The 55,591-nt window shown below is 60.0% G+C and carries 51 protein-coding genes, 1 pseudogene and 1 riboswitch (1 of these 53 only partly in view); of the genes and pseudogenes, 18 read left to right on the top strand and 34 right to left on the bottom strand.

Features of this window, described 5'->3' with window-relative positions:
- The first annotated feature begins 534 nt into the window (after positions 1-534).
- On the top strand, positions 535-1,008 hold the full coding sequence (locus O9H32_RS22105) for a hypothetical protein (protein WP_269868295.1): 474 nt from the start codon (positions 535-537) through the stop codon (positions 1,006-1,008).
- Positions 1,009-1,089: 81 nt separating this feature from the next.
- Here O9H32_RS22105 and O9H32_RS32935 read toward each other — a convergent pair whose 3' ends face one another.
- The 3 genes from O9H32_RS32935 to O9H32_RS22095 form a co-directional block, all read right to left on the bottom strand.
- Positions 1,090-1,587 (bottom strand): 3D domain-containing protein, encoded by a 498-nt coding sequence (locus O9H32_RS32935; protein ID WP_406627365.1) that lies wholly within the window; start codon positions 1,585-1,587, stop codon positions 1,090-1,092.
- Positions 1,588-1,849: 262 nt separating this feature from the next.
- Complete coding sequence (locus O9H32_RS22100) at positions 1,850-2,176, bottom strand: AzlD domain-containing protein (protein WP_269868294.1); 327 nt, start codon at positions 2,174-2,176, stop codon at positions 1,850-1,852.
- Positions 2,161-2,904 carry an AzlC family ABC transporter permease gene (locus O9H32_RS22095; protein ID WP_269868293.1) on the bottom strand — a complete coding sequence of 248 codons (744 nt, stop codon included), beginning with the start codon at positions 2,902-2,904 and terminating at the stop codon, positions 2,161-2,163. Before O9H32_RS22095 ends, O9H32_RS22100 begins: the two co-directional genes overlap by 16 nt.
- Positions 2,905-3,031: 127 nt before the next feature.
- Between O9H32_RS22095 and O9H32_RS22090 the strand changes: the two genes are divergently transcribed.
- Complete coding sequence (locus O9H32_RS22090) at positions 3,032-3,586, top strand: helix-turn-helix domain-containing protein (protein WP_269868292.1); 555 nt, start codon at positions 3,032-3,034, stop codon at positions 3,584-3,586.
- A 137-nt stretch (positions 3,587-3,723) separates the two neighbouring features.
- Here the strand turns inward: O9H32_RS22090 and O9H32_RS22085 are convergent, their stop codons facing one another.
- The gene (locus O9H32_RS22085) at positions 3,724-4,341 is read right to left on the bottom strand and encodes a class I SAM-dependent methyltransferase (RefSeq protein WP_269868291.1); all 618 of its coding nucleotides are present in this window, start codon (positions 4,339-4,341) and stop codon (positions 3,724-3,726) included.
- Between the two features lie 167 nt (positions 4,342-4,508).
- Between O9H32_RS22085 and O9H32_RS22080 the strand changes: the two genes are divergently transcribed.
- Positions 4,509-5,255: a ZIP family metal transporter gene (locus O9H32_RS22080; RefSeq protein ID WP_269868290.1), complete on the top strand. Its 747-nt coding sequence runs from the start codon at positions 4,509-4,511 to the stop codon at positions 5,253-5,255.
- Positions 5,256-5,371: 116 nt separating this feature from the next.
- Here O9H32_RS22080 and O9H32_RS22075 read toward each other — a convergent pair whose 3' ends face one another.
- The 5 genes from O9H32_RS22075 to O9H32_RS22055 form a co-directional block, all read right to left on the bottom strand.
- Positions 5,372-6,421, bottom strand: coding sequence for a flavin-containing monooxygenase (locus tag O9H32_RS22075; protein WP_269868289.1), 1,050 nt, complete (start codon positions 6,419-6,421; stop codon positions 5,372-5,374).
- A gap of 22 nt (positions 6,422-6,443) precedes the next feature.
- Positions 6,444-7,355 carry a cation diffusion facilitator family transporter gene (locus O9H32_RS22070; RefSeq protein WP_269868303.1) on the bottom strand — a complete coding sequence of 304 codons (912 nt, stop codon included), beginning with the start codon at positions 7,353-7,355 and terminating at the stop codon, positions 6,444-6,446.
- Between the two features lie 651 nt (positions 7,356-8,006).
- Positions 8,007-8,366 (bottom strand): group I truncated hemoglobin, encoded by a 360-nt coding sequence (locus O9H32_RS22065; RefSeq protein ID WP_269868288.1) that lies wholly within the window; start codon positions 8,364-8,366, stop codon positions 8,007-8,009.
- Between the two features lie 152 nt (positions 8,367-8,518).
- Positions 8,519-9,370: a DUF72 domain-containing protein gene (locus tag O9H32_RS22060; RefSeq protein ID WP_269868302.1), complete on the bottom strand. Its 852-nt coding sequence runs from the start codon at positions 9,368-9,370 to the stop codon at positions 8,519-8,521.
- Positions 9,371-9,576: 206 nt separating this feature from the next.
- The gene (locus tag O9H32_RS22055) at positions 9,577-11,316 is read right to left on the bottom strand and encodes a proline--tRNA ligase (protein WP_269868287.1); all 1,740 of its coding nucleotides are present in this window, start codon (positions 11,314-11,316) and stop codon (positions 9,577-9,579) included.
- Positions 11,317-11,856: 540 nt separating this feature from the next.
- Here O9H32_RS22055 and O9H32_RS22050 point away from each other — a divergent pair.
- Positions 11,857-12,729, top strand: coding sequence for an EcsC family protein (locus tag O9H32_RS22050; protein ID WP_269868286.1), 873 nt, complete (start codon positions 11,857-11,859; stop codon positions 12,727-12,729).
- 183 nt (positions 12,730-12,912) lie between these two features.
- Here O9H32_RS22050 and O9H32_RS22045 read toward each other — a convergent pair whose 3' ends face one another.
- Positions 12,913-14,274, bottom strand: a complete 1,362-nt coding sequence (locus O9H32_RS22045) for a DUF2252 domain-containing protein (RefSeq protein ID WP_269868285.1) — start codon at positions 14,272-14,274, stop codon at positions 12,913-12,915.
- A gap of 620 nt (positions 14,275-14,894) precedes the next feature.
- Here O9H32_RS22045 and O9H32_RS22040 point away from each other — a divergent pair.
- The gene (locus O9H32_RS22040) at positions 14,895-15,218 is read left to right on the top strand and encodes a hypothetical protein (RefSeq protein ID WP_269868284.1); all 324 of its coding nucleotides are present in this window, start codon (positions 14,895-14,897) and stop codon (positions 15,216-15,218) included.
- A 97-nt stretch (positions 15,219-15,315) separates the two neighbouring features.
- Here O9H32_RS22040 and O9H32_RS22035 read toward each other — a convergent pair whose 3' ends face one another.
- A complete protein-coding gene (locus tag O9H32_RS22035; RefSeq protein WP_269868283.1) occupies positions 15,316-15,891 on the bottom strand; it encodes a hypothetical protein in 576 nt (191 codons plus the stop codon).
- Between the two features lie 227 nt (positions 15,892-16,118).
- Between O9H32_RS22035 and O9H32_RS22030 the strand changes: the two genes are divergently transcribed.
- Positions 16,119-17,795 carry a glutamine--tRNA ligase/YqeY domain fusion protein gene (locus O9H32_RS22030; protein WP_269868282.1) on the top strand — a complete coding sequence of 559 codons (1,677 nt, stop codon included), beginning with the start codon at positions 16,119-16,121 and terminating at the stop codon, positions 17,793-17,795.
- A gap of 154 nt (positions 17,796-17,949) precedes the next feature.
- Here the strand turns inward: O9H32_RS22030 and O9H32_RS22025 are convergent, their stop codons facing one another.
- Positions 17,950-19,131, bottom strand: coding sequence for a hypothetical protein (locus O9H32_RS22025; RefSeq protein WP_269868281.1), 1,182 nt, complete (start codon positions 19,129-19,131; stop codon positions 17,950-17,952).
- A gap of 187 nt (positions 19,132-19,318) precedes the next feature.
- Between O9H32_RS22025 and O9H32_RS22020 the strand changes: the two genes are divergently transcribed.
- Positions 19,319-19,516 (top strand): hypothetical protein, encoded by a 198-nt coding sequence (locus tag O9H32_RS22020; RefSeq protein ID WP_269868280.1) that lies wholly within the window; start codon positions 19,319-19,321, stop codon positions 19,514-19,516.
- Between the two features lie 254 nt (positions 19,517-19,770).
- Here the strand turns inward: O9H32_RS22020 and rsgA are convergent, their stop codons facing one another.
- From rsgA to O9H32_RS22005, 3 genes are all read right to left on the bottom strand, one after another.
- The gene (rsgA, locus tag O9H32_RS22015; protein WP_269868279.1) at positions 19,771-20,841 is read right to left on the bottom strand and encodes a ribosome small subunit-dependent GTPase A; all 1,071 of its coding nucleotides are present in this window, start codon (positions 20,839-20,841) and stop codon (positions 19,771-19,773) included.
- A 437-nt stretch (positions 20,842-21,278) separates the two neighbouring features.
- Positions 21,279-21,830: an NAD(P)H-dependent oxidoreductase gene (locus tag O9H32_RS22010; RefSeq protein ID WP_269868278.1), complete on the bottom strand. Its 552-nt coding sequence runs from the start codon at positions 21,828-21,830 to the stop codon at positions 21,279-21,281.
- A gap of 104 nt (positions 21,831-21,934) precedes the next feature.
- Complete coding sequence (locus O9H32_RS22005; protein WP_269868277.1) at positions 21,935-22,417, bottom strand: MarR family winged helix-turn-helix transcriptional regulator; 483 nt, start codon at positions 22,415-22,417, stop codon at positions 21,935-21,937.
- Between the two features lie 236 nt (positions 22,418-22,653).
- On the opposite strand from O9H32_RS22005, the gene O9H32_RS22000 reads away from it, so the two are divergent.
- Entirely contained in the window at positions 22,654-23,430 is a 777-nt protein-coding gene (locus O9H32_RS22000; protein WP_269868276.1) for an MBL fold metallo-hydrolase, read from the top strand.
- A 79-nt stretch (positions 23,431-23,509) separates the two neighbouring features.
- Here the strand turns inward: O9H32_RS22000 and pruA are convergent, their stop codons facing one another.
- Positions 23,510-25,078, bottom strand: a complete 1,569-nt coding sequence (gene pruA / locus O9H32_RS21995) for an L-glutamate gamma-semialdehyde dehydrogenase (RefSeq protein ID WP_269868275.1) — start codon at positions 25,076-25,078, stop codon at positions 23,510-23,512.
- 67 nt (positions 25,079-25,145) lie between these two features.
- Positions 25,146-26,060 (bottom strand): proline dehydrogenase, encoded by a 915-nt coding sequence (locus tag O9H32_RS21990; RefSeq protein WP_269868274.1) that lies wholly within the window; start codon positions 26,058-26,060, stop codon positions 25,146-25,148.
- A 551-nt stretch (positions 26,061-26,611) separates the two neighbouring features.
- On the opposite strand from O9H32_RS21990, the gene O9H32_RS21985 reads away from it, so the two are divergent.
- Positions 26,612-28,354, top strand: coding sequence for a sigma-54 interaction domain-containing protein (locus O9H32_RS21985; protein ID WP_269868273.1), 1,743 nt, complete (start codon positions 26,612-26,614; stop codon positions 28,352-28,354).
- Between the two features lie 200 nt (positions 28,355-28,554).
- On the opposite strand, the gene O9H32_RS21980 is transcribed toward O9H32_RS21985, so the two are convergent.
- The 3 genes from O9H32_RS21980 to O9H32_RS21970 form a co-directional block, all read right to left on the bottom strand.
- A complete protein-coding gene (locus tag O9H32_RS21980) occupies positions 28,555-28,818 on the bottom strand; it encodes a hypothetical protein (RefSeq protein WP_269868272.1) in 264 nt (87 codons plus the stop codon).
- A gap of 208 nt (positions 28,819-29,026) precedes the next feature.
- Positions 29,027-29,404, bottom strand: a complete 378-nt coding sequence (locus O9H32_RS21975) for a PH domain-containing protein (RefSeq protein ID WP_269868271.1) — start codon at positions 29,402-29,404, stop codon at positions 29,027-29,029.
- A gap of 110 nt (positions 29,405-29,514) precedes the next feature.
- Positions 29,515-30,105, bottom strand: a complete 591-nt coding sequence (locus O9H32_RS21970) for a TVP38/TMEM64 family protein (RefSeq protein ID WP_269868270.1) — start codon at positions 30,103-30,105, stop codon at positions 29,515-29,517.
- Positions 30,106-30,272: 167 nt separating this feature from the next.
- Here O9H32_RS21970 and O9H32_RS21965 point away from each other — a divergent pair, with 167 nt between their 5' ends.
- Positions 30,273-30,779: a GNAT family N-acetyltransferase gene (locus O9H32_RS21965; RefSeq protein WP_269868269.1), complete on the top strand. Its 507-nt coding sequence runs from the start codon at positions 30,273-30,275 to the stop codon at positions 30,777-30,779.
- A 111-nt stretch (positions 30,780-30,890) separates the two neighbouring features.
- On the opposite strand, the gene O9H32_RS21960 is transcribed toward O9H32_RS21965, so the two are convergent.
- Positions 30,891-31,433: a general stress protein gene (locus O9H32_RS21960; RefSeq protein ID WP_269868268.1), complete on the bottom strand. Its 543-nt coding sequence runs from the start codon at positions 31,431-31,433 to the stop codon at positions 30,891-30,893.
- Positions 31,434-31,687: 254 nt separating this feature from the next.
- Here O9H32_RS21960 and O9H32_RS21955 point away from each other — a divergent pair, with 254 nt between their 5' ends.
- Positions 31,688-32,158: a hypothetical protein gene (locus tag O9H32_RS21955; RefSeq protein ID WP_269868267.1), complete on the top strand. Its 471-nt coding sequence runs from the start codon at positions 31,688-31,690 to the stop codon at positions 32,156-32,158.
- Between the two features lie 129 nt (positions 32,159-32,287).
- Here the strand turns inward: O9H32_RS21955 and O9H32_RS21950 are convergent, their stop codons facing one another.
- The gene (locus O9H32_RS21950; protein WP_269868266.1) at positions 32,288-32,692 is read right to left on the bottom strand and encodes a VOC family protein; all 405 of its coding nucleotides are present in this window, start codon (positions 32,690-32,692) and stop codon (positions 32,288-32,290) included.
- Positions 32,693-33,010: 318 nt separating this feature from the next.
- On the opposite strand from O9H32_RS21950, the gene O9H32_RS21945 reads away from it, so the two are divergent.
- On the top strand, positions 33,011-34,801 hold the full coding sequence (locus O9H32_RS21945) for an ABC transporter ATP-binding protein (RefSeq protein WP_269868265.1): 1,791 nt from the start codon (positions 33,011-33,013) through the stop codon (positions 34,799-34,801).
- A gap of 128 nt (positions 34,802-34,929) precedes the next feature.
- Here the strand turns inward: O9H32_RS21945 and O9H32_RS21940 are convergent, their stop codons facing one another.
- The 9 genes from O9H32_RS21940 to O9H32_RS21900 all read right to left on the bottom strand — a co-directional run bounded on the left by O9H32_RS21940 (position 34,930) and on the right by O9H32_RS21900 (position 47,435).
- Positions 34,930-35,364 (bottom strand): S24/S26 family peptidase, encoded by a 435-nt coding sequence (locus O9H32_RS21940; RefSeq protein WP_269868264.1) that lies wholly within the window; start codon positions 35,362-35,364, stop codon positions 34,930-34,932.
- A gap of 16 nt (positions 35,365-35,380) precedes the next feature.
- Positions 35,381-35,665 carry a PqqD family protein gene (locus tag O9H32_RS21935; RefSeq protein WP_269868263.1) on the bottom strand — a complete coding sequence of 95 codons (285 nt, stop codon included), beginning with the start codon at positions 35,663-35,665 and terminating at the stop codon, positions 35,381-35,383.
- Positions 35,637-36,473: a hypothetical protein gene (locus O9H32_RS21930; RefSeq protein WP_269868262.1), complete on the bottom strand. Its 837-nt coding sequence runs from the start codon at positions 36,471-36,473 to the stop codon at positions 35,637-35,639. The genes O9H32_RS21935 and O9H32_RS21930 overlap by 29 nt, the downstream gene beginning before the upstream one ends.
- A 15-nt stretch (positions 36,474-36,488) precedes the next feature.
- Positions 36,489-37,580, bottom strand: a complete 1,092-nt coding sequence (locus O9H32_RS21925) for a nucleotidyltransferase domain-containing protein (protein ID WP_269868261.1) — start codon at positions 37,578-37,580, stop codon at positions 36,489-36,491.
- Between the two features lie 473 nt (positions 37,581-38,053).
- On the bottom strand, positions 38,054-38,626 hold the full coding sequence (locus O9H32_RS21920) for a uracil-DNA glycosylase (protein WP_269868260.1): 573 nt from the start codon (positions 38,624-38,626) through the stop codon (positions 38,054-38,056).
- 37 nt (positions 38,627-38,663) lie between these two features.
- Entirely contained in the window at positions 38,664-41,357 is a 2,694-nt protein-coding gene (locus O9H32_RS21915) for a PAS domain S-box protein (RefSeq protein WP_269868259.1), read from the bottom strand.
- Between the two features lie 388 nt (positions 41,358-41,745).
- Positions 41,746-41,850, bottom strand: a riboswitch (cyclic di-GMP riboswitch).
- 208 nt (positions 41,851-42,058) lie between these two features.
- Positions 42,059-43,636: a M4 family metallopeptidase gene (locus O9H32_RS21910; protein WP_269868258.1), complete on the bottom strand. Its 1,578-nt coding sequence runs from the start codon at positions 43,634-43,636 to the stop codon at positions 42,059-42,061.
- A 1,162-nt stretch (positions 43,637-44,798) separates the two neighbouring features.
- Positions 44,799-47,123, bottom strand: coding sequence for an ATP-dependent DNA helicase (locus tag O9H32_RS21905; RefSeq protein WP_269868257.1), 2,325 nt, complete (start codon positions 47,121-47,123; stop codon positions 44,799-44,801).
- A gap of 180 nt (positions 47,124-47,303) precedes the next feature.
- The gene (locus O9H32_RS21900) at positions 47,304-47,435 is read right to left on the bottom strand and encodes a hypothetical protein (protein ID WP_269868256.1); all 132 of its coding nucleotides are present in this window, start codon (positions 47,433-47,435) and stop codon (positions 47,304-47,306) included.
- Between the two features lie 165 nt (positions 47,436-47,600).
- On the opposite strand from O9H32_RS21900, the gene O9H32_RS21895 reads away from it, so the two are divergent.
- The 6 genes from O9H32_RS21895 to O9H32_RS21870 all read left to right on the top strand — a co-directional run bounded on the left by O9H32_RS21895 (position 47,601) and on the right by O9H32_RS21870 (position 53,583).
- The gene (locus tag O9H32_RS21895) at positions 47,601-48,041 is read left to right on the top strand and encodes a MarR family winged helix-turn-helix transcriptional regulator (protein WP_269868255.1); all 441 of its coding nucleotides are present in this window, start codon (positions 47,601-47,603) and stop codon (positions 48,039-48,041) included.
- A gap of 85 nt (positions 48,042-48,126) precedes the next feature.
- Complete coding sequence (locus tag O9H32_RS21890; RefSeq protein WP_269868301.1) at positions 48,127-49,869, top strand: ABC transporter ATP-binding protein; 1,743 nt, start codon at positions 48,127-48,129, stop codon at positions 49,867-49,869.
- A 31-nt stretch (positions 49,870-49,900) separates the two neighbouring features.
- A complete protein-coding gene (locus O9H32_RS21885; protein WP_269868254.1) occupies positions 49,901-51,721 on the top strand; it encodes an ABC transporter ATP-binding protein in 1,821 nt (606 codons plus the stop codon).
- A 212-nt stretch (positions 51,722-51,933) separates the two neighbouring features.
- The gene (locus tag O9H32_RS21880; protein ID WP_269868253.1) at positions 51,934-52,287 is read left to right on the top strand and encodes a DUF2500 domain-containing protein; all 354 of its coding nucleotides are present in this window, start codon (positions 51,934-51,936) and stop codon (positions 52,285-52,287) included.
- A 756-nt stretch (positions 52,288-53,043) separates the two neighbouring features.
- Complete coding sequence (locus O9H32_RS21875) at positions 53,044-53,268, top strand: hypothetical protein (RefSeq protein ID WP_269868252.1); 225 nt, start codon at positions 53,044-53,046, stop codon at positions 53,266-53,268.
- 72 nt (positions 53,269-53,340) lie between these two features.
- Entirely contained in the window at positions 53,341-53,583 is a 243-nt protein-coding gene (locus O9H32_RS21870) for a zinc ribbon domain-containing protein (RefSeq protein ID WP_269868251.1), read from the top strand.
- A 93-nt stretch (positions 53,584-53,676) separates the two neighbouring features.
- Here the strand turns inward: O9H32_RS21870 and O9H32_RS21865 are convergent.
- The 3 genes and pseudogenes from O9H32_RS21865 to O9H32_RS21855 form a co-directional block, all read right to left on the bottom strand.
- A pseudogene (locus O9H32_RS21865) lies at positions 53,677-54,144 on the bottom strand (Dps family protein).
- A 47-nt stretch (positions 54,145-54,191) separates the two neighbouring features.
- Entirely contained in the window at positions 54,192-54,653 is a 462-nt protein-coding gene (locus O9H32_RS21860) for a Fur family transcriptional regulator (RefSeq protein ID WP_269868250.1), read from the bottom strand.
- Positions 54,654-54,969: 316 nt separating this feature from the next.
- On the bottom strand, positions 54,970-55,591 hold the 3' portion of the coding sequence (locus O9H32_RS21855) for a winged helix-turn-helix transcriptional regulator (protein WP_269868249.1). The gene runs 176 nt beyond the window's last position; only the last 622 of its 798 coding nucleotides appear in the window; the start codon falls outside the window, past its right edge; its stop codon occupies positions 54,970-54,972.

Here is a 55,591-nt window from a genome sequence, read left to right as displayed (position 1 = left end):
CGGATGGGTTCGCAACACCATAGCTTAACGACCTTCCTCACCAGCCGTAAGAATAGTATAGAACGTCTCAGTAAAATTTTCATTATTCTGTGGTGCCCCGGCAGGGGCATGGATGGCTAACGAAGACGATCGAGGAGTTGGCGGAGGGGTCCGCTGATCATTACCGGGATCCGTGGATTCGTGTCGCCGGTTATCGGCAGTTTAGTATCACGTATATCGAGAGTGTTACTTCCGCCATTTCATACCGGGAATCAACCGATAAGGAGCGTCTGACCGCCGTAAGGGCGATAACCAAGGAAGTCCGTAAATTGGAGAGGATCGAGCGTGCCCGAAATTAACGAGAGCGGCCCCGTCAAGCCGCGCAAGGACCGAAAATGCGCGACCTCCTCCTTTACTTACATAGATTCCAATCTATATATTTGTATATATCTGTAAAAAAATTAATATTGTTATTTTTATGTCCACATTACATATTATGGGAATAAATACTATAATAAAAAGTAGTTAAATTACAGTATATAGGGAATGTATCGAATGAGAAACCTTAAGAAAAGCGCAGCAACTCTTGTTGTATCTGCCATCCTCGCTTCTGTTGCCGTTGTTGGCTCTGCCAGTGCTGAGACGCCAACGGTACCTACGGCACCTAGAGTAAAAGTAAATCCAGGCACAGTCGGATCGGGAGGTATTAACCCTCTTGAAACTAGGAAGCCGATTGATAACCAGAACATCGCCTATAGAACTCAAGATAATATTAATTTTGATATTCCTGCTGGATTCGGAATGGTTAAAGTGTTTGTACATAACACAGGAGTAGCTGATATCAAGGTCACAGTTTTAAACCCCAATGGCACTGTGAAAATGAGTGGAACAGTAGTCCCGGGTGGAACTTTTAATGAGACAGGCAGCTCTGCTTGGGGAACTGGTAAGCATTCGGTTTCGCTTACATCACCTGAAGACATGTCTGGTACAGTCTCGGTAAAACTCGCCGAAACTAGCCAAGAACTATAAGGCCAATAGAAAATCCCCGAGGGATCCCTTCCCTCGGGGGATTTTTGAGGTAGAAGCTTGGTCATATAAATACCTCGACAGCTACGTTGGTACTACCCCGACTTGCAGATCAGGTAGTAGTAGCCGAATAAATATTAGAATCGTCACGTCCAGCGTCTGACGGCCAAACTGGCGCACCTGCCTTGCGCTTGTTACGTAGAGGTCGAGCCTGTGGCCATGGATTGCGCCGCCCCGGTCGGTGCAGACGCGTTCCCCAACACCCTCGATCAGCAGCCGCGTTCCAAACGGCAGCTCCTTCGGACAGGCAACGGTTACCCCAGCGCGAACGGGATTCCCAGAAGCCGTTGTCCCTCGGAGTGCATACGCCGTCACGACGTACGGTTCGGCGACGGGAGCCGCAGGCGAGGCTTCGTATTCAAACGTCTTAGATTGAGCAGCGGCATCAGTTTCCCGCGCGAAGCTGAGTCCGGTAAGGTGTACACTACGCAAGACATTCCAGGCGGACAACAATATACTTGGGTAAGTACCAAAGATGATCCGAATGGCGTGCGATCTGGCAGATATACCATTCAATATCATTCTAGCGAGGGCCAAGTACATGTGGAATATAACGGATTCGCATCTGATAACAAAGATGAAGTGAACTAATTGAATACGGCCCAGCGGCAGGGAATCCCCCTGTAGGAATACCAAAAAAGCACGGCAGGCCTCTCAGCCCCTCCCCTCCCGTGCTTCTCCTCATTCCCACCGCTTCCGCGGTCTATTCGCATAAACGGTTCAGGTAGTCCTCATCCGCACGATCAGGATAATAACTCTCCCTCTTGTCCTATCCCCATGCCCCCTACAGCCACAGCTGCAGAAGAGCCATCGTCGCCACACCCGCCACTACCGTGCCGAGCAGACTTCTCGTCAGGACCGCCACCAGGAAGGTCGGCAATGCAGCCAGCAGCTCCACATTCTCCGCGATGGGCACCATCCGGCCGTTCTCTAGGAAAATCTCCTGCGCCAGCAGGGCGGACATCACCGCCACAGGCACCTGATTCAGGAAGCGCAGCATCTTGGGCGGCAGTTCAAAGCGGCTCAGCACCATCAGAGGGAGCACCCGTGGAAGCACTGTGACCAGCGAGGTGCCGAGAATGATCCACAGCATTTCTACTCGGATGTCCACGATGACACCCCCATTCCGATCAGCGCCGCAATTAGGATGGCCGCGAGTACAGCGAAGTGTCCCGGCAGGAACGAACCGGCCGCCACGCAGACGAGGCCCGCGCTGACCGCTACGACGAGATCGACCCTCTTCTTCTGGCGGGTGCCGAACCCTAGCACGAGCAGACCGACGAACATCGCCGGCAGGGCATAGGGCAGCCCGTATCGGCCGGGATCGGGAATCCATGCGCCGGCATAAGCGCCGATCATGTTGGCCAGGATCCAATTGAGGTGGGCGGTTACGTTCAGCCCGAACATCCAGCGGGCCTTGCCCTTCATCTCCGGCGTGAGCCGGGCGGCGGCGACTCCGAAGGTCTCGTCGGTCAGCCCGGTCCCGAGAATGGCGTTCTTCCAGGGGGCATACCGGCGAAAATACGGGGCCAGCGCCGCGCTGAGCAGCAGATGCCGCAGATTCACGAAGAGCACGGTGACGATCACCGCCGTGACGGAACCGCCCGCCGCCACCATGCCCGACACGATGAACTGGGCGGAGCCCGCGTAGAGGAACGTCGAGAGGAGCAGAATCTCCGAAGGATAGAGCCCCGATGTCGTCCCGACCACGCCGCAAGCGAGCCCGATGCTCAAATACCCGAGCAGCGTCGGTACGCAGTCCTTCACCCCCTGCAGGAACATAGGCCGCGGAGCCTGTTCCGCCGTGTTCCCTTCTTGCACTACACTACCGCATTCCATTCGGCTTCCTCCCCATGCTACAATGAACCCATTAGCTGTATCGATATGTGCGCTATCCTACACGTTTGTATGTTATATTATACGACTGTGCATTATATTGCACAACCCTTAACAAGGAGGAATATTCGTGGAGCCGATTCATCTTCGGGTAGGACGCAACCTGCAGGCCATCCGCAAGCGCAAAGAACTCAGCCTCGACAAAGCCGCCGCCCTGACCGGGGTCAGCAAAGCGATGCTCGGGCAGATCGAGCGGGGAGATACGAATCCGACCGTAGGCATCCTGTGGAAAATCGCCCAAGGGCTGCAGGTGTCGTTCACCGCTTTCATGGAAGAAGAGGCCCAGGACGTGGTCGTGGTCCGGCGCAGCGATACGCAGCCCGTCACCGAGGAAGACGGCCGCTACCGCGTCTATCCCCTCTTCCCTTACCGTCCCGGCACCCCGCTGGAGGTGTTCCGCGTCGAGCTCGAATCCGGGGGCAGCCATGAGGCTGAAGCGCATCCGAAGGGACTGAAGGAGTATATCGTCGTGACCTCCGGCACGCTCCGCTTCACCGCTGCGGGCGAATCCTACGACCTCGCGGCCGGCGAAGCGCTGTGCTTCAAGGCGGACCGGCCCCATACTTACCATAATCCGGGAGAGGAAAAGGTCTGCTTCCAGAACGTGCTTTACTATGAGGTGTGATCGAGCAGGATCGGGCAGGGCCCGGTCTAATCAGGTCTAATCAGGTATAATGCCTACTCGGGACTCGGGTCTGATCGAATCTGATCCGAGGGGAGACGCTCCTGTCACGCAGGGAAACCATCCCCGGATCTCGGCAGTCATCGGGGCTTGCGGAGCACCATCGATTGATAGTGAAGCTCCCCCTTCTGCGGTACCGTACCGAACCCTTCGACATGGAACACCGGGCTTACCCGCCGGAGGATCTCCCGGTCCCCATGGAAGCTGAAGAAGCGGGGCGGTTCACACCAGTCATCTTCCCACAGTCCTTCCGATTCCCGGCCGCCATACAAGCCCAGGTAGGTCAGTCCGCCGGGCTTCAATACGCGGGACATTTCCTTCAGCACCCCTTCGAAGTCCGCCTTCGGCACATGAAGCAGGCAGTTCATCGCATATACGCCATCGAATGATCCATCCGGCAGTCCCAGCGCATAGAAATCCATGACCTCTGCCTGCAGCCCCCTCTCCCTGCAGCTGTCCACCATGGCAGCGGAGAGGTCGGTACACATCACATCCAGCCCCTGCTCCGAGAAGAAGGCAGCGTCGATCCCAGGCCCGGACCCGATCTCGAGCAATGTCCGGCAGGATGCCTCCTGTAGGCTGTGCAGAAACTCTTCCCGCTCACGCAGCTTCCAACCGGGCAGCGTCTTGGCAGTACGCCGGGCCGCATCCTTGTCATAAGACTGCGCCAGCTCTCTTTTGATTACCGCTTCTTCCATCGCAGGTCTACCCCCTCCACATCATCCATCCATTCCCAGCATATCGTACATACGTTTCTATCGGTATCCGGGGCCGCTGTCCGGCGGAACTTCGGATTGTTTGTGTATTCCAGCTTCCTGGGTAAAATAGGAGATATGCATTCATTGGACAAAAGGGGGACTCTATCATGTGGCAAGCCGCGATGTGGGGGGCGGTATCCGGCTCCGCCGTTCTGCTCGGCGCCCTGGCCGCGATTCTCTTCGACATCCCGAAGAAGATCATCGGCTATATCATGGCGTTCGGCACGGGCGTGCTGATCGGGGCGGCCGCGTACGAGCTCCTCGGGGAATCGGTAAGGGACGGCGGCTTGATGCCGACCACGGCCGGTTTCCTGATCGGCGCTGCCGTGTTCACCGGCTTCGACGTCTATATCTCCCGCAAGGGGGGCGCCAAGCGCAAGCGGTCCGGCCATGACCAAGAGGGCGGGGAAGCGGAGGCCGGCGGCAGCGGACTGGCCATCTTCGCGGGCACCGTCATGGATGCCGTGCCCGAGTCGATCATGATCGGAGCCTCCCTGCTCGAGGGCGGTTCGGTGAGCTGGCTGCTCGTGATCGCCATCTTCCTCAGCAACATACCCGAAGGGCTCTCTTCTACGGCGGGCCTGCGCAAGGGCGGCTATTCCAAACCGAAGATTCTCGTGCTCTGGGCAGCGGTCATGATCATCTCCTCCCTATGCTCGCTGGGCGGCTACGCGTTCATGGAGAACGCCTCCGAAGCGGTGCTGGCCTTCATCGCAGCCTTTGCGGGCGGCGGCATCATCGCCATGGTCGCCTCGACCATGATGCCCGAGGCTTACGAGGAAGGAGGCCCGGTCATCGGCTTCATCGCTTCGCTCGGCCTGCTCGTCTCCCTCGTGCTCGACCATCTATCGTGAGGGCCCCAGAAGAGCCGAATTCAATACAAAAAAGCGCCAACCAAGGCTGTAAGCCAGGGCGGCGCTTTGGGTCGTGCTCAGGGGAGCGGCCTCGGGACCGAAGGGGAGCAGGCCCGCTACAGGCCGGCCGCGATCCGTTCGGCGAGATACGCGGCGTCCCGGCCCGCACCGCAGAGCAGCGCGGAGCCGCGCGTGTGCTGCCATGGCAGGCCGGCATAATAGAGCCCGGCAGCCGGGGATACGCCGCGGTCATGCAGCGGCCTTCCCTGCGGGTCCAGCGCTCCGTCCACAGCGAGCCAGCTGTAATCCGGACGGAAGCCGGTCGCCCAGACGACGGACGACGGACGTTCTTCCGAGCCGTCTGCGAAGACCACCCGCTCCCCGGCCCCATCGACCGCGCCGGGCTTCCAGCGGACGCGTCCTTCCCGGACGAGCTCCCGCAGCTCCAGCCCGAAGATGGGGTCGGGGCGGCGGCGCATCGCCCGGCCGAGGATCGACTCCCGCGGGGCGGAGAGCAGCCCGAGCCGGATCATCCAACCGAACGTGCTGCGGCCAAGGAATGTCAGCGGCAGGAAGCGGACCGGGTGGCGGGAAGCCAGCAGCACAGGGCGGTCACCCGCCAGCTCTGCCGCAATCTGCGCGCCGGAGTTCCCGCTGCCGACGACCAGCGCCGGGCCCGGCGGGAGCTGGGCGGGGCTGCGATAGGAGGCCGAGTGCAGCTGCACGACAGAAGGAGACAGCTTCATGGCAAAGTCCGGGACGGAAGGCTCCCCGAAGGCGCCTGCGGCCGCGATCACACGGCGTGCCGTATATACGCCGCCGGCCGTAACCGCCTCGAAGCCGTCGCCCTGCCGCCGCAGGGTCTGTACCCTCCGGCCGCTCTCCAAGGAGAGGCCGAAGTGCTGCGCATAGTCCGCGAGATAGCCGGCCAGCTCGTCCTTCGACGGGAAGCCTTCCGGAGCCCCGGAGAGCTCCAAGCCCGGCAGGGCGCTCAAGCCGCGGGGCGTGAACAGCTTCAGCGAATCATAGCGGCTGCGCCACGATTCGCCCGGCTCTTTGCCGGCATCCAGGATCAGCGATGCTATGCCCCGCCCCGCGAGTGCCTGGGCGCAGGCGAGCCCCGCCTGCCCTCCGCCGATAATGAGAACCTCCGTATCTGTCCGCATACGCTGATCCTCCTCCCCCAGGTCATACCCTCAGCTCGCCGTGCTTGTTCACCGAGGTTTCCACCTGGATCGTCGCATGGGCGATGCCGAACCGGTCCTCGATCAGCCGGATCGCACGCTGCAGAAGCTCCTGGCCATCGCGTCCGTCTTCCATGAGCAGGTGGCAGCTCAAGGAATCGAGCCCGGAGGTAATGGTCCAAATATGCAGGTCATGCACATTAATGACCCCATCCAGCTCTTCGAGAGCGGCCTTCACCTGCCCAGGCTGACAGTTCGCGGGAGCGCCCTCCATCAGGATGTGCAGGGTGCGGCGGATCACATCCCAGGCTCCCCGGAGAATGAGCAGCGCCACGAGCACGGAGATGATGCCGTCGGCCGCATACCAGCCCGTCAGCAGCATGATCGCTCCGGCGAGGATCGCGCCGAGCGAACCGAGCGCATCGCCAAGGACGTGCAGGTAGGCGCTGCGCAGGTTCACGTTGCTTTTGACATCCCCTTGCCGCATGAGCGCCCAGGCGCTGACCAGGTTCACGCCGAGACCGATCGCAGCAATCCCCATCATGGCGCCGCTGGCTACCTCCGGCGGGTGCAGCAGCCGGCCGTAAGCTTCGTAGACGATCCAGCCCGCAATGAGAAACAGCGTCACGCCGTTGAACAGGGCGGCCAGAATCTCGAAGCGGTGGTAGCCGTAAGTCCTGCGCTCCGATGCGGGACGGGCCGCCAGCGTCACGGCGATCAGGCTGAGCAGCAGGGAAGCCGTGTCGCTGAGCATATGCCCGGAGTCCGAGAGCAGCGCAAGGCTGTTCGTCCAGAGACCGCCGGCGAACTCCAGCAGGAGGATGCCCCCTGTCAGCAGCAGGGCGAACAGCAGTCCCCGCTTGTTCCCCTCCCGGGTCGCATCGTGGCCATGATGGTGGTGATGATGCCCGAATATACCATGATGATGTCCATGATGATCGTGACCGTGGTGATCGTGTCCGTGATGATCGTGAGCATGATGATCGCGACCGTGATGACCGCCGCCGTGGTCAGGGCCATGAGGGTCATGAGAAGCCCCATGTCTGTGGCCGCAGGCGTGTTCCTTCGGCGGAACGCCTTCCTTGCCGCCCCCTTGGTCTTCCCCGCGACTTTCCTGTGCAGACTCGGCCACGGCGCCCGCGGGACTGCCCGCAACCCCTGCGTGAAGTCCGCCCTTGTCGTGAGGTCCGGGGCGGGAAGCCCCGTCCCCGTGCCGGTGACCGCCTGTCACCGCCTCTACGCATTCATGCCCGCCATCCGGAGCACCGCCGGCTCTCCCGCGTGCCACCGATTCCTCTTTACCGCTGCTGCTGCCCATCCCTTCTTCCTCCTCCCGGACGGAATACGCCATCCGTATCCAAGCCCCAAACATATGAGCATGTATTCATATGTTTAGTATGCTCCGCACTCCCTATTTTGTCAACCGCCCGCTGCGCCCAAATTCGGCAGCTGCCCACGGCATGCGCCCTGCTGCACGACTTTTGGTGTGGGCGGCTCCTGATGCCAAAAGGCCGGAGACTGCCCTCGCATCATATGCGCTGCAGCCTCCGGCAGTCCACTCCCGCCATTACTTATACAAAATATCGTCCTTGAGTGTCGCCACATGACCTACGATCGTGTCGATATCGCGGTCTCCGACCCCTGCTTCCTTAAGGGAAGCCGTAAGGTGGTTCACAATCGCATTCCAATGGACCGGCTGCAGATTCATGCCCTCGTGAGCCTTAGCCATACTCGCTCCCGTATATTGTGCCGGGCCTCCGAGCGCGAAGCTCAGAAATTTCGTCTGGTGCGTGCGCTGCTTCTCCATATCCGTGTCCTTGAAGAATCCGTTCACCGTGTCGTCGGCGAGCACCTTCTTATAGAAAATATCGACGACCGCGCCGATCGCCGCCTCCCCGCCCAATTGCTCATAGATGGATGTTGACATCTTGTATTCCTCCTCTGTTCTAATCCCGTAGTAAGCGGCATCGTCCCCTTGTTGAATCCGGTGACTTGTAGTCCTTAGTGAATACCGCGGCCCCATGGCCGGACTTCATCCCTGTATAGAATATCCAGCTGCAGGTAGTATCATCCTTCTCCTCAGAACAAATCGAGCTGCTCCAGCTGCGGAGCGAAAGGCTTCACCGGCATCCCCAGCATCGTCATCAGCCGGGCCGCATTGCCAGCCGCATGGCCGCCGGAGTTGTTGTTGAAGATGACGCATACTTCCTCTGTCGTATTCTCCAGCTCGGCCAGATTATCCTTCCACCCCTGCAGTTCCTCTTCATTGTAGTCGTAGAGGTACCGCACTTCCCGCCAGTTCGGTCCTCCGCCGCCGTTCCAGTTCGCCGCATTGCGCCCATGCATCCGCACGATGGTCAAGCGCTTGTCGGTAGGCTGAAGCACCGTCGGAACCGACCCGGCGCCCGCCTGAGGCTCGTCGCAGATGCTGTGAATCCAGCCTTCCCGCTCCATGAACGCGAGCGTCTTCTCCCGCATCTCCCCCTCGAACCAGCTCTGGTGGCGGAACTCGAGCGCGAGCGGCAATCCCTCCATCCGCTCACGGGTCATCCGCAGCTCGTCCACGTGTGCCTTCTTGCAGTCGAACCAAGGCGGATACTGGAAGAGCACCGCCTTCAGCTTCCCTGCCTCCCCCACCGGCTCGATCGACTCCCGGAAGGCACGGAACATCGTCTCCTCATCGGGAAACGGGCTTCGCCCTCTCTGGTGCCCCGTCATCCCCTGATACGCCTTCACGACGAATCCGAAGTCCCGAGGCGTATCCGCCGCCCAGCGCTCATAATTCGCCTTGGACTGTATCGCATAGAACGAGCTGTCGACTTCCACGACGCCAAAATAAGTTCCATACCCCTTCAGCTTATTCCTGGCCGCCGTGCCTTTCTCATACAGCCGGTCGTGGTCGCCCCAACCGGCAAGACCGATTCGGATCATGCTCGTCACCTCCACCGTGTGGTCCATCTCCCCGGCAGCAGCCCGGACGAATCCGTGGACTGCCGCCGGAATAAGCCGCTGCACCTATTTACCCCGCTCCATCCCCGGTTGACTACTCGGTCTGCCCGAAAACTTGGGCTCCGGAAGCCCGCGTACATCGGTCAAGGGTACGGAGGGGCCGGAGATGAGGACCCCGAGCCGGGGCTTCAGGCCCCCTCCGGACCGCCTCCTCTGCCGCTGCCGGTTCGGTGCGCCAGCCGGGCCAGCACGCGCTCCACCGCCTCCTCCGCCATCAGCTTGACCGCTTCCCCGCCGCGCCGCTCCTTGTACTCGACGATGCCTCCGGCGGCATCCCGCCCGGCCACGATGCGCACCGGCACGCCGATCAGGTCGGCATCCTTGAACTTCACGCCGGGGCGCTCGGTCCGGTCGTCGAGCAGCACGTCGAGCCCCAGGCTCCGCAGCCGGCCGTACAGCCCCTGCGCCAGCCCGGCGGCTTCTCCCTCCGCCGCCAGCGGGATCAGATGCACGTCGAACGGAGCCAGCGTGTCAGGCCACAAGATCCCCTGTTCGTCGTGGCTCTGCTCGACAACGGCGGCGAGCACGCGCGACACCCCAATGCCGTAGCAGCCCATGATCATCGGGCGCTCCGTCCCGCCCTCGTCCGTGAAGACAGCGCCGAGCTTCGCGCTGTATTTGGTGCCGAGCTTGAACACATGGCCCACCTCGATCCCCCGGTGGTGCTCCAGCTCTGCGCCGCAGCGCGGACAGGCATCCTCCGCACACACATTGCGGTAATCGCCCACACGCTCCAGCGGAAAATCCCTGCCCGGCTGCACGTGCCGCAGATGCCAGCCGTCCTCGTTCGCGCCTGCGATGCCTTCCGCCAGGGCCGCCGCTTCCCGGTCGACGAGCACCGGCACGCGCAGACCCGCCGGCCCCGCGAAGCCCACCGGAGCGCCGGTGATACGCTGCGTCGTCTCGGCATCCGCCAGCTCCAGCACCTCCGCGCCGAGCGCCGCACGGACCTTCGCCTCGTTCACTTCGTGCCTGCCGCGCACCACCACGGCGACAGGCTGGCCGTCCGCCAAGCAGATCAGCGTCTTCAGCAGGAGGTCCGCTTCCGGCCCGAGCCGCTCTGTCAGCTCGGCGATGGTCCGCAGCCCCGGCGTATGCCACCGCTCTGCCGCCGGCACAGCCTTCTCCGTAGCTGCTGGCGCTTGCCAAGCCGCTTCCGCCTTCTCCAGGTTGGCGGCGTAGTCACAGGCCGTGCAGCTCACGACGGTATCTTCGCCGATCCCCGCCAGCGCCATGAATTCATGGGTGCCCCCTTCGCCCCCGATCGACCCCGAATCGGCTTCGACCGCCCGGTAGCGCAGGCCGCATCCGGCCAGAATCCGGTGATATGCCGCCTCCATCCTCCGGTAGCTCTGCGCCAGCCCCTCTTCGTCCCTATCGAAGGAATAAGCATCCTTCATCAGGAACTCCCGGCCCCGCAGCAGACCGAAGCGGGGCCGCCGCTCGTCGCGGAACTTCGTCTGGATCTGGAAGAGGGTGACCGGCAGCTTGCGGTACGTGCCGATCTCATCTCGCACCAGCGACGTAATGACTTCCTCGTGGGTCGGCCCGAGGGCGAATTCCCGCCCGTGCCGGTCTGTCAGCCGGATCAGCTCCGGCCCATAGACTTCGTACCGCCCCGAGGCCTGCCACAGCTCTGCCGGCTGCATGGCAGGCAGCAATACTTCCTGGGCTCCCGCCTCCTCCATCTCCCGGCGGATCAGCTCCTCCACTTTGCGCAGCACCTTCCGGCCGAGCGGCAGGTACGTGTAGACTCCCGAGGCCAACGGCCGGATCATGCCCGCGCGCAGGAGCAGCCGGTGGCTCGCCGCCTCCGCTTCGGCCGGCACCTCCCGCAGGGTAGGCAGGAACAGTGAGCTTTGCTTCATGACAACTCCTCCTTAGAACCTTCTCGGTGTATAACAAAAAGCACGCCTCGTCAAGGGACGAATGCGTGCCGTGGTACCACCCTTATTGTGACGCGCCTGCCCGATTGCGGATTCCCGGGGGCGGTGCGCCTTCTCTTCCCTGATAACGGGAGGTCCCGGCTGCAGATAGTCGAGAGGAGTCCCCCTTCTTTCCCCGCAGCAGCTTCCAAGGCGGGAGACGATGCGGGATCCGGAGGCGCTTCGCAGCAGGGCGCCCTCTCTGAACCGGCAGCAGCCGCAGGTCTATGACCTTGGTCGAATGCTTTTTGGCCTATTCGCGCAAAATGATTAAAATCGAGTCTACACCACTTTTTTCCATTTGGCAAGCGTCCTGCAGGCGGGGTTCCGCGGGGCCCTTCCACGATTTTCCGGTCCCTGCCGTTAAGCCGCTCTCCGCCCGCTCCCCGGGAGCCTGCCCCCCTCCGCAGCCGTATCTTTGCATCCTCCTCCGCCCCTGCCGCGTAGTATGGAGGACTAGAACCAATGAAGGAGTGAAGCGTCATGACCACACCCGAGAAAGAAACGGCGGCCCGCGGGGCCGAGACGGTACAGGATCTGCAGAACGCGCTGCGGGAGATCGAGGCCTGGGAGAAGGACCAGGGAGACCTGTGGTTCTGGGAGAAGATCGGCCGCCTCCCCTTCCAACTCCTCGACCGGCTCACGCCGAAGTTCATCCAGGACAAGATCGGACTGGCCATGGATGAGGTCGGCAGCTTCGTGCAGACCGGCGGCCGCTATCTCCTCTCCGAGCGCGGGATTCTGCAGCGGCTTGAGGAGGAGCAGCGCCGGGCAGGAGGGCCGTCCTCCGGGGCCCCGCTGACGATGGAAGGGGCTGCCTCCTTGCCGCTGGCCGTGATGGACCGGGCGGCGGCCGAGCTGGCGAAGAGCCGGGTGACCTTGGCCACGGCCCAGGGAGCGACGACCGGATTCGGCGGCATCTTCACGCTCGCCATCGATATCCCCGCCCTGCTCGGCTTATCGCTGAAGGTGCTGCAGGAGCTCGCCATCGTGTACGGATTCGACCCCAAGGACAAAGGGGAGCGCATCTTCGTCATCAAGTGCCTGCAGTTCGTGAACTCCGATATCGTCGGCAAGAAGGCGGTGCTGGGCGAGATCGCCGACTTCGGCAGCGAGAACCGGCAGCGCGAGGCCCTCTCCCAGCTGCAAGGCTGGCGCGAGGTGATCGCCGCCTACCGGGACAACTTCGGCTGGAAGAAGCTGTTCCAGATGGTGCCGGTGGCCGGTATGGTCTTCGGCGCCTTCCTCAACCGCAGCACCCTGCAGGACGTAGTGGAAGCAGGAACGATGCTGTACCGCAAACGCCGGGTGCTGGAGCGGATGCGCGAGCTCGAGGAGGCGGCCGGGACCCGGTAACGGCAGGCGGGCATCCCCGGCTGCCGCCGGTTACGGACGGACGGCTTGACGGTGGGGACGGGCTTGCCCGTCAAACCGTCGGGACGCGGAAGGCGCAGCGCGGGCAGGAAAGCCGATGCACTACATGAAGAGAGGGGAGAGCAGCCCATGGCCGCCCGCCCCTCTTCTTCGCGCTCCAACTTCCTAGGATTCCGTCCCTTGCGCCCCGGCTCCCCCGCGCTCCTGCAGCCACTCCAGGAAGAGGACGTAATCCTCTTCCACCTGGTAGGCATACGCGATCGCCCACTGGGCGATGTAGTCGCAGAACGCGGCTTTATCGCCGCCGATCGCCCGGTCGATCTCGTCTTCGCTGTGATAGCCCATCAGGCCGTGGTCCATGTCCGCATCCGCCCTGGCGTGCAGCTTGGCCGTGATCCGGCCCATCGTCTGCAGCACTTCGTGCAGCTCGTCCGCCCCTTCCAGGCGGTCGGTCTTCAGCCGCTTTTTGTACGGGGACCTCTCCCGCACATAGAAGTCGCGGCCGTCCAGCGTCAAGTATCCGAGATACGGGTCGGCCTCATGGTGCATGGCCTGCTGGGTCAGGATCACCCGCTTGCCCTGGTGGCCCATGTTCTTCCAGAACGCTTCGTTATGCTTCACGAAATACGCGGGCACCGGCGTGCGCACTTCCTTGACCTCCAGCACGATATCGTCGAGCGCCCCCTCGCCGCCTTCCCCTTCGATCAGCACATAGAACCGGTCCAGGCCGATCGAGGCCGTTCCCGAGCCGTGCTTCACCGCGAGGTCCTTGATCCGGTAATAGCCCTCGGGCTGGATGCCCTTCGCCTGCAGCGTCTGCAGGTAGTGGGGCCAAGCAGCTTCCAGCGCTTCCCTCTCCTCGGGAGTCGGCGGCAGAATCTCCTCCGACTTCGTGAACTTGCGGGTATCCCTCGTCAGCGTCGTGACCCCTTCGAGGAAGTGGGAAGCGAGCCGCTTCTCCGTCTTCTTGAGCAGGCGCCGGATCGCCCCCTTCGTCCCTTCCTTGTCGAACACGAGCGTCCGCGGATCGTCCTTGCGGTTCACGAACCGGCGGATCTGTTTGCAGTAAGCGGTCAGATAGCTTGCGACCGCCTCCTTCTGTCCCTCCGGGTCTGTCTGCAGCGTACGGCAGACCAGCGCCACGCTCACCGACATCCGGAGCAGGTCGTAGAGATAAGAGCCGAGGCATCCTTCGTCAAAATCGTTCACATCATACACCATCCGCCCGTTCTCGCTGCGGAAAGCGCCGAAGTTCTCAAAATGCAAATCACCCTGGATCCACGTCGGACGCTCGGGGTCGCTGTGATACGGGAACCATTCCCGCGATACGTCAAAATAAAATAAATAGGCGCTTCCGCGGTAAAAGGAAAACGGGCTGCCTGCCATCTTGGCATATTTCTGGCGCCGCTTGCTCTCCTCCAGCCCCATCAGACTCCCGTCGAATTCATTCAAGACGCTGCTCAGCATCTCTTTGCGCAGTCTCCGCTGTGTCTGCTGGACGCGTTCGGTCAATCGCTCGCTGTTCATACGCTCTCAGTCTCCTCCCATCCGGAGGGTCTCCCGGCTTCCTTCGGCCCTGCATGACGCCGGGCCGTCCCTGATGTTTTCCCCCATCGTAGCCTACCCCCGAGAGCCCTGTCAACGATGAGCGGGAGGCTGCCGTTTTTTATGCGCAAAATCCGGGGGAGCGTTTCAACCGGGGCGGCAGCGGGTAATAATGCGTTACCGTCCAGCCGGCCGCCGGCCTGTTCTGCCACAGCAGAACTTCATGTCCATGCCACTGCCGCATCGATGGCTAGTACGCTGAAGCTTATGCAGCCCGCCGGTGCTGCGGGGAGTCTGCATGCCGCCGCCCTATTGCGCAGCGAGCTCCGTATCTTGTCCCGTTCTCTCCGGGTTGAGCGGGATGGCCGTTATCCTCCCACTTCTCCGCAGGTGAATTCACCGCCGCGCCGGTATCACCCGCAAGCGTATTCCCGCGCGATACATCTCCTGCATTCCCTTCTCCCCCTCTTCTTACTATGTTCCGAGGAACAATCATTTGACTTGGCTGCAGGGCATATGGTAACTTACTAACAAATATTGGTTTGAAAACGCTTTTATTATGAGTTTTTATTCTTTTATTTCTGACCAAGGTGGTGCACGCGATGGAAACTCTACTGTTATTCTTGGCCTTCCTAACGGTTCTTGGCTTCCTGTACCGCCGCAATGCCGGGTGGAAGACGGTATCCAGCGGCATCGGGCCCGAAGCCCGCAAGCTCGAAGCCCACTACCGGTATCTGAGGTCCAAGGATATCCGGTGCCGGCTCAAGGCCAATGCCGATTCTCATCTCGGCACGATCCAGACCGCAGCGGCCGCCATTGATCCGCATAACAACGAACACATCCAGCTCGATGTCCATGCCCAGGATGTCGGCAAGGCCTCCCAGCTGCTCGGCAGGCTGGAGAAGGATGAGCCGGAAGCCCGGTAAGGCTGCGGATATCCATATCCATGGAACCCCAAGCGCCCCCAGATCTGGACGATGTCCGGGCCTGGGGGCGCTTGTTTTGTATAGCAAGGCACGTTTGTTACGGCGTCAGTTCGCGGAAAAACTGGTTGTAGAAAGTATACGGGCTCGCAGCATACCGGAAGCCGAGCGAGAAGCCCGAAGCCTCGATCGTAATGGACTTCAGCGCCCGGGTCGTGACCTTGCTGCGGATCAGCCGGTTCAGCAGAGCCGCATTCCCCGAACGGACCGCCGCCACGATCAGACGGGCGAACGGTTTATTGCGCACGATCTCCCGGTACAGGGGCACCAAGACGCGCGCGATGGACCGGTGCACCCCCGTATGGAAATAAAACTGGGTCGTTCCCGGCCGCAGCGATGTTCCGTTCGTATACTGGATGACGGGGCGGGGCGCCCGAAAATCGATGAAATAGCCGATCCCGTTGGTCGAGATCGACAGGACGCGGGGCAGGGACAGCCTCACCTCGCGCAGCAGCCGCTCGATGACCCCCAGGTCCGCATTGCGCACAGCCTTCGTCCAGGCGGCCGCATAAGCCCGGTTCACGGCAATGCGGTGATAGAACGGGAGCATCGCCCCCGCGACCTTCTGCAGCACGGCTGTCGTAATGTACCGTCCCGTTGTGTTGTTTGCCTTCATGGCAGCGATCCCTCTCCTTTTCTCCATCCTATGTGGAAGGACGGGCAAAGGTGTGGGGGCCGTCCAAGACGGGCGGGGCGCCTGACTATGCAAGCAGCCTTGCCATTTTCATAGATTCGTGCGGAAAGCCATTATATTTGCGGCTTTTTTTGTGTATTATAGAGAGATATCGCAAGCCAGTTGGCAGTTATTTCTACACGTTATTCCTTGAGGAGAGGTTGATCGACATGGAAACAGCAAAACCGGCCGCGCCGGCATCATCCACCAATTTTATCAAAACCATCGTCACCGAAGACCTCAAATCGGGCAAAGTCCAAGAGGTCGTCACCCGGTTCCCTCCGGAGCCGAACGGGTATTTGCATATTGGCCACGCCAAGTCGATCTGTCTCAACTTCGAGATCGCCGATGAATTCGGCGGCCGGACGCACCTGCGCTTCGACGACACGAATCCGGTCAAGGAAGACACGGAATTCGTCGAATCGATCAAGCAGGATGTCGCCTGGCTCGGCTTCGACTGGGAACGGCTCACTTTCGCCTCCGACTTCTTCGGAGAGATGTACGACCGTGCCGTCCTGCTCATCCGCAAGGGACTCGCCTTCGTCGACGACCAGACCGCCGAGCAGATCCGCGAGAGCCGCGGCACGCTGACGGAACCGGGCCAAGAGAGCCCGTACCGCACCCGCAGCATCGAAGAGAACCTCGACTTGTTCGCTCGCATGCGCGCCGGCGAGTTCGGGAACGGCGAGAAGGTGCTCCGGGCCAAGATCGACATGGCCTCGCCGAACATCAACTTGCGCGACCCGGTCATCTACCGCATATCCCATGCGCATCATCATAATACGGGAGACGCCTGGTGCATCTACCCGATGTACGCGTTCGCCCATCCGCTCGAGGATGCCATCGAGGGCGTGACGCATTCGATCTGTACGCTCGAGTTCGCCGACCAGCGCCCGTTGTACGACTGGGTCGTGCGCGAGTGCGAGATGGAATGCATCCCGCATCAATACGAATTCGGGCGGCTGAACCTGACCAATACCGTCATGAGCAAAAGAAAGCTGAAGCTCCTCGTGGACGAGAACGTCGTCGACGGCTGGGACGACCCGCGCATGCCGACCATCTCCGGCCTGCGGCGCAAAGGCTATACGCCGGAAGCGATCCGCGAGTTCTGCCGCGAGATCGGCGTGGTCAAGAGCAACAACAGCGTCGTAGACGACAAGCTGCTGGAGCATTTTATCAGGGAAGACCTCAAGCTGAAGTCCCCGCGCACGATGGCTGTCCTGCAGCCGCTCAAGGTCGTGATTACGAACTATCCGGAAGGACAGATCGAGCATCTCGAAGCGGAGAACAACACCGAGAACGAAGCGATGGGCTCGCGCCAAATTCCGTTCTCGCGGGAGATCTACATCGAGCAGGACGACTTCATGGAAGAGCCGGTCAAGGGCTACCACCGTCTGTTCCCCGGCAATGAAGTGCGCCTGAAGCACGCCTACTTCATCAAGTGCGAGAATTTCGTGAAAGATGCGGACGGCAACGTCACGGAGCTGCACTGCACCTACGATCCCGAGACGAAGAGCGGCACCGGCTTCACCGGCCGCAAGGTCAAGGGAACGATCCACTGGATCGAAGCGACACAGGCCCGCCCGGCGGAGTTCCGCCTCTACGAGCCGCTCATCCTCGAAGATGAAACCGAAGAAGGCGAGACCTTCCTCGACCATATTAACCCGAAGTCGCTGGAGAAGCTGCAGGGCTTTGTGGAGAACAACATGAAGGAAGCGAAGGCGCAGGACAAATTCCAGTTCTTCCGCCACGGCTACTTTAATGTGGATTCCAAGGATACGACCGAAGCGAAGCTCGTCTTCAACCGGATCGTGTCGCTGAAGAGCTCGTTCGACGCCAAGAAGTAAAACAAGAAAACAGCCCCATTTCGTATTCCTTACGAAATGGGGCTGTTGGGGCTGATCTGCGGCGGCTGGGCTGCCGCAGGGCAAGCGGGAGCGCTTCGGCCTCCGTACCGCGGCTGCGGAGCCGGCCGGACGCCCACGGACCTGCGGCTGCGCCCTATCGGCCCGCCGGCAGGAACGGCGCGTCCAGCGCACCGGACGGACCCGGCTGCCCGCCTGCCGGGTCCGGGAACGCCGCGGCTGAAGCCCCTGCCGCCGCCTGCAAGACAGCTGCTGACGGCAGCTCCGCCTGCTGTTCAACATGGATCCGCCGCTCCCGCTCTTCCTGCAGCAGCCGGATCTCCTGCGCCAGCTTCTCCCCGGACGCCGCCCAAGGAGCTGCCGCTGTCCCGCTCCCCGAGCCGGCTTCCTCCTCCAGAGCGGCCGCCGCCTCTAGAAGCGACTGCCGCAGCCCGGCGGCGCCTTCGCCCAGGCCGCCCAGACCGATCGTGCAGCTCAGGCCCAGCTGTCCCTTCAGGAAGCCCGCCAGGCCTTCGGCCCACGGCCTGCAGCTCTCGCCGAAGTCCGGCGCCTCCGCCTGCGGATGCGCGCCGAGCCGCAGTACGGCCAGCCAGCGGCCGACGAGCGGGCCCACCACCGCGAACTCGCCGTCCGCCTTAGCCCGGCTGCGTACCGCCTCGTACAGCTGCCCCGCGCCCATACCCGGTGGCAGCTCCGGAGCGCCTCCCGCTTCGGGGAGGAGGATCACCGCGGCGCGGCCGTAGATGGGGCCGAGCCCGAGGCCGGTGAATAGCGTCCCTAGGCCTGCTAGCACCGCCCCCTCTTCCCCAGCGGCTTCCTGCTGCATCAGGGTCAGCACGATTTGCTGTTCGGCCAGCGGCATGAACTCCATCGTCTTCTCCGCCAGCCGCAGCTCCGCCGCCCTTGCCCGGCGCTCGGTCTCAAGCTCCGCCGCAAGCGCTCCGAGCAGAGCCGCGGCCTCCTCCGGGAGCAGCGGCCCCGGCACTGCTCCGCTCCAGGCGGCTTCCGTCATCCCCTCAGATCCGGCATCGGCGCCTCCCGTCTGTACCGCCACGATCTTCGCCTGCGGCTGCCGGGACTTCCACAGCCCCACTTCCTCCGCCGCCCCTTCGCCGGCGGCAGCGACCTCCAGCACGAGGAGATCCGGCCGCACCTCGGCCGCCTTCTTCCAGTCCGCTTCGCCTTCGTCTGTGAATACGGCTTCCAACGGATGCGGACGCATCCGGCCGAGGAGCTGTACGAAGCGCTCCGGGTCCGCGACCGCTCCGCCTACCACGAGTATCCGGTACATGGTTCCTGCCCCCTTTGATCGATCCATCGGATCCTGCAGTGTGTGCTTCGATTCCTCCTTCTTATTACCCTTGCGCATGCCGGACTGAAGCTTCCGTGCAATTTCCACTAAACTGAAAGGCTTATTACGCCGATGAATCTTATATAACAAAATACATACCACAACGAAATCCGGGACCAAGGGCCCAGGATTCAGTGACCTAAGGGGGTACATGATGAAAACAGATATTATCGAACCATGGTTCAGCGGATTGCTCGCGATTGTCAACGACTGGCTGATGCAGGAAGTTACGGAAGGGCGGATGAGCGACGAGGATATGACAGGATCATTCTCCTTCACCTACGAAACCGGTGCCAAAATGGGCTTCAAGCTGCTGCCCGTCCAAGAATCCTCGGAAGAAACGGCGGAGTAAATCTCCGTCCTGGCCTTCATCCGTAGTACGGATACGACAGCAGGATTCCTTCACGCTCCGGCCATCTCAGGGAATAGCATAAGACGGATTCACCGCACTCGCGGGAGATCCGTCTTATGGCCCGTTATCTGCCGTTCCAGCCGGTCAGGCGTCGTAGAGTCCCGCCGCCGGGTTCGGGAGAAGGCCGTTCTCTGCCACCTGCCGCGTCAGCAGCACCCCAGGCCGGGAGCCTCTCCGCCGCTTCCCTTCCCTTACTAGCGGAGCGGCCCCTTGCGCACCTGCTTCTGTAGCTTCTTCCACCGGTCGCGCTCTTCCCGCTGCAGCGCCGGATCTTCCTTGCGCGCCTCGTACGCCAGCTCCTTCTGCAGCTTGAGATAGCTGCGGTAGCGGGCCTCTGCCAGCGTACCGGCGGCCAGCGCCGCCTGCACGGCACAGCCGGGCTCGCCCCCATGCCCGCAGTCGCCGAAGCGGCAGTCCGCCGCCAGCGCCTCGATGTCGCGGAATGCGAGATCCAGACCGCCCTCCGCATCCCAGAGCTGAAGCTCCCGCATGCCCGGCGTGTCGATCAGCAGACCGCCCTCCGGCAGCCTCACGAGTTCGCGGTGCGTCGTGGTATGCCTTCCGCGGTCGTCGCCTTCGCGGATGCCGCCGGTGAGCAGCACCTCCTCGCCGTACAACCGGTTGGCCAGCGTCGACTTGCCGGCCCCCGAGGAACCGAGCAGCGCCGCTGTCCGCCCCTGTCCCAGGTAGGTGCGCAGCGCCTCGACGCCCTCATCCTGCAGCGGGGATACGGCGTGGATGAAGACGCCGGGCGCCACGGCTTCCACTTCGGCGATCCGTCCTGCCACATCGCCGGACAGATCCGCCTTGCTCAGCACCACGACAGGCATGGCGCCGCTCTCATAGGCAAGCGTCAAGTACCGCTCCAGCCGCCGCAGATTGAAATCCTGGTTCAGCGCATGCACCAGGAAGACCGTATCCACATTCGCGGCGACGATTTGTTCCGCCACACCGGAACCCGCCGCTTTGCGGGAGAACTTGCTCTGCCTTGGCAGGATGCCATGAATCATGGCGCGCCCGTCCTCTCGCCTGGGCTGCAGAGCGACCCAGTCGCCTACCGCCGGATAATCGGCCCTTCCGAACGCCTGGTGCCTCATTTTGCCCGCGACTTCACCGAGCAGCTCGCCTTCTTGCGTCATCACCCTGTAGATGTGCTTATGCTCCAGCGTCACCCTGCCCGGTACATATCCGGCTTCCTGGTAAGCTTCGAAGGCGGTCTCCCAGCTTGTATTCCAGCCCCAATCGGCCAACTCATTCTTTGTCAAAGTGTCTCCGTGCCTCCACAATCGGTCTTGAGCGCAGGATGATCCCACACTTCTACTTCCCATTGTATGGGAACCGCGGCATCAAGTGTTATGGAGAGTATCCTTATACTTAAACTGCCCTGAAGCTTGCTCTCTATGCCATGGGTCTATGCCACGGGTCTATGCCATGGGTCTATGCCACAGGTCTATGCCATGGTTCTATGCCATGGGGCCAGCCCCGCAGGAGCAGCCCTGCGAATTACATGCTCTGTCCAGTCCAAGATAAACGCGCATCGTCCTTTAAAGGACGATGCGCGTTTATAAGGAATACAAGATTACAGGATCGAGCTCTGGCGAGATATACATTCTAGTATTCAAAAAGACAGCCCGGCATCGAATGACCGATGCCGTGGCTGTCTCCCCGGGATGATAAGGTATGCGGAGCGCTTCGCGGCGCTTTAGACCTGGACCAGCCGCTGCGCAGCATAGTCTGGGTTCAGTGCGTGCTTGACATAGAGCTGCGCACTCTGCTCAATCTCCTCTTCGCTGCGCTGGTGAAGGCCGCCGAAGAAGAAGATCGGCAGGTATGTCGTGCCAATCATGTTGCTGGTAGCCTGGAACGGCCGAAGCAGCTCCCCTACCGAATACTGGTTCCTCCCCCCCGGCTCGTAATCGTCCCGGGCTCCTCCGGCGGAGATCGCGATGAGCAGCTCCTTGCCCCGCAGCTTCGTCCCTGTACTGCCGAAAGCCCACCCGTAGGTCAACACGTCATCCAGATACTTCTTCAGCAGAGCCGGAGAGCTGTACCAGTAGAAAGGGAACTGCAGCACGATCCGGTCATGGGCTTCCAGAAGCGCCTGCTCCTTCGCTACGTCGATCTGCCAATCGGGGTACGCCTCGTACAGCTTGTGAACGGTGACGCCCTCCTGAGCTCCGATCGCCTCCGCCCAGCGGCGGTTCACCTGGGACTCCGCAAGGTTCGGGTGGACAACAAGCACTAACGTTTTCATGATTTCATCTCTCCCTATCATTTGGTTGTACATACAAATATATAATGAAGAGCATGCCGGGTACAGCAAGCGGCTTCTCTTAATCCCTCGCCCATCAGCACCCATTATCTGATCTTCGCCGCCGCCTCGTTCGTCAACCGGGCCAACTCCCGGCATGTGTCCTCACCGAGCGACTCCGAATATCGCGGGAGAAGGCCCGCCCATGCGGCATCGAGCGACTCCTGCAGTCCAAGACTCTTCTCCGTAGGCTGAACGCAGATCCGCTTCCCCTCGCCCCTTCGGGAGAGCAGCCCCTTCGACTCCAGCTTGTCGAGGAAGCGGGTGATCGTGGAAGGCGTCACGAACAGCTTCTCGCTCAGTTCGGTCGGTGTAATCCCCGGCCTGCTGTTCACTAGCATAAGCAGGAACGCGTAGGTCGGAGAGAGACCGAGACTCGCGAATTCCTCTTCCGCGATCCGGGTGATGGTCCGGTTCAGCTTACTGACGGCAAAGTAGAGACACTTGTCAAAATTGGGTTCGGTCATGGTCGTCATTCCCTCGTTGTTGTTTGTACATACAACAATAATGGCAATGGCTTTTATTGTCAAGGGATATTTTTACAATCTATCGTTTCTCTGCATCCTTCCCTTCCCCGCTCCTTACCTGCCTCTTTTTCGCGGCGTCAATATGCCCTTCGTCCCTCTCTACCCCCTCCTCTTCCCCATTGACAAAAAAATATTTATATGGTATAATATAGAATTTTGGTGTTGAACCGAAACCTTCTGCATGGTACATATAAGGGGTAAACCCAAATCATGGAATCGTGGAAGGGGAATGGAAACCTATGATAGCAGCCGATGGAGTAGCCATGCTGGAGATTGAAGACGATGGACCCTTGGGACGAACCTCTCTTTGTCCCACGCTTCTCTGGGATGCGGAGACTGCCGTGTTGATCGATACGGGCATGCCCGGGCATATGCCGAAGCTCCGCGCCGCGATGCTGGAGGCCGGGGTGCCGCCGGAGCGGCTGACCGCCTTGATTCTGACCCATCAGGATCTCGATCATATCGGCAGCGCGCCGGAGGTGGTCCAGGCAGCCCCCGATACGCTTCGGGTATATGCCCATCCGCTCGATAAGCCTTATATCGAGGGAGAGCTCCCTCTCATCAAAACCACCCCCGCCGCCATGGCCCCGCTTCTGTCGAAGCTCAATATGCCGGAAGAGGCACGCCAGAAGCTTCTGGCATTATGCGAGAATCCGCCCGCAACCCGCGTCAACAACGCGCTGGAAGATGGACAGCTTCTCCCTTACTGCGGCGGAATCCGCGTGATCCATACACCTGGCCATACGGAAGGCCATGTCTCCCTGTATCACGAGAAGAGCCGCACCCTGATCGCTGCGGATGCCCTTGCATGTGCCGGCGGGATCCTGCGGGGCCCATTTGCGCATAACACGCTCAATATGGAAGCGGCCCTGCAGTCGCTGCACAAACTGCTGCCCTACGAGATCGAACGGGTAATCTGCTATCATGGCGGCCTGTGCACAGACGGTGCCCAGACGCAGCTTCTGGAGCTGACCGTCACTTCCGCAACCGCCGGTTCAGAGGGGATCCAAGCCTAGCCGCCTGTTAGGCCATAAGCGCAAAAGGCCTTCCTGGAGAATTCTCTCCGGGAAGGCCCTGCCTTATATACCTTGAACTTTACAGCTTGCGGCTCGTCAGCTTCGCCTGGGTGAGGAGCAGCAGGTAGTCGTAGCCGCCCGCTTTGGAGTCGGTACCGGACATGTTGAATCCGCCGAACGGGTGCACGCCGACCAAGGCTCCGGTGCACTTGCGGTTCACGTACAGGTTGCCGCAGTGCATCGTGTCGAGCGCTTCGGCAATACGCTCTTCGTCCGTGGAATAGAACGAACCCGTAAGGCCGAATTCGGTGTCGTTGTACATGGCGATCGCTTCCTGATAGTCCTTCGCTTTGCCGATGGCAAGCACAGGGCCGAAGATCTCTTCCTGCATGATTCTCGCTTTGCCCGGCACGTCCACGAACACCGTCGGCTGAATGTAGTAGCCGTTGCCTTCCGCCTTGCCGCCACCGGTAAGCAGCTTGCCCTCGCCTTTGCCGATCTCGATATATTCAAGGATCTTCTCGTAGGACGTCTTGTCGATGACCGGACCTGCAGCAAAGTTCTGCTCCGGCAGGCCAACCGCCAAGCCTCGCACGATCTTCTCCACTTTCGCCACGACTTCATCGTACACGGATTCGACGATAAAAGCCCGCGAGCCCGCCGAACACTTTTGGCCCTGGAACCCAAAAGCGGAAGCCGCGATACCTTGTGCCGCGGCGTCCAGATCCGCCGTTTCGTCGACCACGATGCCGTCCTTGCCGCCCATCTCCGCCACCACGCGCTTGATCCAGATCTGGCCCGGAGCCGTCTCGGCCGCCAGACGGTTGATGCGCAGGCCCACTTCCTTGGAGCCTGTGAAGGAGATGAAGCGCGTCTTCGGATGCGTCGTCAAGTAATCTCCCACTTCGGCGCCGCTGCCCGGAATGAAGTTGATAACGCCGGCAGGCAGGCCCACTTCTTCCATCAGGGAGACGAACTTGTGCGCGATGACCGGCGTTGTGGAAGCCGGCTTGAGCAGCACCGTGTTCCCCGATACGACAGCAGCCGTCGTCATGCCCACACAGATCGCGAGCGGGAAATTCCAGGGAGGAATGATTACGCCCACGCCAAGCGGAATGTAGGAGATGTTGTTGTCTTCGCCGGCAATCTTCGTCAGCGGCTGGGTCTCGTTCACCTGGCTCAGGCGGATAATCTCCCGCGCGTAGAACTCCATGAAGTCGATCGCTTCGGCCGTATCCACGTCCGCTTCGACGTAGTTTTTGCCCGACTCGAGGATCATCGTCGCAGAGAACTCATGCTTGCGCTCGCGCATCAGCTTCGCTGCCTTGAAGAGGTACTCCGCACGCTCTCTGGCCGGCACCTTCTTCCAGGCTTCGAACGTGCCCAGGGCAGCGTTCATCGCTTTCTCGGCGAGGGCTTGATCGGCTTTGCTCACATAACCGATGACTTCGTCCACGTTCCCCGGGTTAATCGAAGTGATCTTCGCTTCCGTGACCACTTTGTCCGCGCCGATGTGCAGCGGGTGAATCTGCCCCAGCTCGCTCTTCACCTTGGCGATGGCCGCCTCCATGGCCTTACGGTTCTCCTCCAAGGAAAAATCAGTAAACGGTTCATTGGCATAAGGAACAATCTTCGTCAGCGTGCTCATGAAATGACCCCTCTCAAGGAATGGATTTGATGTTCTGCGAATCGGATTCGCCATAGGATGGAACCCTTTATTTGAACATATTTTTAAGAACGAACCAGACATTGGCCGGCCGCTCCGCAAGCCGTCTCATGAAATAACCGAACCAGTCGATGCCGTAGGGTACATAGACCCGCACCTTATAGCCCTCGCGGACCAGCTGCTGCTGCAGCTCCTCACAGATCCCGTAGAGCATCTGGAACTCGAACTGGCTGAGTGCAATGCCCTGCTCTTTCACCAGATCCTTCGTATACTCGATGATCTTCGGATCGTGGCTGGCTACGGCCGTGTAGTTGCCGTTCATTAGATGCGCCCGGATGATCTTCTTGTAGTTCTCGTCGACATCGCTTTTCTCGGGGAACGCCACCTTCGGTGATTCCTTGTAGGCCCCTTTGACCAGCCGCAGGTTCGCCTTCAGCTCGTTCAGGTCCCGGATATCCTCTTCGGTCCGGTACAGATAGGCTTGAATCACGATGCCTACGTTGTCATACTCCCGGCGGAGCTCTCGGTATATATCGAGGGACACTTGGCAGTGGCTGTAATCTTCCATATCAATCCGCACGAAGTTGCCGTACTGCCGCGCGCGGTCCAGAATCTGTCTCATATGGGAGAAGCAGAGCTCCTTGGAGATATCGAGCCCGAGCGACGTCATCTTCAGCGACAGGTTCGACTGTACACCGGCTTCGGCGATGGCATCGAGCGTCATGAGGCACATATCCATGGAATCTTCCGCTTCCGACTCGGTGCTTATGAACTCGCCGAGGTGATCGAGCGTCACGACCCGGCCCTCCCGGTTCAGCTTACGCACGGCTTCGATCGATTGCTGTATCGTTTCACCGGCTACGAACCGGCTGGCCCCAAATCGCAGACCGTATTTTTTCGCCAATTTATTGGCGGAGCGGCTTTTACCAAGGGACTGAAACATGTTCCTCATCAACACTTCCATAAGCCAAGGCCCCCTCCGTTGAACATTGTTCAATGTTGTATAAGATCATTGTACATCAACACTCAAAAATGTACAATATACAACCAACAAAAAGCGAATTGTACATATATACCCTACACACACACTGGTTGTTCATCCATTCTATTCAACGCGAGAGCAATGGGCACATATTCCGCACAAAAAAGAAGCGCTGCGGGAAGAGAAACCCTTCCGAAAACACTCCTTTGGTACAGCGCATGAATAGAAGTGGAACCGAGGCCAGGACGCCGAGCGCGTGAACATCCGGCAGCCTGTGAGGACCGTAAATCCCCCATCACGTGCACTGTCAGCACGAGTGTCTTCTTGTCTCCGAGTGACTGAAGATGACCCCCGCCGAGAAGACGGAGGAAGAAAGGAAACGCAACGAATAAACGATTGTGTTTCATATTGAACAATATTGCGATTGCGCACATCCCCATAGTGACACTTCCCCCACCGCTGCGGCCGGCTCATTGTTTCGTTGAAGCATTCATGATAAATTTAAGAGTATCCTAAATGCGTGAGGTCACCTTATGTTCAATTCTGAACAATTACCCATACATACATCGTTCACTGCTTTCCCTTCCGCTTCTACCACCGCCGAGCTGCTGGAGCACCTGCAGCAGACAGGAGCGGCCTGTATCCAGCTCGGCGGTCAGTATTTTCTGTTCACGCCCGGTGATATTCCTCTGTTCGAAGGACGCCGTCCGCTTCCATTGGAAGATTACTTGAAGTCGGCTCCGTCCCTTGCTTCCACAGTCTGGACCCTGGGCGAGAACAAGGAAGGGCTCGATGCCCTTCTGGATGCCCCGCCCCCGGCCGAGCGGCCGATTGTGTTCCGGGATCCGCTGGGCACGCCGATCGGTTACGGCATGCTCTCCGACCTCCTCGGGTATGCCTTGAAGGGCCGCCGGCAGTTCTCCTCCTACTTCTACTCCTTGGCCGAGACGGTGGCGGATGCTGTGACCGTCGTGGACCGCAGCGGCAGGGTCATCTGCTGGAACACCCCCGCCGAAGAGGTATATGGCATTCCCAAAGCCGACATCATCGGGCGCCGCATCGGAGAACACTTCGACGCGGATTCTCTCATGATTATGAAAATCCTGGACGAAGGGCGCCGGATCCGCAGCACCTACCACCGCCCCCGCCCCGGTACCCATGTCCTTATCAACGCTTCCCCTATTGTGGATGAGGACGGACAGATTATCGGCGGGATTGCCACCGAGCAGGATATCACCAATCTCGTCCGGTTGAACGAGGAGCTGACGACGGCCAGTACCGGCCGGCTGGAGGCCTCCCCGTCCGGCCCCGATCCGTTCGCGGCCATTGCAGGCAAAGGGGAACGCGTAGGTGAGGCCATCGGGCTGGCACGTAAGGTGGCTGCAGCGGATAACCCGCTGCTGATCACAGGGGAGACGGGCGTAGGCAAAGAGCAGCTGGCCCTAACCATCCACGGCGCCGGGCGCCGGGCTGCCGCTCCCTGCCTCGCTGTCAACTGCGGGGCCGTGCCGGCCGGCCTGCTCGACACCGAGCTGTTCGGCTATCAGGGCGGCGCGTTCACAGGCAATGTGACCGGCAGCGCCGGCAAGATCGAACTCGCAGATGGGGGCACTCTGTTCATTGATGAGATCGACAAGCTCCCGCTGGATACACAGGCGAAGCTCTACCATTATATGCAGAACCATGTTCTCGTCCGTTCCGGCGGCCAGACGCCCATCCCGGTGCACACGCGCATCATCGCCGCTTCCGACCAAGACCTGCTCCCTCTGGTCGGGAAGGGCCAGTTCCGGGCCGACTTGTATTACGCATTGAACGTCATTACCATTGAGCTGCCTCCCCTCCGGGAACGGAAGGAAGACATCCCGGGGATCATCCAGCTCTACCTGCGCGAGTATGCCCTCCAGTACCAGAAGCCCCTCCCGCAGATCGCACCGGAGGCGATGCTGGCGTTCATGAACTACGATTGGCCCGGCAATATCCGCGAGCTGAAGAACATCATCGAACGGTGCGTGATCTTGAGCGAGGATGATCTCATTACCCACGAGCATCTGCCGAAGCCGATTCAAGACGAGCAGCCCCTTGACGCCGCCTTCTTCGAAGGCACGACGGTCCGCCGCGAGAAGACACTGCGCAGCAGCATCTCCGAGAACGAGGAGCTGCATCTCATACGCGAAGCTTTGGCGAAGACGCTCGGCAACAAGAGCGCCGCCGCCAAACTGCTCGGCGTCTCCCGCGGCACCCTGTACAACAAATTGAAGGAATACCAGCTGGATTAGTACCGGGAGATGGCTAAGCGGAGTTCCACGCGCGGACGGCCCCCGGCTGATTCCACAACAAAAAACCGGCATTGGAGGCGTTCTCCGATGCCGGTTTTTGTTGTGTATCCACGCTATAGGAGTTGCTGAGCTTTCGTGAGAGTAGACGAGTATGAGGATCCTATCCCCATCCCCGAGAGGCTGCGAGCAGGGAGCCTCACCTAATGGACAGCTCCTGCGGGGCATTCGCGGGCTTCCCGCTTCTTGAGCTCCAGGCAGTGGCGGATCACCGCTTCGCTGACCTTCTTGCGCTGCAGCTCTCCTGGGATCCAGAAGAACCGCTGGTCCTGCGCCAATTCCAGGAGGGACTTCATGGCAGCTTCCGCGGCAGACTCCTGTGTCCGCAGAAGATGATAAGCAATTCGATAGGCCAATGGTTCATGCGACTTGAGCAGCGCGGCTTTGAATTGAAGGCTGAGCGCCATTCGCGTTTCCCCTTCTCTCTATCCTGCTGAACGGCAGGTTTCTTGGTGACCCCATGCCAAGAAGGCGAATTGGGGCAGGTTCCTGTGCCGATTAGTGTAGATTACCACGAACCTTACGGGGAAACTATCGAATTTTGTAAGCGCATTGTCGAAATACCTAAAATCTCCTTTAGATTACAGGAGATTCCTCGGTATGACAGCCCTACGCCTACTTCAGCACATATTCCGCCAGGACCGCCTGCAGCGCATAGATGTTCAAGCTTTTGTTGAACTGCTTGCGTACCGGCTCCGCCGTACCCGATACCCAGATCTTCAGCTCCGCGTCGAGATCGAACGTGCCGGCCGTCTCGATACTGAAGCGCGTAATGCTGCGGTAGGGCACCGACAAATACTCCATCTTCCGTCCGGTTACCCCCTGCTTATCGATAAGAATCAGCCGCTTGTTCGCGAAGAGGAACAGGTCCCGGATGAGCTTATACGCTTTCTCTACCCGCTCCTCCCGGGTCAGCAGCGACCCGAACTCCTTCTGCGCTTCCCCGGCCGTGATCTCGGACGCATTGCCCATCAACCCGTCGAACAATCCCATACCGCCCCCGCCTTTCGCTTGGCTTGCTTAGGATGATTATACTGCGAATTAATGTACAGGAATGAAGCGACTTTAACGAAAGACCCTTACGGTTCTCTGGCATGCGCCGCTTATTTGAAATACTTGCCCTCCAGCTTGCGGCCCATCAGCCACATGAGCGCGAACACGCCGAGCACCAGGGCGATTTTCCACGGCTGCCGGAGCAGTCCCCCGATATCATGGCCCGCAAAGGATACGAGGAAGATCATGACCCCTTTGCCCAGGGCTGTCGCTACAGCGAACGTATGAAAGGGGATTCGGGAGATGCCTGCTACAATATTGACGAGCGACGAAGGCGTGAAAGGGAAGCAGGCCAGCACGAACACCGGCGTAAAGCCATGGGTCTCCAGCCAGTGAATAAGCCGCTGGGAGCGCGGGTGTTTGCGTTCGATCCAGCCTCGGATTCGCCCGCCGAACCTTCTTACAATAGCGAATACGCTGACTGAGCCCAGCACCACGCCAATCCAGGAGAGCAGGAAGCCCTCGGCCAGCCCGTAAGCATTCACGTTAGCGACCAGGATCGCCACCAGCGGGAGCACCGGGATATACGATTCCACCATCGGCGCCACAATGCCGGGTACCGGGCCAAGCGCTTCATACTGCTTCAGCCAATTCTCTATCTGATGCCAGTTCATGCGGGATAACGTTTCGTTCCAACTCATACGTCCGGATCACCCTCGGGGTTATAGTACTTCAACTATACCCGACCGGTACGGGAAACCGCAAATTCTCCGCTCTCCCGCTGTAGCTCGTACGCGAAAATTTGATTCACAACCGTTCCTTCCCTGAGCTTCTGCCTCGTCCCCCTGTACAATAAGGAAACCAGCCCATGAAGCCAAAGGAGAAACATCCGATGACCCTGCAGATCACCCCCGTTCGAGAGGACGACATGCCCTTTCTATGGGATATGCTCTACGCTATGATTCACATCCCGGAAAATAAACCGCCCCAAGAGGTGCTGCTGGCCGAACCCGGCATCCGCAGCTGCCTGGAAGGCTGGGGCCGCCCGGGAGACAGCGGATGGATCGTCCGCACCGCCGAAGGCCGCCCGGTCGGCACCGCCTGGTACCGGCTCCATACCGCAGCGCAGCCCGGCTACGGCTTCGTCGACGAGCAGACGCCGGAGCTCAGCGTCGGGGTTCTGCCGGGCCTGGAGGGGCAGGGCATCGGCAGCCTGCTGCTCCGCCACCTGATCGCGGAGGCGGCCAAGGCCGGCTATCCCGCGCTCTCGCTCAGCGTAGCCCCAGGCAATGCCGCACTGCGGCTCTACGAGCGCCTCGGCTTCGAGCGGTGCGGCGAGTCCGGCACGTCCTGGACGATGCGGCTGAAGCTGTAGCCCGATCGGCACGGCGTGAAGGAGCTGCAGCTCCTTCCTTGCTCCCCTTTTCCATTGCCCAAAAGCCAAAAGGCACCCTCGAAGGGTGCCTTTTGGTCTCCTGCTCCTGGCTTAGCGCAGGTTCTGGGTAGTGGTTGTCGTGTTATACGCCGCATCGTACGTATCCGCGTTCAGCGAATTGTTCGAGCGGAACGTTGTGTACACATCATCGTTCAGGTCGGGACGGGAATCCACAAGCACGAGGATATTCCCTTCTTTCACATAGTTGTTGTAGGTGTTCGCCTCATCTTCCGGAATCCCCATACCGATCAGGCCGCCTACGACTCCGCCTGCACCCGCGCCTACTGCAGCACCTGTCAGCGCAGCGGCGATCGGACCAGCCGCGATAATCGGGCCTACGCCCGGAATCGCCAGCGCACCGATGCCCGCGAGCAGACCGGCAATCCCGCCGAGAGCTCCGCCTGTCGCAGCCCCCGTCGCCGCACCTTCCGGCGCCTTGGTTCCCGTCGACTCGGAGACCGCAGTCACATCTTCTTTATCTCTTGCAATAACCGAAATGTCGTTCGAGCTGTACCCTTGACGCTTTAACCCCTCGATCGCTGCAATCGCTTCTTGTTCGGAACGAAATACGCCTACCAGTTTTTTTGCACTCATGGTGATTCCCTCCTTGGAATAGCTGAACCCGGTGTCCGGGCCGCTTTTACATGTGGAGCTTGTCTGCCAGAAGTCCAGGCGATATTCGCCAGGCTCCGGTGCAAGCACTGCTGCTTCGTGCCGTTGCATAACAGTATTAACCCGTCTGCGGACAGGCGAAACGGACAGGCACCACCGGCTTTGCGGCAAGCGGCAGCGGATATGATATAATGGGAGTCTGCACCAACTAACCTAACGAACCGGCGGAGGAATCCATGCTGACTTTTGAACAAAAGCTCGCGGTGATCGAGAGCTTCCCAGAACTGAAACGCAAAGACGTGTCCCTCGGGCGCATCAACTTCCACTACGACGAGAGCGCCCACGAGAAGAAGGTCGTCGTCTACCACCTGCATCCGAACGGCAACGGATTCGTCTACGCGGGCGCGATGGACGGCCACGAGACCGACGATCGCGGACTGGTCAATATCCGGGATTACGAGGAAGAGGCGCTGCGCGGGCTGATCAAGGCCTCCATCCAATCCCTTGCACCCAAATCCGCTGCCGAACAAGCCGTGGGAGCCAGCTCCCGGGACGAACGCTGGATGAATGCCGAAGGCCAGACTCTCTCGCTCGTGTATGAAGACGAGCTGTGGTACGTCTATGCCGGACTAAACCTTGAATCCGCCTACGAGACCTACGAAGAAGCAGCGGAGTATCTCAAGGAAGAAGGCTTCTCGAGACGCTGACCGTCCAGGACGGAAGGCTGGGCGCTCCGCGGAGAGCGGCGGGATCAGCACCGTCTACCCACACCAAAAAGCACGGAGCTGAGGGCTCCGTGCTTTTTGGTGCCATGCCGTGCATGCACTGTGCGCAGACTACTGCCCTTGCCGGGGCGTGGAAATCTGCCACTGGACCCCGTAAGGATCCTTGAGCCGGCCGAAGAGCGCGCCCCAGAACATCGGCGCGAGGGGCATCAGCACCTCCCCGCCGGCCGACAAGCCTTCGAAAGCGCTGCGCGCCTCCTCCTCTGACACGAATTCGAGATTGAGGTCCAGCCCGCTGCCCCTCTCCACCGTGCCCGTTACGCTATCGGCCAGGTAGAACAACAGCCCGGCCGCCTGAAGTTCCAGATGCATGACCTTGTCTCTGGTCTCTTCGGTACCGAATCCTCCTTCTCCGTAGGTTCTCACGCTCTTCACTTCCCCCTGAAGGGCACCGGCATAGAATGCCGCTTGTTCCCGGACATCCCCTCCGTACAAATAAGGCCGCAGTACCGCCATCTTCTCTACTCCTCCCTACTTGTCCTTGTTCCGTTCATCCTTGCTCATCGTTCCCGGGATTCGCCTTCGCTATCCCCATCCTTTCTCATTGAAGGAAAATCCTGACGTAACGGAAGGCCCGGCCGCCTCAAGAACCTGCCTCCTTACGAATGGTTTGGGACCGTAAGCCCCTTAGATCATGCCCGTTGTTCATCGCGGGAGTCGAACCCGCTTCCCCTATAGGATACAATAGGAGCTGGCACTCCGCCTCGCTGCGGAGCTCCATGGCCCGGGGCACGGGCCGACACTCAGTTCAATACCATTTACGGAGGCTCTGCCATGCTGCGAACCAAGTGGGCGCTTGCCCGAAGATATCTTCCGTTTCTCCGCCCGCACCTGCCCTTCATCGGAGCCATCGTCGGGATCGGCATCCTGCAGCTCGGCGTGTCGCTCGTCACTCCGTGGATGAGCAAAGTCATCATCGACCATATCCTGATCCGCCGCGACGGCACCTGGACGCTCGGGCAGGCCATGGCCCTCCTCGGCGCGTCCTTCGCCCTCGGCATCGGCTTGCAGTTCCTGCGCGGGCTCGCCACAGCCGGCCTCTGGGTCCGGATGGTCCGCGATCTGAGAGGCCGGCTGTACCGGCATCTGCAGACGCTCTCTCCGGGGTACTACGACAACCGCCAGGCCGGAGCCGTCGCCTCCCGCCTCACCTCCGACGTCGAAGGCGCCCAGCAGCTCATCAGCGGAGGAGCGCTGCAGCTCATCGTCGATGCCCTGATCGTGCTCATGGCCGGCATCATGGTGCTCTACCTGCATTGGAAGCTGGCGCTGCTCTGCCTCGCCATTCTGCCGCTGTACTACCTGACGTTCCGCCGGTTCAACGGCACCATCCGCACCGCTTGGCGGCAGGTCCACGCCAAGATGGAGAAGCTGTCCGGCGACGCCGTCGAGCGCTTATCCGGCGTGCGGATCGTGCAGGCCTTCGGCCGCGAAGAGACCGAGCGGCAGCGCTTCGAGGAGCAGTCGGCCGCCCACGTGGAGCAGGCGCGCCGCGCCTTCCTGCTCTCGAACCTCTTCGGCCGGATGAACCAGGCCTACAGCGATGCCGGCAAGTGGCTCATCTGGTTCGCCGGGGCCCTGTTCGTCCTGCGCGGCGAGCTGACGCTCGGCAGCCTGATCGCCTTCCAGGCCTACCTTGGCCAGCTGTACGGGCCGATCTACCGGTTCTCGGAGCTCAACGTCACGATCCAGAATGCGCTCGCTCACGTGGAGCGCATCTTCGAAGTGCTCGACACGGAGCCCGACATCCGCAGCAAGCCCGGGGCCCGGCCGATGACCGCCTGCCAAGGGGACATCCGCTTCGAGGAGGTCTCCTTCGGCTACCCTGCGGCGGAGAGCGGTGAACCCGGCCGTGAGGTGCTCCGCAGCATCTCCTTCCATGCCCGGCCGGGTGAAGTGGTCGCGCTCGTCGGTCCCAGCGGGGCGGGCAAATCTACGCTCGTCCAGCTGCTGCCCCGCTTCTATGATCCCCGGGACGGCCGCGTTCTGATCGATGGGGGCGACCTGAGGGACTACCGGCTGGAGGAGGCCCGGGGGCATATGGCCGTCGTCCTGCAGGACAATATCCTGTTCTCGGGAACGGTGTACGAGAACATCGCCTACGGCCGTCCGGAGGCGTCCCCCGAGGAAGTGCAAGCCGCCGCGGCCGCCGCGAATGCCCACGGGTTCATCTCCGCCTGGGAGGAAGGCTACGGGACCCTCGTCGGCGAGCGGGGCCTGCGGCTCTCCGGCGGCCAGAAGCAGCGGATCGCGATCGCCCGCGCCCTGCTCAAGAATCCGAGGATTCTCATCCTCGACGAAGCCACCTCGGCCCTCGACGCCGAGTCGGAAGCGCTGGTCACCGGCGCGCTCGATACGCTGATGAAGGGGCGGACCACCCTGATTATCGCCCACCGGCTGGCGACGGTGGTCCGGGCGGACCAGATCCTCGTCATGGACGAGGGCAGGATCGTAGACCGCGGAACCCATGGCGAGCTGCTGCAGCGTTCCGGCTTATACCGGGAGCTGTACGAGAAGCAGCTTCAGGCCATGAAAGCGGAGGCCTTCGGCGCACTGTCCGGCTGAGTCTCCTCCGCTTTCGCCGCTTGCTTGCGAACGAATAGCCGTACCCCTAAGCCGGGTACGGCGGTTTGGCGTTCCTTCAGGCGCCAGGTGCGCCGGCGCGAAACCCGTAACGCCAAGAAAGCCCTTCCTCAGCCGGGGGTAACCCTGCGGCGAAGAGCCTCTTGGATGCGCAGTATGCGCCGTACCAGCGCTGGAATCCAGCGCATGTTCATAACCATGGCGCCCCAGCAGCGCCAGACGCCCCGGTCCGGGCGCCGCAGCGAAGAACCGCGCCGGATGGCTGTCAGGCGGCCGAGCAGCGCGCTCCCGGGCACCGGCGCATCGAAGCGCACATTCGCATCGCCCCGGCAAAGCAGAGAGCCGTCGGCCGTCCGGCCGTAGTAGCGGTGGCCGATGAGCTCGCCGCCGGCCCCGCGGAACAGCACGATCTCCCCCGGACGCAGGTCCTCCGGCCGGAGGGGGCTGAATGTGCAGCGGCTGCCCCCGCGGATCAGCGGGAACATGCTGTCCCCCCGGGAAGGCAGTTCGATGTCACGGCCGGCCTCGGCCAGACGTCCGAGCATCGACAGGACCGACGGGTCAGCCTGCCGCATATTCGATCAGGCCGGCAGTGAGCAGGCTATCCACGAAGCGCTCGACATCGCGGCGCACATCCGCCCCCCCGGAATCGTACTCCGCTTCGATCCGTTCCACGACCGTCGCCAGCGGCGCTCCCTGTCCGATCAGGGTCCAGATGCGCCCCCCCATCGGGTTCAGCTTCGTGACGCGGAGCGAGGCGCTGTCCATGATAAGGAATTCGCCGTCCATCTCCATTCCCTCGAGGTGGGGAGCGCTTTTATACGTACTCTGCAGCAGGCTGCTCATCGGATATCTCCTCCCAGAACTTATCGTTTTTCTGAAAATACAGCTCGTAGAACGGCACCTTCTCCGCGAAAGTCCGGCACATGGAGATCACCTTGGCCGTCTCCTGCGGATCGAAATGCCAGTAGAAAATGGTCCGCATCAGATACAGCATCGCCTCGGAGGAGCGGATCGGCTCCCGCTTGATCTCGAGCGACTGGCGGAGCAGGTGGTAGCCCTTCAGCTCACAGCTCATGCCGCGCTCGTCGGCATCCCAGACCGAATCGCTGCGGAACGGGGAGTTGTACACCCGGATTCCATCCGGAGCGACGCGGATCAAGGCCGCTTCGTCCGATAACACGGGGCGGGGGCGGGACAGCAGGGCGGCTGTGGATTTGCCGGCGCCGGACTGTCCTGCGAAGAGATACGCGGAGGATCCCTGCGCGATGCACGAGGCATGGGTCATGAGCCCCCATCCGCGGTAGGCGATGAATCCGCTGTAGAGCAGCATCAGCGCGTGATTCAAGGCAAAGTCGTCGTAGACCGCCACCTCCGCGCGGCGGAAGTCACGGCTTACCGTGAGCAGATAATCGCCGCGGTCGTAGCGGATCGAGGTCTCATCCCGGGCGATCTCCACGTCATACCCCCGGAACGGCTGCCCATAAGGGGCGCTTACCGTAACATGCAGGTCGGGCTGCTCCGTCTTGGAGGATAACGGGGGGATGACGGAGGCGGAGAATTTGGGAACCGCCCAATCCAGCAGCGGGCCGGAAGGCAGCTCCATCACGAGCTGATGCTCGGCAATCGTAATATAGAGGGTCTGCATAGGCATACGGGTTCTCCCTTCTTATGGGCTTCGCCGTTTGAGCAGGGAGCTCACACGGTATTTGTACAGATGCAGCACGTCTTGGAACCGCCCGGTTCCCCGGCGGCCTGCATGCTGTACCGGGGCGGCGGTACGGGGAGGCAGGAATACATGGCGCAGGTGGGCGGCACGCTGCTTGGCCGTGTCCATATAGAGCAAAGGGAACAGGAGCAGATAAGCGTAATAACCTGCATTCTGGCGCTTCCGCATGTAATCCCGGACGAGCCGCTCGCTCCAGAACACGGCCGGGGCCTTATCCGGCAGCGGATACCGCTCGCCCATCTGCGGATAGAGGCGGTAGACGAGGGCCAGCGCGGTGAGCAGGCGCCGCCTCGTTCCCTCGCGGGAAGCGGTCCGCCACAGCTCCTCCCAGCGCAGCTCTTCTCCATAATGCTCCAGCAGGTGTGCGATATCGATCAGATGCTTGTAGGTCATCCGGTCTTTGAGACCATGAAGACATAAGGTATAGAAGGTCTCCTGCAGCGGCAGCTCCCTTACATAAGCGAAGCCATCCGCTGGCTCCGATCGCTCCCATAGACGGGGGATATCGATGTCCGCCGTAGTCTCGAAGCCGATGCTGTGATGCAGCTCCACCCCAAGCTTACGGCCTCCAAGATTTTTATAATAGGAAATATGGTGAATCTCCAGCTCATCCTTCTCCAGGAACCCGGCGGCGTGCGCGCAGGCGACCGCACGCTCCATCTCATCGGGCGGGACGAGCAGATCGATATCGCTTGTCTGCCTTGCGGCAGCATGGCCGAAGAACCGCTCGGCGAGCCGGACGCCTTTCAGCGGAATGACCCGGACGCCCGCCTCCTCAAAGCGGGCCAGCAGCCCGCTAAGCTCCCGCCGGATCAGCAGGCTGTGGTACAAGACACGGTCGGCCTTGTTCTTCAGGGCGCCTTGAGAATAAGCCGGCAGCCGGGACCACTGTCCGCTTCGCTTCAGCTCATGATAGAGATAGGATGACAAGGAGAAGAAGGCGGCATCGGCAAGCAGCGCTTGCTGCCTGTCTTCCTCTGCCGGCCAGTGGAGATGCTCCGTATATAGGGAACGAAGTAACGCAGTTATCATGGACAGCCCTCCCCCGGAACGGCAGCCCGGCACTTCAGCCGGACTGTAGTTCTGGCATGCATAAGCAGGTCCGTGCGGCGGAGAGCCTCCGCCTTGCGGATGTCTAATCGCAGTGAGGATTCTTATCGCCGGCAGGGCCGCTGCAAACGTGCGAAGGAATCGTCTCGAACGTGATGTCTTGCTGCTCCACGATCAGCGGGGCGGTGTACGGCTGCTTGTTCATAGAATCACCTCTTCGTATTAGATAGGGGAGACTTGCTCCCACGAGAAACTATAGGATACAAATCGTATCAGGTAAAGTCTCAAAAAATTGGCCCGAGTGACACGGACACATAAATGGTACGCATTGTATCAAATTTCTTGTCGAATTTCCCGCCCAGGGGGCTGCAGCGCCAAAAAGCCCTCATGCCCTTTCGCATGAAAGCTCTGATCCTACGCCCCTTACCCCGGGGCCTCTGTCCTTCACTGACTCCTCACAACTCCTTGAGCTTTGCGGCCACCCTCTCCAAATCCTCGGCCAGCAGCCGCTTCAATACGGGCCTGCGTCTGACGGCGAGCGGATGGTAGCCCGCAGCGGTCCATATGCCCCTCACCTGATGCCAGCGCCCCCGCAGCGACTTCACATCCGCCTCCGGATCCCCGAACCATCCCTGCACGGCGACATTGCCGAGCGCCAGCAGAATCCGGGGCTGCTTCTCATCGAGCTGCAGTTCCAGATGCGGACGGCAGGCATGGCGCGCAGCCTCTTTGTCATAGGCCCGCAGGGGGCGGCACTTCAGCAGATAGCTGACGAAGAAGGCCTCCCGGGGGATACCCGCAGCCGCCAGCCCTTCCTGCAGCGTCTCCCGCGTACCGCAGAGGAAAGCCTCCCCCTCCCGGTCCTCCCTCGCTCCCGGATTGTCGAGCAGGATGAAGAGCGGCGCATCCGGATTGCCCTCGCCCCAGACCACCCGGGTCCGCTGCTGCGCAAGCTCGCACCCCGCGCAGTCTTTGGCCCCGGCCGGGGCCTCCTCTTCCGGCAGAATCGATGGTGTCCAGCTGTTCATCTCTCTCTTCCTTTCCTTCCTTGTAGAGCCGCCCTGCTCATCCGCCTGCGAGTACCACCCGGTTACGTCCGCCGAGCTTAGCCTCATAGAGGGCACGGTCCCCCTGCTCGACCAGCTCCCTGCCGCTTGAGAGGGGGCTTGCGACCGCGGAAGCGGCACCGACGCTGACCGTAACGACGGGCAGCGCCTGGGACTTCACATGCGGAATCCCCAGCTCCCTTACCGCCTCGCACACTTCTACGGCAAACTGGCGCGCCTCCTGCGGACCTCTTCCGGGCAGCAGGCACACGAACTCTTCGCCTCCGTAGCGAGCCGCCAGGTACCCCCGCGGCTCGGCCAGCGCCTCCAGCGTCACGGCGACCCGGCGCAGGCAAGCATCGCCGCTTTGGTGGCCGTATGTATCGTTATAAGCCTTGAAAGAGTCTATGTCGAGCAGGATCACCGACAGCTGATCCGACAAGGCGGCCGCCCTGTCCCACTCCCGCTCGAAGCCTTCGTCGAACGAACGCCGGTTGGCAATGCCCGTCAGCCCGTCCAGCGCCGACAGCTTCTTCAGGCGCTCATTGGCTTCCAGAAGCTGGGCCTGGACGCGCTTGCGCTCCGTATTGTCGCGGAATACCGTCATCACGGCACCCCTGCCCTTATAGGAGATCCACGCCGAGGACGCCTCGACTTCCAGCTCCCGGCCATCGAGCCGCAGATAGGTTTTCTCCCTGGGCGGCACAGCCGTCCTCTCCTCTTGCACTTGCCGGATCTGTTCCCGGGCCAGCTCCTGGGCATACGGCGGCACAAGGTCGAGTATATCCCGTCCGATCAACTCTTCCTTCTGGCGCGCGCCGAGCAGCTCCACCGCTTTATGGTTCACAAGCATAATCCGGTTCTCGGAGTAGACGAGGATCCCGTCGGGCAGCAGCTCCACCAGCTTGCGGTACCGTTCCTCGCTCTCCTGCAGCTCCCCCTCCATAGCAACACGGTGCGAGATATCGCTCATGACGGACACCACTTCCACGACCCGGCCTTCGGACAGCACCGGATTGAGCGACTTCAAGAACGTGCCGCCCCCCTGCTTGTATTCGAACTGCTGGCGGCTTCCCTGCCAGGCTAGTTCGTACTTCTGCAGGATTAAGCTGAGCTGGGACGTGGGCACCAGCACCTCCGGCGACTTCCCCACGACGCTTTCCTGCGTCTTGCCCAGGCGGTGCAGGAGCATGCCATCGGCCATCGTATACACGAAGCGCGCATCGATCTTCTTGAATTTGAGCACGAGTCCTTCCTGGTTGTGGATCGTATCGGCCAGTTCTTGCTTCAGCAGAAGAATCTCCCGCTCACCGCGCTTGCGCTGCGTCACATCCCGGATGATGGAGGAAAAATAGAGCAGTCCTCCGGTCTGCCAGGTATTGAGCGACAGCTCGATCGGAAATACGGTGCCGTCTTTGCGCAGTCCCTCCAGCTCCACGGCCCGGCCGATCACCCGACGCTCCCCGGTGCGAAGGTACCTCTGCATTCCCAGCCAGTGCGCCTCCCGGTAAGACTCGGGGATGATGATGTCAAGCCGCTGACCGACCGCCTCCGCTTCCGTGTAGCCGAACAGGTTCTCCGCCCCTTTGCTCCACAGTACGATGTTCGACTCGCTGTCGGCGAGCACGATGCCGTCGTAGCCCGACTGGGTGATGGAATGGAACATGCCCTCCGCGTCCTTCAGCGCGAGCATCAGGGAGAGCAGCGGGGTCAGCTTGCCCGCCGTCCGGACGTCTTGAGCCCCAAAATGCCCTCCGCGGCCCGAGCCCAAGTTGATCATTGCTACCGTACGCCCCCTATAGATCAGGGGGATGTGAAGAGAGGAGAGCACCCCATCCCGGTACATCTGGTCATCGACCTCCCCGCCCGGACGATGCCGCCGCCAATCGGCGAACAGCATGATCTCGCCATTCTTGATCCGGTCCATAGCTCCGAAGCCGGAGATCGGATAGGTCGACCCGCTGACAAAGAACTCCCCTTCTTTCATCAAATAGACGCCTTTGCAGTGATTCTCCCCCACCAGAACCACGCCTCCGGCCGTACTTGAGAAGAGTTCCGAGAGCTCGCGGAGCGTGATCTCATAGATGTCGCTCGTACTCGCCGAAGCATTGAACTTCCGGATGAGATTAGAGATGAACGCATTGAGCCGGCTTTCCTCCTCCACCAAGGCCATCTGCCGCAGGAACACGGCGACGAGCAGCCCCGTTCCCGCCAGAACGGATAGATACAGTGGCAGAATCCGCCAAGCCTTCCATCCCAGCAGCAGCACGAAGAAGCCTGTCTTCAAGGAGGCGGCCAGCAGCAGACCGGCCAGCCAGCGCCGCCAGAATGAGCGCACACGCTCAGCCATCCAACCGGCACCGACACCGGTGGCAGCCATCACGGCGGCCGAAAGGAGAATGACCTTATCGATATCCCCCTGCAGGGCAAGCCGGCCTGCGATCATGACGGCGCTGGCCGTAACGGCAGAGGGCAACCCACCGAAATAAGCAGCCATGAGCAGGGCGATCATCCGCTGGTCGATCAGGATCCGGCCCTCAAGCTCCACCCCAAAGAACATGAGAAGCACGCCAAGCACGCCGTGCAGGACTCCCGCCGCGAGCCTTCCCCGCAGCGTCCATTCGGTTCCCGGCAGGCGCGGGGGAAGCAGCAGCCTGAAGACGAACAAAAAGGCCATAAGTATTGCCACATTCATAATCAAATCCGGGATCATCGCGCACTCCTTTCCCAGCCCAGCCGGCACTCCGCTTTCCAGTTGCTCTCTATATCGGCACGAAAGATCTCCCTTGTTATTTTGTGCGAATCCTGCCTAGTATGTTGCCGCCATCTCATTCTCATACCTTATCCGGCACGGGCGGATCCCACTCTTCTATAGTAAAAGGGAGGAGACCCTTAGGTCCCCTCCCTCATTGATGCGCCTAGCTACTTAGTGGCTGCATGGCCGCCGATGTTCTACTGAATGCTCTTGATGAACAGGAACGGCATTGCGCCGATCGCGATGACGGCGAATCCAATCCCCTTGCCTACCGAAGCCAACCCTTGAAGTACCGACACGAAATTCACCATAATCTTGATGTCCCCTTTGCTGTATGTGTGTGGGTGAATGCAGTCGGCTGCCATACTCTTATGTAAGAAACATACTTAAGTAAGACCTTAGGCCCATGACATTGCGTCCTTGACTTTCGACAAGTTTGCCTTGAACGTGTGTTGTCGTTCTATGAAACTTATAATATGAATTTTTCATGAAATCGTCAACGGGAAAATATTTGTTATTTCGACACATTTCGACTTATTGGGTCAAAGGTGACTCCCCATCATGAAGCGGCCTTCCTTTCCCGCTTCCGCGGGATCGAAAGGCCGTTCATTTCAACCTTAGGCCATCGATTCATCTTGCCGCTGTCCCGTCTGCTCTTCTTAGTTCACGCCTACCGCGGAGTAGGCCGCTTTAACGGCTGCCGTCTCAGCCGAGTTTGCCCCATAGAGATCGGTTGCCGATTGAATGGTAGCCTGGCGGATATTTTGGAAGTTGGAAGAAGCCGAGAGATAGAGAGTCAGCGCACGGTAATAGATTTTGCCCGTTTTCTCGCGTCCGATGCCTTGTACGCTTACTCCGTAGTGCGTACCGCCCTGGGCCAGCAGGTAAGCAGCTTTGTTGTTGATGCCGCTGTTCGTATGCACGCCGCCGTTGTCGCTCGATCCCGTGTAACGTTTGCTGTAGTGGTCCGGATCGCCATAAGCGGCAGGGTTCGAGAGCGACCGGAGGGCGTCTCCCGGGGTACCCGGCGTATAGACATCCTCGCCGAGCAGCCAATCGCCGCTGTCCAGCAGTGCGCCGAAGATATCCGAGATGGACTCGTTCAAGGCACCCGACTCATTCTGATAGATGAGGCCTGCCGAGTACTCGGTCACGGCGTGAGTCAGTTCGTGAGCCACGACATCCAGAGAGCCGGAGAGCGGTTTGAAGACGCTGCCGTCCCCATCTCCGTATACCATTTGTCTGCCGTTCCAGAAGGCATTATTGTAACTCGTGGAATAATGAACGGAAGAATTCAGTGCGGCCCCCCGGTTATCGTAGGAGTTGCGCCCATGCACATTCTTGTAATAGTCGAATGTCGCGGTAGCGTTGGCATGCGCATCCACAGCCGCCCCGTCCGTCCAGCGGTTATCCGTATCGCGGAGAATCGTCCCCGGCAGGGTTGTCCGGTTGGAGAGGGTATACGTGTTGATCTTGCGGGAGGCGTCCACCAAGGTGTAGCCGGACGACGTGGATGTGCTCTGGAACGTCTTCGTATCGCCGTTCACCCCGATCCCTGTGGCGGATACTTCATCGAGTTTGTTCCACTTCGTGATAATCTTACCGCTCACCGCATCGATGACATACTGCCAACGGCCCGGCTTCGGCTCCAGGAAGTTCAGTTCCAGAATATAAGCCAGGGAAGCTTCGTCCCCGTTCACATAAATTTGGAGCTCGGCTTGGGGCGGAATTTCAAATTTGATTTGCGGATCTACCGCTTCGCTTACATCCTGTTTGGCCTTCTCCACAGCCTGCTGCGCGGATAGCTGCGGCTTCTTGTTCAGCGCCTCTTTCTTGTCGAGGTCCGGTACGAACTTGCCAAGATAAGAAGCTTCTCCGCCGGCGTTCTGCAAGTGGACCGTCTGCTCGGCCCCGAACACCCGCAGCCCTTTGTATTTTTGTGCCAGACGCACATGGTATGTATCCTTCTCCGGGTCCGCCAGCTCGGCTACAATTTCAAAGCTGTCTTTCGGATCTCCTTTTACAGAGAATAGGGATTTTTTGGAATCCAGATAACTCCATACTTTTTCGGTTTTTCCAAGGCTTTGCGGCGCTTCCCAACGTCCAGAGATGAACTCCGGCGTTTTGTATTCCTTGGAGTACTGAACCTCTGCGTCCGGAGAGGCCGCGAAGGCTGATGGGATTACAGCGGTTGATAATGAAGCGACGAGCACGACGGAAGCTAACTTTCTTTTCACATGATCCACTCCTAATATTTGGAATATATTGCCTCCTCAATGTAAATGATCTGCCGAATCAGGAGAATAGAGCGAAAGAACTGAATATTAAGATAATTTTAGGTAAATAAATTGTAAAAAAGGGGGCTCCCCGTCCTATTGACCCGAGGTTGATTTGAAAAAGCGGTTTTCTCTTTCATTTTATGTCACCTTTTCTCCCCTAAGCCTGGGATGACCCTGGCTTTGGAGCCCTCACTGGCCTTACCCACGCAAAAAACCAGGCAGAACGGGGCATGGGGAGCATATTCAATGTATCCGAAATGGAGAGGGACGGCGTCACAGCGGTTCCCAAGCTTTGGGGGCTGGGCCCTCGAAGAGCGGAATATTATGTAATCAGCGCTAAACGTGACAAATGTCGGAGGCTGGCGGATAACTGGAGGAAATTGTTTATGGCAACATTACAAAAAGTGTCATAGCCGTCTATTCAAAGGGGAATAGGCCGTTTTATCTTCCCTACACATGCCAGCTTACTCTTATTCTCGAAGGAGACGCTTCTTGGCAAGAGAAAGTAAGCGGTTTCTGTCAAGTTGTGAAAGAGAGAGGAATCTGGAGAACTCGTTCGAATGGGGGAGAATGGGATGGAAAATCGGGCTTTGGGCCTATTTCATCAAATATTCTGAATATTTACAAAACTCAAATATTAACGTATGATGAACTCAAGTCTTAACCGGGTTCTACACAACGCGGTGGAGACTTACCAAAGTCTTACCCGGATCTCACTGGACGGATAAGACTTCCAGGGTACCGAACCAGATCCAGACGGAGCGCGTCTCAGATACGGCTCCCCAAGGGAAGGGGATAGTCCATTGGAGTAAGGAAAGCGAAGCATGCCTATAGTTTCTTCTATCTTTCGGGAAAGGAGTTACGAACGGACAAGGTAAAGGGGCATGCGGGAACCCGGCGGCCTGAAGGACGGGTGTAAGAAAGTGCAGGAGCCGGCAAGACCCGGCACGTATCCAAAATCTGAATGCAACGCAAGTTGTTTGAATGGAGAGTAAAGGAACAATTGAATAGGCGTACATGGAAACCGTAGGGGTTCTGGTTATGATCTCATAAGCAGAACCCCTACTTTTCGTATGTCCGCAATTCCGGAGTCTGCGTCTTGAGCCGCGTACCCCGGCTTCTACCTGGCCGGGGGATGTACGGTAATGTGCGCCCACTCCTTCGGAAGCAAATGCTTGTACGGGGCCTGAAGAAACCGGTCATCGATCAGCACCAGGGAACCCCGGTCCTCAACGGTGCGGATCAGCCGCCCGCCGGCCTGAAGCACCTTGTTCATCCCCGGGATCACATAGGCGTAATCGAAGCCGCGCCTCCCCTCCCCCGCCCGGTCGAAGTGCTCCTGGATCAAGCTGCGCTCCAGCGAGATCTGCGGCAGTCCTACCCCTACGATCACTACGCTTGTCAGCCTGTCTCCCCGCAGGTCGATGCCCTCGGAGAAGATGCCTCCCAGCACGGCCAGTCCCACGACCCCGGCTGAAGAATCCGCTGCGAACGCGTTCAAGAAACACTCGCGGTCTTCTTCCGTCATGCCCGGCAATTGGACCCGCAGCCGTCCGGCCAAAGCCTCATCCCCTGCGGCCAGCACTTCCCCGATGAGCTTCATATACTCGTATGACGGAAAGAACACGAGATGATTGCCGGGCTTCTCAGCCGCCAGGCTGCGGATCAGGGAGATGATGCGGTCCTTCGTCCGCTCGCGGTCCCTGTATCTCGTCGACCAGGGATACAGCGAGATCTCCCACTGCCCGGGCGAGAAAGGAGAAGGAACGGTAACGGCGTAGTCCTCCGGCCGGCCGCCCAGCATCTCCATATAATAGGAGAACGGCGCGAAGGTCGCGGAGAAATACACGAGGGAGCGGTACCCCTTGGCCATCCCCTGCAGCAGGGAGGAAGGATCGACGCAGAAGAGCTTGAGCCGCACTTCTTTGCGGTCCCACTCCGCATAAGTCACATGATGCTGCGGACTATAGAGGCCCGCGATACGCAGGAAGCCCTGAACGGCAAAATACGTATCGAGCAACAGCTGCCCCTCCTCCGCTCCGGCAGCCGCCGACGGGGACACGAGCTCTCCCTCCGCCTCGTGTCCGAAGGTCTCCATCAGCCGAAGAAGGTCTTCCGGCACCTCCCGCGAGACCGAGCGCTCCCGGCCCTCTTGCGCTTTGCGGCAGGCAACGAACCAGGCATTCACGGTCTTGGCCGCCTCGGCCACCGCCGGACGGGCCTCCTTGTAGGCACGCTGGAGGGCAAGGAAGGCGGACTTCGCCACTTCCGCCGAGAACATCTCGCGGGCCCTGTCCACGAGATTGTGGGCCTCGTCGATGAGGAGCGCGGTGCGCCGCCTGCCTTCTTCATAAGTCCGCTTGAGCGACACCCGGGGATCGAAGATATAGTTATAATCGCAGATGACGGCATCGGCCGCGTACGCCGCATCGAGCGAGAACTCGAACGGGCACACCCGGTGCTTCTCCGCATAGCGCGCGATGACCCCCCGGGTCATCTGCGTTTCGTTCGAGAGCAGATCGAGCACCGCCCCGTTGATCCGGTCATAGTAGCCGTCCGCGAACGGGCAAGCTTCTCGGGTGCAGCGGGTCTCCTCCTGGAAGCACACTTTGTCCTTAGCGGTGATCGTCACGCACTTAAGCCGCAGGCCGCCTTCTTCCATGAGGAGGAACGCTTCCTCCGCCACCGTCCGGGTAATCGTCTTGGCCGTCAGGTAGAAGAGCCGTGAGAGCAGTCCCTCTCCCATCGCCTTCACGGCCGGGAACAGCGTCGAGATCGTCTTGCCGGTTCCCGTCGGGGCCCGGACGAAGAGCTGCTTCTCCCCCTGGATCGCCTTGTATACGGCTCCGGCGAAGGCCCGCTGCCCCTCCCGGTAGGACGGGAACGGGAACGGAAGACGCCGGATGCTCGCCGTCCGTTCTTCCCCGTGATGCAGCATCATCGCCGCATAAGGCGCATAGCGGGACAGCGTCTCCTCCATGAACGCTTCGAGTTCCTCCATCGACCGCTCCCGGGCAAACTGCAGGCGCTCTCCCGTATCGATCTGGACATAGGTCAGCCGGATGCCCACCCGCTCCAATCCCTGCTGCTTCGCATACATATAGGCATAGCAATCGGCCTGCGCCCAGTGGACGGGATATGTGTCCTCCGCAATGTCGCCGAGCCGGCCCGAAGTGGACTTGATCTCGTCGATCGTGACGCCGGTGCCGTCTTGGAGCAGCCCGTCGCAGCGTCCCTCGAGAGAATAGCGGATGCCCTCCCGCTCCAGCACGGCCGATAGATGTACTTCCTTCTGATCCTCTTCCCCGTAACCCTCCTGCACCTGTTTGTGTGCCTTCGTCCCCTCCGTAAGCGATGCCGCCGTCCGGAAGCCGGATACGATACTCCCGCTCCGGTAGGCATACTCGACCAGAGCCCACACGGACAGATTCACCTCTGCCGGCATACGTCCCCCCCCCCCCTTCGTACCGAGCTCTTTTCCGAACGCCAGTTCCTGGATTATAGTATACCACTCGCGCCGGAAGAGGGCCAAGAAACGGGCCGGGGAAGCGAAGAGGGTACGATCGGGAGGGGCCGAGTCAGTGTCCGCGCACAAAAGAAGGAGAGGCTGCCCTCTCCCTGCCGGTTAAATATATCCTGCCCACTCCACATGAACCGGATCAGCCGTTTCATCTTCCGCAGCGCCTTGGGCCGCATCGTCCACGCTCTCCAGCTCGACGGTATAGTCCTGCTCTTCCGCTCCTGCACTCAGACTCATTCGGTACACCCCCTTCCCGCAAGGTCCTTCCTCATTAGTTTCCCCAATTTGCAAAAAAATGTATCCTTGGGGGTTTGACTGGGAGCCTCTCGGAGGGTACACTATTCATTAGCCGGCTAACCAAAGTAAGGCCTTGATCCGGTCCCGGCAGAAAGAGGTTCCTCGATGAATGTGTACGAATCCGACTCCATTCCCTTCCTCATCTCGAGGGTGATGCGGCTGTATAAGCACCGGGTGCATGCGCACATCCAGGATTTTGAAGTGCATGCCGGACAGCCTCCGCTGCTGACCCACCTCGCGGAGCAGGACGGCCAGCGGCAGCATGAGCTCGCGGACAAATTGCGCGTCAAACCCGCTACGCTTACGGTGATGATCAACCGGATGGCGAAGGTAGGGCTCCTCGAACGCCGCCCGGATCCGCAGGACCAGCGGATCTCCCGCGTGTACCTTACGGAGAAAGGACGGCTGGCGCATGCGGCCGTGCGGGAGGCTCTGCGCGAGATGGAACAAGTGACAATGGCCCGCATCTCCCCCGAAGAGAGGCTCCTGCTCCGCCGGCTGATTCTGCAGATGTACGAGAATTTGCAAGAAACGGAGGATGAATAAATAATTAGCCGGCTAACCGGCTGGCAAACGTCACATAGGATGGACCCTGTCTATCTTCGTTTGATTATTCTGGAGGTGAATTATGATGAGACAGTTGATGGTATACCTGCGCCCTTACTGGAAAGCCGTTCTGCTTGCCCCCCTGCTCATGCTGCTCGAGGTATACATGGACCTGCTGCAGCCGAAGCTCATGGCCAGCATCGTCAATGACGGCGTGATGAAAGGAGACCTCGGCCATATCCGGCAGACCGGCCTGCTCATGCTCGGCTATGCCCTTATCGGCCTCGCCGGCGGCATTGGATGTACGGTCTTCTCCAGCACCGCCGCCCAGAACTTCGGGACGGATCTTAGGGAAGCCCTATTCCGCAAGGTGCAGACCTTCTCCTACAAGAACCTCGACCGGTTCAAGGAAGGCTCCCTTGTGACGCGGCTGACCGGGGATATCGTCCAGTTGCAGAATCTGGTCCAGATGACCCTGCGCATTCTGGTACGGGCTCCGTTCCTCGCGCTTGGCAGCGTGATTATGGCGCTGACGATCTCGCCGAAACTCGCCCTGATTCTGGCCGTCGCCATCCCGCTGCTGTTCCTGGTCTTATTCCTGCTCATCCGTTATTCGTTCCCCCTCTTCTCGCAGGTGCAGCAGAAGCTCGACGGGCTGAATACGGTGCTTCAGGAGAACTTCTCGGGCATCCGGGTGGTGAAAGCCTTCGTGCGCGCCCCCTTCGAGGAAGCCCGGTTCGGCCGCGCCAACGAGGATTATACGGCGATCGCGCTGAAGGCCGCACGGGCCGTTGCAGTGAATATGCCCCTCATGACCCTGATTATGAACGTCTCTATCGTCGCCGTCCTCTGGTTCGGCGGAGCGCAGACGTGGAGCGGCTCGCTGCCCGTGGGCGATCTGGTCGCTTTCATTAACTATGTCACTCAGGTGCTGTTCTCTCTGCTCATGGTGGGGATGATGATGGTATTCATATCGCGGGCCAAGGCGTCCGCCGACCGGATCAATGAAGTCATGGAGATCGAAGCGGACATCACGCAGCCGCACGCAGCACGGAACGATGCCATTACGGCCGGCCGCGTGGAGTTCCGGGACGTCTCTTTCTCCTATGAGAATGAAGGGCGCCGCGAGCTCGTCCTGAAGGATCTGTCCTTCACCGCCGAGGCAGGGCGCACGCTCGCCATCCTCGGCCCGACCGGTTCCGGCAAGAGCTCGCTGGTCAGCCTCATCCCGAGGCTGTACGACCCGGCGGAAGGCGCTGTCCTCATCGATGGCACGGACGTGCGGGAGATGGACCTGCATCACCTGCGCGGACGCATCGGTATGGTGCTGCAGCAGTCGATTCTCTTCAGCGGCACGATCCGCGATAATATCCGGTTCGGCCGTCCGGAGGCTTCCCAGGAGGAAGTCGAGAAGGCCGCCCGGGCAGCGGAAGCGCACGAGTTCATCGCCGGCTTCGCGGAAGGCTACGATACCGTCCTCGGCCAGCGAGGGATCAACCTCTCCGGCGGACAGAAGCAGCGGATCGCCATCGCGCGGGCCCTGCTGCTCCGTCCGGCCATCCTCATTCTCGACGACAGCACCAGCGCCGTCGATCTCGGAACGGAGTCGCGGATCCAGCGGGCGCTCAAAGAGCTTATGGCGGAGACGACCTGCATCCTGATCGCCCAGCGGATCTCCTCGGTTCTCGACGCCGACCGCATTCTCGTGCTCGAAGACGGCCGGATTGCGGCCGAAGGCACACACACGGAGCTCATGGAGCGAAGCCCCGTCTATCAGGATATTTACCGCTCCCAGCTTGGAAAGGAGGAAGTCACCTATGGCGGGTAATACGCAAGGAAGACCTCCGGGAGGCGGTCCCATGGGGATAGGCGGCGGACCGATGGGAGGCGGCCCTATGGGCGGTCCCGGCCGGGGAACGATGCCCAAAGTCCGGGCCAAGGACACGGGCGCCACGCTGCGCCGGATGTGGCGCTATCTGAGCCGCCAGCGGAGCGGGCTCCTGCTCGTCTTCCTGTTCACTCTGCTGAGTGCCGGGCTGGCGCTGCTCGGCCCTTATCTGATCGGCCGGGCGATCGACGATTACATCCTTCCCCGCGACGGGGCAGGACTCCTGCGGCTCTGCCTCCTGCTGCTCGGCGTCTATCTCGTCAGCGGGGCGATGAACTGGATTCAGACCTACGTCATGTCGGGCGTCACCCAAGCCACCATCCGGGAGCTGCGCACGGACGTGTTCGCCCGGCTGCAGCGGCTGCCCCTCCGGTTCTTCGACAGCAAGACGCACGGGGAGCTCATGAGCCGGACGACCAACGACATCGAGAACGTATCGACCTCCTTCAACCAGAGCGTCACCCAGCTCATCACGAGCGTCGTGACGATCATCGGCTCGCTGGCAATGATGCTCGCGCTGAATGTATGGCTCACCCTTGTATCGCTCGTGACGATCCCCCTCGTGACCCTGGTGACCGGAGCGATCTCGAAGCGCACCCGCGGTCACTTCAAGGAGCAGCAGCAGCGTCTCGGCGAGCTCAACGGCTTCATCGAGGAGACGGTCTCCGGCCAGAAGGTGGTCACCGTCTATAACCGGGAGGCCCGTGCGGCCGAGGAGTTCGGCGGCATCAATACCCGGCTGCGGGACGCCTCCATCCGCGCCCAGCTCCTCTCCGGCATGATGGGCCCGGTCATGAACGTCATCAACAACTTCGGCTATGCCCTCGTGGCCGCTGTAGGCGGATGGATGGTCGTCAGCGACTGGACCACGATCGGCGTGGTCGTCGCCTTCCTGAACTACTCGAAGCAGTTCGGCCGGCCGGTCAACGAACTCGCGAACCAGTACAACCTGATTCAGGCGGGGGTGGCCGGGGCTGAGCGGGCCTTCGAGATTCTCGATACGGAAGACGAATACGGGCAGGATCTCCGTACGAGCGCTGCGCAAGGCCAGCCGCTGCGGGGCGAAGTCGTCTTCCGCGATGTCTCCTTCGGCTACAAGGAAGGCTCGCCGATCCTGAAGCATATCTCCTTCACGGCGAGGCCCGGCGAGACGATCGCCTTGGTGGGGCCCACAGGGGCCGGCAAGACGACCATCGTCAACCTGCTGACCCGCTTCTACGATATCAGCAAAGGCACAGTGACCCTCGATGGGCGCCCGCTGGAGCAGTTCGACAAGAATGACCTGCGCAGCCAGCTCGGCATTGTGCTTCAGGACGCGTATGTCTTCTCGGACACGATCCGCGAGAATATCCGCTACGGGCGGCTTGATGCCACCGATAGCGAAGTGGAGGCGGCCGCGAAGCTGGCCGGAGCCGACGGCTTCATCCGCAGGCTGCCCGAAGGCTACAGCAGCCAGCTGGCCGCCGAAGGCGCCAACCTCAGCCACGGGCAGCGGCAGCTGCTCACCATCGCCCGGGCGATTCTGGCTGACCCAGCCATCCTGGTGCTCGACGAAGCGACGAGCTCCATCGACACGCGGACGGAGATGCAGATTCAGGAGGCGATGAACCTGCTCATGCAGGGACGCACCTCCTTCGTCATCGCCCACCGGCTCAGTACGATCCGGCGTGCGGATCAGATTCTCGTCCTGCACGGCGGGGAGATTATCGAGCGCGGCACGCACGAAGAGCTGCTCGAAGCCAAGGGCTTCTACCATGGCCTCTACACCAGCCAGTTCCAGCGTGTGGGGTGAGTTCGGCAAGAAGAGGAGCTGCCCCCAGGGCAGCTCCTCTTTATACATCCGTTGTGTAGTCAATAGCAATGGATAAGAAGCAGCAGCCATGATAAGTTGTGTAGAAGTGAAACATTGGAAGAAGTTGGGCCGTCATATAAGGATAAGTCCAAACTGAGGTGAGTTGCATGCCGGGAGATTTCGGGTTCGGATCACCCTTTGGGGGTGGTGGTATGTTCGATTTAATGTTTACAGTGGTACCCCTGCTCGTAGTCATCGGCTTTGTGATTGCTGTAGCCAGCATGATTTTCAAGTTTGCGAATTACACGAAGAATATATCGGCACCACGAGAGAGTGTGTACGCCAAGGTCATCGCCAAGCGTATGGATGTTCGGACGCACACCCATCATCATCAGACGGGTGACCTCATGCAGGAGACTAATTCTTCACGCACATACTATTACATTACTCTAGAATTTGATAATGGCGTGCGGCGGGAGTATCTGGACACGCAGGGGATATACGGACTGGTAAGGGAAGACGATGAAGGATATGCTGCGCTGCAGGGCGACTGGATGGATCGTTGACTTTAGGCGGAAGGCGCCTCAGCCCCCATTATAGAGACAACAAAGAACCGACGCTTGAGTTGCTGAGCGGCCGCTCTTTGTTGTTCCCAGAGCATGTTTCTACTGAACCGAATGATAAAAGCGCCATGATTGATGCAGCAATTGTCCGGGTCCATCCGCATAGAGCTGGCGCTGTCCTCCAGTTCTTTAGAGGGCTCGTATGTACTAAGTAATCAAACATAAATTGACCGCTTGTGTCCTATTAAAGAAGACAGCGGTCAGATGAATTATGTTTCTTTAAATTTCTTTGGATCTTGTACGTATCCATCATAAATGAACCCACAATCTGTACAAATATTGTACAGAATGACCGATCCTGTTGTAAAAGCGCCGCTTTTCACTGGAAACATCCTCGCAAAATCCGTATGTATTCCTCTACCTATTTCTTTACTAGAACATTTAGGACAGCTGGTTTCTGTTCTAACAGACATCTAGTGAATTCCCTCCTTAATGGTATTGTAGTTTTTTGTGAATCATACAGAATCAGGAAAGCTTGAATCCCCATAGTGGTCTATCTCCCCTATCAATATTACTATAGGCGCATAGGGCTTCAGCAACATTATCTATTGAATCCGCTCGGGCTTTTTCCCATTTATGCCCCTCTCGCCGTTCCCCAGCCATAAACCATACCTTCCTTTTTCTTTACACAAAAGGAAACTTTCCCAGTCCCTGTTTCGTCTTTTATATATCCGATCGCTATAGGGGGAATGCATGCCTATGAACCTCTGGCCTGTTCTTCTGCGTCTCACCGGAGGCGCGCTGCTCATAGGATTCGGTCTATGGCTGCGCGGATGGTGGCATGCCTTGCTCACGGAGAGCGGCGGGCCCGACCAAGGGCGGGAGCTCCTCGTCCACGCTCCCTACTTCATCGCCATGGCGTTCATGGCCGCTGGTCTGTGGCTGCTGGCGCTTGGACTGCAGCGACTCCGAAGTCGAAACTGACGAGGGCCGGTCTGGATCCCCCCGCTGAACTTAGCACGATCGAATCATACAACTGACTGTGAGGTGTTCCGTGTGAAATTGGAAGAAGCCATTCATGAGAAATACAAGTGCGTCAAATGCGAAGGGAACATCTGCTATATCAAGGAAGTGGCGATGACCGGAACGGGTCTGAGCAAGCTCTTCGACATCCAGCATAACCACTATCTCTTCGTCTCCTGCCAGAACTGCGGGTATGTCGAAGTGTATAATCCCCGCGTGCTCGAAGGCAAATCGAGAGGCCAGCTTGGTTCGGTGCTCGACATTCTTTTCGGCTGAATCGAGCCCTGGCGAGATATAACTTCTTATATATGGACAAAAACCCGGCTCCGCGTCCAGGAAGGCACAGCGAAACCGGGTTTGTTATGTGTGTCACTTGCCAAGGAACGAGTCGAGCATCCAGGCGTGCTTCTCGAGACTGGAGTGAATCCCGAGCAGCATATCGCCGGTAGTCTCATCATCTGCCGTCTCGGCCAGCTTCATTGCTTCCTTCAGCTCGGCGGCCAAGGTGCGGAAGTCCTTCACGGTAGACTTTACCATCTCTTCGGCTGTCTCGCTGCCGGCCGCATCTTGTACAGACGCCAGCTGGAGACAGGCATGCATCGCGGCAACCGGGCGGCCGCCGAGCGACAGCAAGCGCTCCGCCAGCGTATCGATGTGCAGGCCCGCTTCCGTGTAGAGCTCCTCGAACTTTGTATGCAGGGTGAAGAACTGCGAGCCCTTGACATACCAGTGAAAATTCTAGAATTTTACATACAGGACGAACCAGTTCGCGATCTGCTTGTTGACTGCTTCGTTCAATAGAGCTTGAGCTTGCCTTTGCTCTTGCGCTGTACTCATCGTTATCTTCCTCCCGTAATGACTGTTTTTTTAAAAATGCCTGCGCCTCATACAGCCCGCAGCTGCACCTGCCCTTTGCTCCCGGCACAGTTGCGGCATGTCCCCCGGATCTCCATTGTGAAGTTCTCCGGCTGGAAGCCGTCATCGCCGAGCGTATAGCCCTGCATTACCGGGGAAGGGGCCGGTCCTAACCAATCTTCAATCCGCCCGCATTCGCCGCAGACGAGGTGGTGGTGATGGCCAAGCCGCGTATCGTACCGCGCGACTCCGCTGTGATGCAGATAGAATTCACGGACCAGTCCCAATTCTTTGAGCGTCCGCAGGTTGTTATAGATCGTCGTGATGCTGACCACTTTGGGGTAATCACGGTAGATCGCTTTATGAATTTCCTCCGCCGACGGGTGCGAGAGCTTCTCGAACAAATACTCCAAGATGAGCTGCCGCTGGGCCGTCATCCGGGTTCCGGAGCGGACCATCGCTTGAGAGGCTTCTTTGGGGAGAATCGTCATGACACTTCCCTCCTGTTCATGTTTGAATTTATATTTATTTTTAGACTTAATCTAAGTTATGAATATATTGTATCATGCTCCATAGGACAGCGCATGAAGTTTCTATGTGTGCGGGATGAAGATCCCATGAAGCGGTGAGGCTGCCGGTTAGGCTCCTTAAGCGGCAAGGCTGCCGGGCAGAATACTTGGGGCATGGCTCTTGCACTACACTCCCCTGGCCCCTATGGACAAAGAACCGTTATTCGGCCCCTGCCCGGGTAGTGGGCAGGCGTCAGGCCGGTACGGTTCTCCTGAAGATTAAGGCCCGGCAGACGGCTTAGACTCCGTCCGCCAGCCGGTAACCCGCACCCCGTACGGTCAGAATATACTTGGGTGCTGCGGCATTGTCGCCAAGCTTCTTGCGCAGGCTCTTCATATGGGCATCCACGACGTTGCTGCCGCCGTAGAAGTCGCTGCCCCAGACCCGGTGGATAAGCTCCTCGCGGGTAAGCACGGCCCCTTCTGCTGCCAGAAGGGCCCGCAGCAGATCGTATTCCGTCTTCGTGAGCGACAGTGGAGTCTGCCCACGCGCTACGCTCATTCGTCTCTCATCCACATAGAGATCCTTGAACGTCAGCACGCCGGACTCGCGTTCTCTCCTCGGTCCTCTGACGGCACTCTGAACCGCCGTCCAAGCTTCCTGCGGCACCGCGAACCAGACTCCCTGCTGCTGCCGCAGGTCCGACGGAATGCGCGAGAGCTGCTGGCGGTCCTTCACCAGAATGAGCGCGGGAATATCAAGACCGGTACTGCGCAGCCAAGAGGCCATTCTCGAAGCACTGCCGGACTCCTCTGAGAGGGTTTCATCCACGATGAGCAGATCCACGGGTCCGTTACCTAGCAGACTCTCATCAGCTTGGTGCATCAGGAACAGATCGCAGCATCCGCGGTACAGTTCC

The organism is Paenibacillus caseinilyticus (assembly GCF_027533645.1).
Classification (GTDB): Bacteria; Bacillota; Bacilli; order Paenibacillales; family NBRC-103111; genus Paenibacillus_G; species Paenibacillus_G caseinilyticus.
The sequence above is the reverse complement of the archived record's forward strand: the minus strand, read 5'-3'. Positions and strand labels throughout refer to the sequence as shown.

What these genes read in the sequence shown, in the direction of transcription:
- O9H32_RS22105 (WP_269868295.1), top strand. Translation starts at nt 535, where the DNA reads ATGAGAAACCTTAAGAAAAGCGCAGCAACTCTTGTTGTATCTGCCATC.
- O9H32_RS32935 (WP_406627365.1), bottom strand. Translation starts at nt 1,587, where the DNA reads ATGATATTGAATGGTATATCTGCCAGATCGCACGCCATTCGGATCATC.
- O9H32_RS22095 (WP_269868293.1), bottom strand. Translation starts at nt 2,904, where the DNA reads ATGGAATGCGGTAGTGTAGTGCAAGAAGGGAACACGGCGGAACAGGCT.
- O9H32_RS22085 (WP_269868291.1), bottom strand. Translation starts at nt 4,341, where the DNA reads ATGGAAGAAGCGGTAATCAAAAGAGAGCTGGCGCAGTCTTATGACAAG.
- O9H32_RS22080 (WP_269868290.1), top strand. Translation starts at nt 4,509, where the DNA reads ATGTGGCAAGCCGCGATGTGGGGGGCGGTATCCGGCTCCGCCGTTCTG.
- O9H32_RS22075 (WP_269868289.1), bottom strand. Translation starts at nt 6,421, where the DNA reads ATGCGGACAGATACGGAGGTTCTCATTATCGGCGGAGGGCAGGCGGGG.
- O9H32_RS22065 (WP_269868288.1), bottom strand. Translation starts at nt 8,366, where the DNA reads ATGTCAACATCCATCTATGAGCAATTGGGCGGGGAGGCGGCGATCGGC.
- O9H32_RS22060 (WP_269868302.1), bottom strand. Translation starts at nt 9,370, where the DNA reads ATGATCCGAATCGGTCTTGCCGGTTGGGGCGACCACGACCGGCTGTAT.
- O9H32_RS22055 (WP_269868287.1), bottom strand. Translation starts at nt 11,316, where the DNA reads ATGAAGCAAAGCTCACTGTTCCTGCCTACCCTGCGGGAGGTGCCGGCC.
- O9H32_RS22050 (WP_269868286.1), top strand. Translation starts at nt 11,857, where the DNA reads ATGACCACACCCGAGAAAGAAACGGCGGCCCGCGGGGCCGAGACGGTA.
- O9H32_RS22045 (WP_269868285.1), bottom strand. Translation starts at nt 14,274, where the DNA reads ATGAACAGCGAGCGATTGACCGAACGCGTCCAGCAGACACAGCGGAGA.
- O9H32_RS22040 (WP_269868284.1), top strand. Translation starts at nt 14,895, where the DNA reads ATGGAAACTCTACTGTTATTCTTGGCCTTCCTAACGGTTCTTGGCTTC.
- O9H32_RS22035 (WP_269868283.1), bottom strand. Translation starts at nt 15,891, where the DNA reads ATGAAGGCAAACAACACAACGGGACGGTACATTACGACAGCCGTGCTG.
- O9H32_RS22030 (WP_269868282.1), top strand. Translation starts at nt 16,119, where the DNA reads ATGGAAACAGCAAAACCGGCCGCGCCGGCATCATCCACCAATTTTATC.
- O9H32_RS22025 (WP_269868281.1), bottom strand. Translation starts at nt 19,131, where the DNA reads ATGGATCGATCAAAGGGGGCAGGAACCATGTACCGGATACTCGTGGTA.
- O9H32_RS22020 (WP_269868280.1), top strand. Translation starts at nt 19,319, where the DNA reads ATGAAAACAGATATTATCGAACCATGGTTCAGCGGATTGCTCGCGATT.
- O9H32_RS22010 (WP_269868278.1), bottom strand. Translation starts at nt 21,830, where the DNA reads ATGAAAACGTTAGTGCTTGTTGTCCACCCGAACCTTGCGGAGTCCCAG.
- O9H32_RS22000 (WP_269868276.1), top strand. Translation starts at nt 22,654, where the DNA reads ATGATAGCAGCCGATGGAGTAGCCATGCTGGAGATTGAAGACGATGGA.
- pruA (WP_269868275.1), bottom strand. Translation starts at nt 25,078, where the DNA reads ATGAGCACGCTGACGAAGATTGTTCCTTATGCCAATGAACCGTTTACT.
- O9H32_RS21990 (WP_269868274.1), bottom strand. Translation starts at nt 26,060, where the DNA reads ATGGAAGTGTTGATGAGGAACATGTTTCAGTCCCTTGGTAAAAGCCGC.
- O9H32_RS21985 (WP_269868273.1), top strand. Translation starts at nt 26,612, where the DNA reads ATGTTCAATTCTGAACAATTACCCATACATACATCGTTCACTGCTTTC.
- O9H32_RS21980 (WP_269868272.1), bottom strand. Translation starts at nt 28,818, where the DNA reads ATGGCGCTCAGCCTTCAATTCAAAGCCGCGCTGCTCAAGTCGCATGAA.
- O9H32_RS21975 (WP_269868271.1), bottom strand. Translation starts at nt 29,404, where the DNA reads ATGGGATTGTTCGACGGGTTGATGGGCAATGCGTCCGAGATCACGGCC.
- O9H32_RS21970 (WP_269868270.1), bottom strand. Translation starts at nt 30,105, where the DNA reads ATGAGTTGGAACGAAACGTTATCCCGCATGAACTGGCATCAGATAGAG.
- O9H32_RS21965 (WP_269868269.1), top strand. Translation starts at nt 30,273, where the DNA reads ATGAAGCCAAAGGAGAAACATCCGATGACCCTGCAGATCACCCCCGTT.
- O9H32_RS21960 (WP_269868268.1), bottom strand. Translation starts at nt 31,433, where the DNA reads ATGAGTGCAAAAAAACTGGTAGGCGTATTTCGTTCCGAACAAGAAGCG.
- O9H32_RS21955 (WP_269868267.1), top strand. Translation starts at nt 31,688, where the DNA reads ATGCTGACTTTTGAACAAAAGCTCGCGGTGATCGAGAGCTTCCCAGAA.
- O9H32_RS21950 (WP_269868266.1), bottom strand. Translation starts at nt 32,692, where the DNA reads ATGGCGGTACTGCGGCCTTATTTGTACGGAGGGGATGTCCGGGAACAA.
- O9H32_RS21945 (WP_269868265.1), top strand. Translation starts at nt 33,011, where the DNA reads ATGCTGCGAACCAAGTGGGCGCTTGCCCGAAGATATCTTCCGTTTCTC.
- O9H32_RS21940 (WP_269868264.1), bottom strand. Translation starts at nt 35,364, where the DNA reads ATGCTCGGACGTCTGGCCGAGGCCGGCCGTGACATCGAACTGCCTTCC.
- O9H32_RS21935 (WP_269868263.1), bottom strand. Translation starts at nt 35,665, where the DNA reads ATGAGCAGCCTGCTGCAGAGTACGTATAAAAGCGCTCCCCACCTCGAG.
- O9H32_RS21930 (WP_269868262.1), bottom strand. Translation starts at nt 36,473, where the DNA reads ATGCCTATGCAGACCCTCTATATTACGATTGCCGAGCATCAGCTCGTG.
- O9H32_RS21925 (WP_269868261.1), bottom strand. Translation starts at nt 37,580, where the DNA reads ATGATAACTGCGTTACTTCGTTCCCTATATACGGAGCATCTCCACTGG.
- O9H32_RS21920 (WP_269868260.1), bottom strand. Translation starts at nt 38,626, where the DNA reads ATGAACAGCTGGACACCATCGATTCTGCCGGAAGAGGAGGCCCCGGCC.
- O9H32_RS21915 (WP_269868259.1), bottom strand. Translation starts at nt 41,357, where the DNA reads ATGATCCCGGATTTGATTATGAATGTGGCAATACTTATGGCCTTTTTG.
- O9H32_RS21905 (WP_269868257.1), bottom strand. Translation starts at nt 47,123, where the DNA reads ATGCCGGCAGAGGTGAATCTGTCCGTGTGGGCTCTGGTCGAGTATGCC.
- O9H32_RS21900 (WP_269868256.1), bottom strand. Translation starts at nt 47,435, where the DNA reads ATGAGTCTGAGTGCAGGAGCGGAAGAGCAGGACTATACCGTCGAGCTG.
- O9H32_RS21895 (WP_269868255.1), top strand. Translation starts at nt 47,601, where the DNA reads ATGAATGTGTACGAATCCGACTCCATTCCCTTCCTCATCTCGAGGGTG.
- O9H32_RS21890 (WP_269868301.1), top strand. Translation starts at nt 48,127, where the DNA reads ATGAGACAGTTGATGGTATACCTGCGCCCTTACTGGAAAGCCGTTCTG.
- O9H32_RS21885 (WP_269868254.1), top strand. Translation starts at nt 49,901, where the DNA reads ATGGGGATAGGCGGCGGACCGATGGGAGGCGGCCCTATGGGCGGTCCC.
- O9H32_RS21880 (WP_269868253.1), top strand. Translation starts at nt 51,934, where the DNA reads ATGTTCGATTTAATGTTTACAGTGGTACCCCTGCTCGTAGTCATCGGC.
- O9H32_RS21875 (WP_269868252.1), top strand. Translation starts at nt 53,044, where the DNA reads ATGAACCTCTGGCCTGTTCTTCTGCGTCTCACCGGAGGCGCGCTGCTC.
- O9H32_RS21860 (WP_269868250.1), bottom strand. Translation starts at nt 54,653, where the DNA reads ATGACGATTCTCCCCAAAGAAGCCTCTCAAGCGATGGTCCGCTCCGGA.